A 57,150-nucleotide genomic window follows, 5' to 3' on the forward strand; every position below is an offset into this window, starting at 1 on the left:
AATTACTAAAAAAGTATCAGAGCTTGGTAAGAGAATCGACAAAGTAAGTCTTATCAAGCTAGTGGAAGAGTATAAGAAAACGTTCCCTGTATCGATTATTTTAGAATGTTTCGGCGTCAAACGCTCAACCTTTTACCGCTGGAAACAGGAGTGTAAGAATTCTCAGAAAAGAGATGAAATAGCAGATAAAATCGAACAACTCTGTATGAAAAATCACTTTATTTACGGCTATCGAACTATTACTCGCTTGCTCAAAAAAGTGTATAAGCTCGTCGTTAATCGCAAGAAAGTCTATCGCATCATGAAGGAAAAGGGCTGCCTTTGCCGTGTTCGTCCCAAGAAGGGACCTAAATTAGGGAAGCCTTACCATGTAACAGACAATAAGCTGGATCGTGATTTCCAGGCAGACAAGCCTATGGAGAAACTTGTCACAGACATCACCTACCTCTATTTTGAAAACTGTAGACTTTATCTATCTTCGATCATGGATCTCTATAATCGTGAAATTGTAGCTTATACCATCTCCGAGTGCCAAGATACGGACTTCGTGCTCGACACACTTAATCAACTTGAGCTACCTCAAGGAGCACTTTTACACAGCGACCAGGGCTCTGTCTACACCTCAAAAGCCTACTATCAGGCTTGTACAGAAAAAGGCATCACCCGCTCCATGTCCCGAAAAGGAACACCAGCAGATAATGCCTGTATCGAATGGTTCCATTCTGTTCTCAAGTCTGAAACCTTTCTATCTCCATAAGTGGAGAAACCTAACTAAAGATAGTATAACAGATATTGTTAAAAATTACATCATATTTTATAATGAAACTAGAATTCAACAGAAATTAAATGACCAGTCTCCTGTAGAGTACAGAAAACTAGTCGCATAAGAGGTTTTTCTCTTGTCCCATTATTGGGGTGCAGTGCCCCTTGGTGACAGGGCTTTTTTACTGGTTTCAAAACTATAATTTTTTAATTGACAGTTTGTCAGTAAAGTAGTATAACTTATAATCAGGAGGGATAAAATGCGAGATGTAAAAGATCCGGAAATTCGACGGGCAGAGATTATGGATGCTGCTATGCTCCTCTTTATGGAGAAAGGATATACGAACACAACAACTCAGGATATAGTTGATAAAGTAAATATATCACGAGGTTTGTTATATTATCATTTTAAGAATAAAGAAGATATTCTATATTGTCTTGTTGAACGTTATTCAGAGAAATTACTGAGAGATATTCATGTGATTGTCTATGATGAGGATAAAACTGCTATTGAAAAAATAAGAGCCTTTATAGATGCCACAATAATCTCTACAGATAACGTTTCAGCGGAGGGAACTGAGTTACAAAAGACGGTTGATCTTGAAGAGAATCGTTATATGTTAGATAAGTTATCCCATAAGCTCATTGAAAAACTGACTATATATTTTGAGAGGATAATAAATCAAGGCATCTCAGAAAAAGTATTTTCTGTAAAATATCCATCAGAAACAGCAGAATTTCTGATGACAGCCTATGTTTTTGTTTCAAATAACATAGGTATAAAAACTTCAAAGAAAGAACCTGTCAAAGATTACTTGAATGCATTTAAGATAATGCTGGAACAAAATCTAAATACAAAAGGACTCTTTAGCAATTAAAAAAAGATAGAATGTTTGTAAAGAGAACTATGTACCGATAGCTAAATCAAAACAAGCTATCGGTATTATTTCAAAATATGACTGACAAATTGTCAATAGAGGTGAAAATATGTTAGAGATAAAAAATTTTAGTAAAAGTTATGGGGATAAGAAGGTTGTGGATAACCTATCTATTTCAGTACATCCTGGAGATATTTATGGTTTTATTGGAGCAAATGGTGCAGGCAAAACGACAACGATAAAGTCAGTTGTTGGTATCCATGATTTTGAAGACGGAAGTATAATTATCAACGGTCATTCTATTAAAGAAGAACCTGTTATTTGTAAAAAAATGATGGCGTATATCCCAGATAATCCAGATTTGTATGAACATATGACAGGACTTCAATATATTAATTTTATTGCTGACTTGTTTGAAATTCCTACAAAAATACGCAAGGAGAGAATACAAAAATACGGTGATTTATTTGATATGACTGAGCATCTTTCGGGGATTATTTCTTCATATTCACATGGAATGAAGCAACGAACAGCCATTATTTCTGCACTTGTACATTCTCCCAAACTGTTGATTTTAGATGAACCTTTTGTTGGGCTAGATCCCAAAGCAACTTTCCTACTAAAGAAAATTATGCATGAGTGTGTTTCAGATGGAGGTGCTATTTTCTTTTCAACCCATGTATTGGATGTTGCGGAAAAATTATGTAATAAGATTGCCATTATCAAAAATGGAAAGTTAATTGCAAGTGGCAATACAGGAGACATCAAAGGTGATGAATCATTGGAGGCATTTTTCATGGAGGTGCAGGACAATGAGTAACATTTGGATACTGCTTAAAGCGCAATTGATTAATTTCTTTCCTATTAACGAGATTAGAGATTCACGAAATAAAAAACAAAGTTCAATGGCTATTGCGAGTTTTGGCATAATAACTCTTTCCTTATTTTGCTTTGTTTATAATGTAATAACAGCGAGAACATTGGTACACGTCGGACAGCAGAACTTGATTCCAGCATATATGGTATCTGTCTCAAGTTTTTCAATATTATTTTTGACAGTATTTTATTCGAATGGCATTTTATTTGGCAGTCGAGATATGGAAATTCTCCAATCCTTACCTGTTAAAAGTTCGTATATTATCACCAGCAAGTTCATGTTTATGTACTTATTGAATTTTTTAATAGGCATGATGTTTATGCTTCCGGGTGGAATTATATGGGGCTTGAACGGAAGTTTAAACCTCCTACAGATTATATTGTATTTTACTTCTATAATTTTTGCCCCTTTGATCCCCATGTGTATAGCGGCATGCATGGGACTCGTTATTGTTGTCGCTTCATCTTTTTTTAAAAGAAAAAATGTTATCTCTCTTATTTTTTCATTTGCAATGCTAGGTATAATTGGATATTTTGCATTATCAGCTTTGCAATCAGGTGATGAAAGTAGTATTGGGGTTACTCTGGCTAAGCAAATTACTGGACTGTATCCAATTTCTAGACTATTTATGTCATACTACAATTTTCCAATGTACTATGGGATGGGATTTTATATAGTTCTTTCAATAGTCGTCTTTTATCTATTTGTCAAAATTGCTTCGTTGAAGTATGGACTACTTAATACACTTGCCAATACAAAATCAAGTTATGCTAATGACAAAGTATCTTATGAAAGAAAATCGGTATTTTTTTCCTTGTATCAAAAAGAGCTTGGACGATTTTTAAGTTCTTATATGGCAGTCTTGAATGCTGGGCTTGGAGTGATTCTTTTATGTGTCTTTAGTATATGTTTCCTGTTTAATTCTGTAGGTCAAATAGGAAATTCAGCAGGAATTGAAAATATAAATGAGTATCTTTCAAACTTAGCTCCCGTCTTTATTGCATCTATGCTTTCACTCAGTTGTCCAGCAGCTTCATCTATATCTTTAGAAGGTAAAAATATTTGGATTTTGAAAAGTTCTCCAGTTGAAGTGAAAACGATTTTAAATGCTAAGATAGCTGTCAACCTTACACTTCATTTGATTGGATATATGATTTCTGTATCTGTATTTATGCTGAAACTTGATATGAATCCTATTCAAGTTATGAATCTAGTTATTGTTCCTATATGTTACTCACTTTTTATAATGGTAATCGGAATTTCATTAAATAAAAAATATCCTAACTATGATTGGGACAGTGAGATGATAGTTGTCAAACAAAGTCTTCCTGTTATTGTAACTGGAATTATTAGTATGATTACGCTTATTACGCCTATTTTGCTTAATTGGTTTTTTAATCTTCCGATTATATTTGTTTTGCAAGCAGTATCAGTAATTTTACTGGCTATTTCGTTTAGAGTTTATAGAAAAATGACCAAGTTAAATTTTATCTAGTTAAAGGAGGAAAATAAGATGAAAAATAGACTGTTAAAAGATATTTTGGTTTTGTTGGGAATGATGGTCATCATAGTCATTATTTGTGGGTTTCTCCCTGAGAAAGTTCCTATTCATTTCAATGCAAAAGGAGTAGCAGATATGTTTGCAAATAAATACTATCTTCTACTAGCTACAGTAATCCCCTATTCCGCATATTGGAAGTTTGTTAGGGAAAGTGATAATAAAAAGATTAAATGAAACACCATCTATATTTACAAATTGCATCAAAATTAAGAACGAAGATTTTAAGAGGTGATTATGCACCTGAACAACAAATTCCTTCAATAAGGAAATTAGCAGAAAACGAGAAGTGTAATCCGGCAACTGTCCAAAAAGCAATGAAAGTTCTTGAAGAACAGAATTTGGTTACTAGCTGTGGAACATTAGGATATTTTGTCATAGCAAGCGAGCAAGAAATAAAAGAGATAAGATATCAAGAATCTAACAAGCTAGTTAAAATTTTGTTTGAAAAACTTGGTGAGCTAGGCTTTTCAGAAGATGAGATTGTTAATTTATTTTTAGAAAAGATGCTTAGAAGAAGTTGAATGGAAATTTATTAGGATTATTTGTGAAAGTATAGAAAAGCCTTGATTTTAAGGCTTTTTTTGTTTTTTGTGATAGAATATAGGTAGTTATAATCGAGAGCAACTAATTAGCAGTAAAAATATTATTCATTAAATAATCAAGCTAGCGTAGACGAACCGGATAGGTTACTAGTGAAAACTGCAAAAAGTGTTGTGAAATGAATCGGAGAGTGCTTGATGGATTTTAGTAGTAAGATAGCCATAAATAAAGGCTGGTCAGATGATAAAAAATATTGTGTGACAGATCAAAATCAGCAAAAATATTTCTTGCGTGTTTCTGATAAGGAGAAGTTAGATTCTAAAAAATTTGAATTTGATATGATGGAGAAAGTAGCTTCTCTTAGAGTTCCTATGTGTAAACCGATTAGCATAGAACTCTGCGATGACGAGGTACACTCTTTACACGAATGGATAGACGGGAAAGATGCAAGAGAAACCATTTTAACTGTTTCGAAAGAACAACAATATACTTATGGAGTAGAAGGAGGAAGAATCCTTCAAAAAATTCATTCACTCCCTGTTACAGAAGTTCGTGAAGATTGGGAGGTCTTTTATAATCGAAAAATTGATGACAAAATCTCCAAATACAAAGAATGTTCCGTTCAATATGAAAATGGTCAGATCTTTATTGATTTTTTAAATGCAAATCGAGAAATGTTAAAAGATAGACCTCAGGTTTTCCAACATGGAGATTATCATATCGGGAATTTCATGATTGGTGAAGATCGTAAAATTTATGTCATTGACTTTGATCGATTTGACCTTGGAGATCCTTGGGAGGAATTCAATCGTATTGTATGGTCTGCTCAAGTTTCACCTTCTTTTGCCTCAGGTATGATAGATGGATATTTTAATGGTAAGGTTCCAGATTTATTTTGGAAACTTCTTGCTATCTATATTGTAAATAACATAGTTGGTGCTCTTCCATGGTCTGTTCCTTACGGAATCGAAGAAATAGCAGTAATGCAAAATCAAGCTAAGGAAATTTTAGAATGGTATGATGATATGAAGCAAATCATTCCTAGTTGGTATTTGATTGAGAAAAAGTTGAATATTGAATAATAAAAGAGTTTAAATATCAATTTGAAAAAATGTCAAGATTATTTGCTCATATTATAACGAATTCAATTCTTTATTAATACCTATCGAGAAATATCTTGAAAATTGGGATGTTGTTTCGGGTTCAAGTTACATGAAAGAATATATTTTAAATTTAGAAAAAGAATTCTCTTTAATAGAAAATGGATTTAAGGAAGAAGAGAAAAGAGCTCTTGCTGACTATCAATCAAACGATAATGCGTATACCAAAGAATTAGCATTTTTAGCCTTTAAATCCAATGTATATCAAGTTAGAATGTACAGTGTATTTCTCTTTGGATATTTGTCATCGTATGAAGAAATTTTGATCTTCATGAGGGATGAGGTTTCAAAAGATGACAATTGGAGAGTTCAAGAAGTATTAGCAAAAGCATTTGATGAATTTTGTAAGCAAACAGGTTATGAAAAATCTCTTCCGGTTATTGACGAATGGTTACAAAACAGTAATCCAAATGTTAGAAGAGCTGTTACAGAAGGTTTGAGAATATGGACGAGTAGACCATATTTCAAGGATAATCCAGATGAAGCTATTAAACGAATCGCAACATTAAAAGAAGATTCTAGTGAATATGTTAGAAAATCAGTTGGTAATTCTTTGAGGGATATTAGCAAAAAATTTCCAGAGTTAATTAAAGAAGAACTTGATGGTTGGGATATTAATAGTAAAGAGATTCAAAAAGTTTACAAGTTGGCAAGTAAATTTATTAAGTGATAATTATCAGCTATAAAGTTAGAAAAAAATACTATAAATTATTTTCATTCTAAAGTTTAATTTTAAACAACAACTCTATCCCTTTCGTTCTATAATATAGAAGTTTGCTATCACGACATGTTGAGGCGGTAAGTTTGCTAGTCAAGGAGTAAAACGACGAAGATTAGCATTTACTTCCGCCCATGCGATAGCTGTCCGTGATTGACAAGTGCTAGCACGCAGACAGAACGGAGATAGCGAACCGCTGAGTGTGTCGCTCTGCTCGTAAAAGCTTAGAAACCTTTGAACGAAAGGGATAATGAAAGCCTTGATTGCAAGGCTTTTTGCTTTATGGTGGGTAAGTATCAGAGTGAGAAAATTTTTGGAATGAGTAGAAGTGATAGCTAGAAATTATCAGTTTCTATTTCCATTTACCCTGTGGGTACGTGTTTGTTTCCATTGACAAGGAGTTTGTGGGAATAGAAATGTACCCACCTTGTTTGAATCAAGTGAAGTGTAGTTGAAGGAAATCTGTTGAAAGCAATACTTCATTTTACCGAATAAGTAATAATTTAGGCAACTTCAAATCGATTAAAAAAAACTATTTTAAAGGTTAAGAGTAGACAAAAATTGTCCACTCTTTTTTGCAAACTCAATTTATCAATAAATGAAATGAGGGAATGTAAAATGAAATATTTTGAGGTTGAGTTAGAAAATCCTGATGAATTTTTAAAACTACAAACAGAAGATTTTGTGAAAGCTAATCGCTTGCTACTAAGGAAGATAATCCAGAGCGTTACAGTCTATGAAGAAAACTTCGTCATATCCTTTAAATCTGGCATCGAATTGGAAGTATGAGTCTCATTCCATAACTTTTATATTGAACATATCATCTTGTTGTGTTATACTATAAATTGATATAAACAAAGATGTAGGAGGAACCGAAACTATGACAGCCTCAATGCGTTTAAGATAAGCTGGCAATAAAAAAAGCAGAATCTATACCCGATGATAGGCTTTTTTGTTGTGCTTATTTATACGATATTGAGCATTCATTAGTTACGGTGAGGATATTGGTTATTTAACTATACCTTTATTTAACTATGTCTTTAATATGAATGTTTCCAAATTGTATGTATGCAGACCAAAAGCCACATTGTGGGGTTTGGCCTGCATTTTTTATTGCCTAGAATGCTATTCAAAATAGAAATTCAAGCAAAATAATATGCAGGAGATAATATAAATGGAAAAATACAACAATTGGAAACGAAAATTTTATGCAATATGGGCAGGGCAAGCAGTATCATTAATCACTAGTGCCATCCTGCAAATGGCGATTATTTTTTACCTTACAGAAAAAACAGGATCTGCGATGGTCTTGTCTATGGCTTCATTAGTAGGTTTTTTACCCTATGCGATTTTGGGACCTGCCATTGGTGTGCTAGTGGATCGTCATGATAGGAAGAAGATAATGATTGGTGCCGATTTAATTATCGCAGCAGCTGGTGCAGTGCTTGCTATTGTTGCATTCTGTATGGAGCTACCTGTCTGGATGATTATGATAGTATTGTTTATCCGTAGCATTGGAACAGCTTTTCATACCCCAGCACTCAATGCGGTTACACCACTTTTAGTACCAGAAGAACAGCTAACGAAATGCGCAGGCTATAGTCAGTCTTTGCAGTCTATAAGCTATATTGTTAGTCCGGCAGTTGCAGCACTCTTATACTCCGTTTGGGATTTAAATGCTATTATTGCCATCGACGTATTGGGTGCTGTGATTGCATCTATTACGGTAGCAATTGTACGTATACCTAAGCTGGGTAATCAAGTGCAAAGTTTAGAACCAAATTTCATAAGGGAGATGAAAGAAGGAGTTGTGGTTCTGAGACAAAACAAAGGATTGTTTGCCTTATTACTCTTAGGAACACTATATACTTTTGTTTATATGCCAATCAATGCACTATTTCCTTTAATAAGCATGGAACACTTTAATGGAACGCCTGTGCATATTTCTATTACGGAAATTTCCTTTGCATTTGGGATGCTAGCAGGAGGCTTATTATTAGGAAGATTAGGGGGCTTCGAAAAGCATGTATTACTAATAACAAGTTCATTTTTTATAATGGGGACCAGTTTAGCCGTTTCGGGAATACTTCCTCCAAATGGATTTGTAATATTCGTAGTTTGCTGTGCAATAATGGGGCTTTCGGTGCCATTTTATAGCGGTGTGCAAACAGCTCTTTTTCAGGAGAAAATTAAGCCTGAATATTTAGGACGTGTATTTTCTTTGATCGGAAGTATCATGTCACTTGCTATGCCAATTGGGTTAATTCTTTCTGGATTCTTTGCTGATAAAATCGGTGTAAATCATTGGTTTTTACTATCAGGTATTTTAATTATTGGCATTGCTATAGTTTGCCAAATGATAACTGAGGTTAGAAAATTAGATTTAAAATAAACAATATTGGAGGAATATTTATGTATCTTATTTTCATGTAACTCTTCCTGCTAAAATCGCAGGGTTTTCCCTGCATACAAGCAAATGAAAGCATGCGATTATAGACAGGAGGAAATGTTATGGAATTAATATTAAAAGCAAAAGACATTCGTGTGGAATTCAAAGGACGCGATGTTTTAGATATAAATGAATTAGAAGTATATGATTATGACCGTATTGGTTTAGTAGGAGCAAATGGTGCTGGAAAAAGCACTTTACTCAGGGTACTTTTAGGAGAATTAACTCCCCCAGGATGTAAAATGAATCGTCTGGGTGAACTTGCCTATATTCCCCAGTTGGACGAAGTAACTCTGCAGGAGGAAAAAGATTTTGCACTTGTAGGCAAGCTAGGTGTTGAGCAATTAAATATACAGACTATGAGCGGTGGTGAAGAAACAAGGCTTAAAATAGCACAGGCCTTATCGGCACAGGTTCATGGTATTTTAGCGGATGAACCTACGAGCCATTTAGACCGTGAAGGAATTGATTTTCTAATAGGACAGCTAAAATATTTTACAGGTGCACTGTTAGTTATTAGCCATGACCGCTATTTTCTTGATGAAATAGTAGATAAAATATGGGAACTGAAAGATGGCAAAATCACTGAGTATTGGGGAAACTATTCTGATTATCTTCGTCAGAAAGAGGAAGAACGTAAGAGCCAAGCTGCAGAATACGAACAATTTATTGCGGAACGTGCCCGATTGGAAAGGGCTGCGGAGGAAAAGCGAAAACAGGCTCGTAAAATAGAACAGAAGGCAAAAGGTTCTTCAAAGAAAAAAAGTACTGAAGACGGAGGGCGTTTAGCTCATCAAAAATCAATAGGAAGTAAGGAAAAAAAGATGTATAATGCTGCTAAAACCCTAGAGCACAGGATTGCGGCCTTAGGAAAAGTAGAAGCTCCGGAAGGCATTCGCAGAATTCGTTTCAGGCAAAGTAAAGCATTGGAGCTCCATAATCCATACCCTATAGTCGGTGCAGAAATTAATAAAGTATTTGGGGATAAGGCTCTGTTTGAAAATGCATCTTTTCAAATTCCGTTAGGAGCAAAAGTGGCGTTAACTGGTGGTAATGGAATCGGAAAAACAACTTTAATCCAAATGATCTTAAACCATGAAGAAGGAATTTCTATTTCGCCTAAGGCAAAAATAGGTTACTTTGCACAGAATGGTTACAAGTACAACAGTAATCAGAATGTTATGGAGTTTATGCAGAAGGATTGTGACTACAATATATCAGAAATTCGTTCAGTGCTAGCATCTATGGGGTTCAAACAGAACGATATTGGAAAAAGTTTATCTGTTTTAAGCGGTGGAGAAATTATAAAATTGTTGCTTGCTAAAATGCTCATGGGTAGATATAACATCCTAATAATGGATGAACCCAGTAACTTCCTTGACATACCAAGTTTAGAGGCTTTGGAAATACTAATGAAGGAGTACACCGGAACTATCGTGTTTATCACCCACGATAAACGATTACTCGAAAATGTAGCAGATGTAGTTTATGAAATTAGAGATAAGAAAATAAATCTGAAACATTAAATTTAAGGTAGTCGCTGGTCAGTATAGTCTGTTCTGGTTGGCGACTCCATTGTTAAAGAGTATAAAGACTTTAGATTTTATGAATATTAAAAATAGGAACAGTCAATTGAACTGCTCCTATTTTTCTGCTAAATATATTGTAGTTTTCTTATATGTATAATGATAGATTAGCGGATTCTCATCTACGGTACTTACTTCAAATATGAAGAAGTGATCGCGGTTATCTCTGGACTTTTCCTTATTGAGGACAAAGTAATTCTTACGTGAAGTCGCCATTGTTTTTAGGATATCATCAGTTAGGAAGGTCAATGGAATATTCATGTTAGAGTAGCGGTAGAAGTCACGTTCAAAATCTTGGTAGCTCTCGCTATAATAGTCCATTTGTAGGTGATTACGCTGAAACTCAAGCTGATTCATAGAGCACCTCCTCGACAAGTTCAATACTAATAATGTCTTTTAATTTCAAATTGATGTGACCTGTTGTAGTTTTTATCAAAATGAAATCTTTGGTCAGACTTGGTATTGTTCCAGTGTAGGAAACACGCTTGTTTTTTTCAATCACTTGAATGCGTGTGCGTAGCTGCCCGGCGTATACTTGACTGAGGAGTAATAATTTCTTCTCTAGTGATAAGTCAGACATGTACGTTACTTTGTTTGTATCATCAGAGAGTGCTGATGCATGTTCAGATAGGAAAAAGCCCATCCATTTTTGCATCTTTGTATCCTGGTACTCTCTTGCTGATTGAAATGGTAAATATGAACGGTCAATCATATCAAATCCTTTCTATGCAGAGGCAAGGGTATTTTTATCAAATTGAATCGTAAAACCTTGAATTCCCCCACCTGTGTAACATTCTTTAAAGCGATTGATTACCTCAGTATAGATTATCACAGATGAGCTTGTTGGCTTAATGCTAAATGTAAATTCCAATGGTAATCGGTTTTCAGATTTAGCATGTACTAGTCGTATCGATATTTCAGTTGTTTTGAGTTTTCTCTGACGAAGTTTTGAAGTTGCTGTTTCAACGATTCCATGTAAAAATCTTTCAAGCATTTCAATATCATTACATCCTTTGCTACGGATTTCTGAAAATTGTACTGTATTTTTTTCTTGTTTCATTTTAATCCCTCCAATCCACCCGCGGAATGACCACCGATAAGTTTACTGCGTTCAATATTTCTGGAACCTTCAGTTAGGACGGTTCCTTTTTGTATGGCTAAAAAACCAAACTGTTCTCTGACAACATCAATAGCTGTCTGAAGTCTATTATCTTTTTCAATTTGTTCTACATCATCAAAGAGTGATAGTAGAGTATAGCTTTCATCTACGAAGCCACTATAAGATACACCAATTTGTCTCACTGCACCAGAGGTGTATTTTTTCGGAATAATACAAGTACATGACTCACCATTGTTTTGGGGAGATTTGCGGGTTCAATTTTATTCTGAGCATTTATAGATTTTTTCATCTCAGTCCTAGAATAGCCAATATGAATAGAAACGACAGTAGTCAATACTAGGGCTACTGTTCCGTTCCACAGTATCATTTAAAAATCATTTTCACACCCTTTCGTCTATTAGTATAGAAGAAAGCTCTCAGCACACGTCGAATGTGTAGCTTTGCTGGTAAAAGCATAAAAACCTTGTAATGAAAGGGATAATCAAAAGCCTTGATTGCAAGGCTTTTCATATTCTAAAAAAGAACTTGACATTAATAGTTACTTCCACTACAATAGAATTACATACCATTGGTATGATAGAAAGGGACTAAAATGGCAAGGAATAGAAACTCACATGAAACTAGAAAAAAAATACTAGAGGTCTCAAAAAATTTATTTTTAGAAAAAGGATTTGATAATACGTCAATACAAGATATCATAGATGGCTTAGGTGGATTAACAAAAGGTGTTATCTATCATCATTTTGAGTCTAAATATGATATATTGCAAACAATCATTAGCGAAAATAATCAAGAAATTTTAAATTATAATTGGAGAGGAAATACTGGATTAGAAAAGATACAAAATTCTTTGATGGACTCTTTCTCTAATTTTGAATACCAAAGGCTCGTTTACTCTGCCTCAATCATGCTAAGAAGTCCACGTTTGTTAGGAGAGCAGTATCTAGGTCTATTTTCTGATTTTTTACCCGAAATTAGAGAAAAAGTTTACGAAGGAGTTGAAGATGGGTCTATTAAAACAGAATATCCAGAAGAGCTAGCAGATTTAATTGTTTTAACTCTAAATATTTGGATTGGTTTTCAAATTTCCGTTTTTTCATTAGTAGAATTAAAGCGCAAAATGAATTTCATTAAACTTACTTTTGAAGGTCTAGGGGTACAGTTAATTTCTGATGAAATGATGGAGGTGATTTTCAACTTATTTGATCACTTAAAAAAATAGTAAATAAGTAGTCGCATGACATTCATGTTAATACTCATTTCTATTTATGTATTATCAATTGAATGAATTGTCTTACATAATTTATAATTAAAAAATAACATACTTTAAGTGTGTTATTAAAAATCTAATATACATACCGAAGGTATGTTTGTTTTTAGTTTATACATACCGATAGTATGTATAGTGTCATTGTCTGAAAAATAAGCTAATTTTTAAATATTTGTTGAGATTAGTTTGAATAGTTTACTCTTTATTTACACTTTGGAGGAAAGAATCTATGTTGTCGCTTATTAAAATTGAATTAAATAAAGTTTCTAAATCTAAATTATTTTTAGCCTGGTTGTGTACTATATTTATAGTGCTAGGTATAACAGCAATCATTATTATGGGATTAGGTACTGACAATAAACTAGGAGAATTCACTGGACAGGATTCTAATGTTATTAGAATTACTGGTAAATGGGATGGTTGGGCAATTGTAGCTTCATTGTTTTCATCTTTATTTACAAAAGCAGCATTTTTGATTTTCGAATCTTATTTATTATCTACGATTATTATTGATGAATTTAAACGAAGAACAATTTTTCAGTTGTTTTCTTACCCTATTTCTAAAATAAAGTTACTATGGGGAAAAACTATTTCAGTCATTCTAATAGCATTTATTGCCCATTTTTCTGCACATTTAGTGATTCAATTATTCATTAGATTCATGGCTGTTGTAACTGAATCTAGTTATATCCCTGTAGCTAGTCAATTAATTAACTTAGCTGGACTAACGTTTGCGACAGTACTAATAGGGTTACTACCATTTGTTTTAGGTATGATTAAGCATTCAACAGCTATAACAATGCTTACAGGACTAGGTTTAGCAGCATTACTTTCAAATGTAAGTCCAGGAAGTCTATCTAATAATATTGCTGATAACTTATTCTTTTTGATATTTGCAAGTTTCATAAGCTTAATGATTACTTCATTTTCAATTTTTAATATTTCAAGACAAGATATTAGTATCAAGTAGCATACCTGATTTTAATTGAAGGAAAGTGATAATTCCTTGATGATTTCTATAAAATAAGAGACTGTATAAGTTAGTATTTATGCTCCGGGAGAACAATTCTTGCATTTAAAGCTGGATATAGAAAGAGAGATAGAAATGAGAAATATTGTTGAAATAAAAGAAGTTTTTAAAACAATTGATAAAGAAGAAATTTTAAGTGGTATCAACCTTCAAATTGCTGAAGGAGAAATCTATGGTTTTTTAGGACCAAATGGCGCAGGGAAAACAACTTTAATGAAATGCATGTTATCCTTATCAACTGTTACATCTGGTAGTATTGAAATCTTTGGAAAAAATTTACAAGATCACAGAGAGGAGATTCTAAGTCAGGTTGGAAGTGTTATTGAAACACCAATTTTTTATGATAATTACACTGCAAAAGAAATTTTGGAAATTCACGCTCAGTATATGGGGAAAAATATTATTGAATCAGATATAATAAGAGCCTTAAGGATGGTCGGATTAAAGAATACGACTAAAAAAGTAAAAGATTTTTCGTTAGGAATGAGGCAAAGGCTTGGTTTAGCTCGTGCCTTTCTAACAAAACCTAAATTGTTAATTTTAGATGAGCCAATCAATGGTTTAGATCCAATAGGAATTCAAGAAATTCGAAATCTTTTGTTGTCGCTTTCTAAGGAGCATGGAATTACAATACTAATATCGAGTCATATATTATCGGAAATTTCACAGATAGCAGATAAAATTGGTTTTATCAAAAATGGAGAAATTGTAGAACAGGTCTCTATGAAAGAGATTAGGAGAGAGAATATTAACTTAGAAGAATATTTTATGTCTCATTTTCTAAATGAAATTAAGAATTATGAGGTAGATTAAGGATGAAACAATTGATAAAAAATCATCAGAAGGCTTTTTATGCTTTCATGATATTTAATATACTGGTCCCTTTAACTAATATTGCTTTTGCTTATTCTATTAAAGGTATTATTGATAGTGGTATGTCCCAAAATGAAGATGCCTTAACTCAAGCGGTACTAGTAGGAGCTAGTGTTATTTTCATCTATGCAGGACTCAACTTTATATCTCTTCGATTGAAAAATAGACTTGTTAGGCAAATCATGTCAAGATACAAAAATAAGGTGTTCCAATCTATTTTAGATAGGGATTATAGAGACTTTTCTAAAGAAAAATCAGGGAAATTTATTTCTGTATTAACCGAAAATATGAAGAAAATTGAGCAAGATTATCTACACCAGTATTTTAATATTTCAAAAAACCTTTCCTTAATGATTTTTTCGCTCCTAGCTATGTTTATAGGTAATTGGTATTTGACCTTATTGGTTATCATTGCTAGCATTATTCCAATGATGATTTCTGGATTCATTGGACAAAAATCAGCTTATCTTCAAAAGAGTGCCATGATTGCCGATCAGAAGTATTTAGCTAAGGTTAAAGATATTTTAGCAGGGTTTCTAGTTATAAAAAGTTTTAATGTGAAAGAGGCTATCCGTCAAGATTACAGAAATGAAAGCGAAAAATTGGATGAGATATATTTTATAAAAGGAAAATTTGATGTTTTAGCAAATGTTATTTCTCAGCTTTCAGGAATGATTGTTTTTTTGGTAGCCTTTGGTGGAGGAATGTATCTTGTTTTTAATGGCTATACCACAATTGGAAGTGTAACAGCTATTGTTCAACTGGTCAATTTTGTAGTAATGCCACTAAATGAAGTTGGTATGGGAATGAGTAAATTCCGTGAAGGTCAGGCAACACTAGATGCATTTGAGGTAAAAGATGTAATCGAACTTCAAACTGGTAAAATGAAAGAATATTTCGATGATATTATTTCTTTTTCAAATATAGACTTTTCTTACCCTAATGCTGAAGAAAAAATTTTTAATCATTTATCTTTGAAGATTAAAAAAGGAGAAAAAATTGCAATTGTAGGAATGTCAGGGAGTGGGAAATCAACTTTGCTCAATCTATTACTGCGTTTTTACGATGTAACAAGTGGACATATTTCAATTGATAATCAAGATATACAAGCTATTTCAGCAGAGAGTCTTTATAACTTGATGACGATTGTTCAGCAAGATGTTTATATCTTTGATGATACTTTAAGAGCAAATATTACTCTTAATCAATCCTTCACTGATGAGGAAATAAAGAAAGCTGTACAGCAGTCAGGTTTAGAAAGTTATGTTTTAGAAAATGAATTAGGTCTACAAGCTTTATGTGGAGAGAATGGATCAAATTTATCTGGCGGACAAAAACAAAGAGTTAGCATTGCGCGTGCCTTGATTCGAAAAACACCAATCTTATTATTGGATGAGGCTACTTCATCTTTGGATAATCAAGTAACTACTGAAATTGAAAGTTCAATCTTGGATATTCAAAATTTGACTGCACTTGTAGTAACCCACAAGTTGAATGAGAACATTTTGAAAAAATACGATAGAATTCTCTTTATGAAAGCAGGCGTCATTGTTGAAGATGGTTCTTTTTGTGACTTGATGGATAGGAAAGGTGAGTTTTATAAGTTGTTTGAGTTGAGTGTGTAATTCTCTTTCGTTTTAATATTACAAAACACTCTATCACTTTCGTTCTATAATATAGGAGTATACTAGCACGACATGTTGAGGCAGTATCACTACTTGTGCGAACTGAGACTTCAGCGAAGTAGAAGGAGATGTTCCGCCCATGCGACAAACTACAGAGAGGACAGTTTTACACAACAAATCTTGGTAATGAAACAAATAGTGATTTGTGGCAAAATAAAAAAGTTTCCAAATTTGTATAGTTGGAAACTTTTTTCTATTATTTTTGAAAGTCTACTTGTCTTCAGATAAAAACTCTGAGATCAAAACTTCTTGACTAGTTGTTTCAGATAAAGCTTGTTTAAAAACTAATTTTCCTAATGAATAGGATTTGTGGTCTATGGTTGGGAGGTTTAACAGTTGCCCAACTAACAAATGTTCCTGACCAATAATATAGGGACATTTGTTCCCACTTTCTTCATATCCTTTTATTATTCCTGCAGCAACTTCATCACTTGTAGCTAATATACCATCTATATGTGCATCTTTTATCAATTGATGAGATACATTTAGGCCGTCATTAAAGTCGTGGATATTCCCAAATACCAGATGTGGAGTCGATTGTTGCCCAAAAACATGGTGATAAGCTAATAATGCAGATTGATAGGTAGCAGATGATTCATTATCTCTTGAAAATAACAAAACTAAGTGTTCCAAACCTCGTGCTTTCATCGTAGAGAAAGCATCCACAAATGAAGAATAGCGGTCAAGGTAAGCAGAGGACAGGAGATTAGACCCCTGCAATTCTTCACAAAGTACTATTCGTCCATATTTTGCATAGGTCTCAATCATATCAAGGCTAGTTGCTCTAGAAGTGAAAATTAAAGCGTCAATAGCTTCCATTTTAAGTTGCTTCAGGTAGGATAGTTCTAATTCTTGGTTATAATCTGAAGGCATCATAACAAGTTGATAGTCACTAGCTTTAGCAGCATCAAGGAGACCATTTATTAATTGTGTAAAATAAGGATGGCGTGTATGTGGAATGACGACACCAATTTTTTGTGTTTTTCCTCGACTTAAATCCCGTGCCAGTTGATTTGGTATATAATCCAATTCATTGATAAGATCCATTACCTTTTGTCGTGTCTCATCAGAAACATGAGGATGATGATTGATAACACGGGAAACGGTTGACTTAGCAACACCTGCCTTTTTAGCTATATCACTAATACTTGTCATTATAGGGCTCCTACTTTAAGAATTTTTGAATCCCATATCCTACGCCATCTTCATCATTAGACTTCGTTGTTTTATACGCTATTGCTTTAATGTCATCAAAAGCATTGTCCATCACAATAGGGTAACCTACCATTTCAAGCATTGGCAAATCGTTATGGCCATCGCCAAATGCAGCTGTTTCTTCTTTAGTCAACTGCTCTTTTTGAAGAATGTAAGCAATTCCTTTAGATTTTTTGGCTAAGCGATGTGTAATTTCAAGATAGGCTTTACCTGAACGTTGAATAGTGATTTCTGGTAAGTCTAAGCTTTGAAGATATTTTGCTAGTTCTCGCATAGTTGCTTCATCGAAAGTGATCATCATAATTTTAAAAGTATTTGTTTTGCCTTCTAAAAATTGATTTTCAGTTTCAATAAGTGTTGGCGCTTGACGAGTCAAACTCTGTTCGTATAGGATTCCTTCATCTATTCTATCACAATACCAGTTTTTAAAATCGTAATAAGATAAACTAACTTTAGGGAAGTGTTGGCGGATTCCTTTTAGTAAGTGTTGTACGGTATTCTTTTTAATGATTTGCGTATGAATAGGTAGCACTTCATTATTATTTCCTATTCTGTAAATCAATCCTCCATTAAAAGCAACTTGGACACCTTTTAATTGAAGAGCATCTACAGCATCCCTCATTTCCATCGGTGCTCTAGCAGATACTAAAGTTACTGGAATCCCTGCATCACGGATTAAGGTTGCATTGCTTTCACTGACCTTTCCTTTGCTATTTAATAGTGTTCCATCCATGTCACAAAAGATACGTTTGATTGTCATAAAAATTACCTCTCTTTCTTATGAGACAAGTATAAATTCTGGAACGCGTTCCATGTCAAGCATAAATTTAAAATTTTTTTGAGAAAATAAATTGAAAGTCACATACCTTGATTTCTTTTTATAAATTAATTGTTATAAATGCATAGAAAAGCCTTAGTTTCAAGGCTTTTTATGGTAAGTTATTTGCTATTTTTATATGAATCATATTTCTTCTTCATGTTACAATATATACATACAAAAAAGGTAAACATAGCTTTCAAGTAAATATGGTACTGTCTGTATGAGACATTTTGGAGGTTATCAATATGAAATTTCATGAGTTTGGTGATAAAAATTTGCCTCCCGTTTTATTAATACATGGTGGGGGTAGCTCTTGGTGGAATTACCTTAGGCAAGCTCGTATCTTGTCTCATAAATACCATGTCATTCTACCAACACTCAATGGTCACGGAGAGGAGTATCAAAAGGATTATATATCAACGGAAGATTCTGCACAGGAAATTCTGAACTATGTCCGACAGAACTGTGGTGGTAAATTATTTGCTGTGGGTGGAGTCTCACTCGGTGGTCAAATTGCCATGGAGCTTTTGTCATTAGACAGTGATATAGCTGAGAAGGCTATCATAGACGGGAGCCTTTGTATTCCTCAACCAAGGTTGGCGAGATTTAGCATCTTACTGGTATCATTATTCGGTAAACTGATGTTCAGTAAACCCTCTTGTAAACTTCAGTTAAGCTTAATGAATAAATTCTATCCCCAATTAGCTTATCCAGACGAGATAAAAATCTATTATATGGAAGATATGTCAAGGATGCCTATCAAAACATTAGTGACCATCTATAAAACTTATATGGGGCACTACAAATTGAATAGTAGGATTTCCCAAAGTAAGGCGAAGGTTCTCTATATTTATGGCGAAAAAGAATTGAACGGTGTTAAAGAATCAGCGAAATTATTTCAGCAGCTACATCCCAACACGATCCTGTACGAAGCAAAGAGCTATAATCATGGCTATTTATCAGCCTACCTACCTCAAGAGTGGATTACGTTAGTTGTTCCATTTTTGGAGAATAATGATTGAGTATACTTTATTAATTTAGAAAGCAGAGTCTCATGGAAGTCAAAAAATATAGTCCTCTCAATTCCTTAAAAAAGATAGCAGATAACCTATGGATTGTAGATGGGGAAGAAGTACTGATGAATTTCAAACTCTTCAAAGTGCCTTTTTCAACTAGAATGACAGTTATCCGTCTGCAGAATGGTGGTCTTTGGGTGCATTCACCGATTAAGCCTAGTGATAATTTACTTTTTGAAATCAAGCAATTAGGTGAGGTAAAACACCTTATCGCACCAAATGTCTTACATTATAGTTATATAAATGAGTGGTATGAACTATTTCCGGAAGCAGAAGTATGGCTAGCTCGTGGTGTTCAAAAGCGTGCCAGAAAATCGGGAATGAATTTAGATTATGGTCATGAACTAGAGAAAGCCAATTGGAACGAAGAAATTCTTTTTACGACATTTGAGGGAAGTTTTTATGTGAAAGAGGTTGTTTTTTTCCATACTGAAAGTTCAACTTTGATTTTAACGGATCTTATTGAAAATATAGAAGCTGAGAATTTATCGCTTTTTGAAAAGCTACTTTTTAAAATAGGTGATAATCACTATCCAAATGGTAAAACACCAAGAGATTTAAGAATGAGTTTCTTATTTGGCAAAAAACAAGCTTTGAGGAGCTATCACAAAATAAAGAAATGGGAACCTAAGAATATTATTATTTCTCATGGACCGTTTATTGTTGGTCAAGCAAAAGAGATGTTAAAGCAGGCATTCTTTTGGCTAGAGAAATAGGGTTATATTGTTAAGAAACCTTCTCGAAATACAAATACCAAGATTTCAAATTTCGTATTTATAAGTAGTATTCATTTGCTACACACAAAAACCACCCCACAAGCTACAACTTGTGGGGCATTTTCTTATATTATTTTTTCACTTACAAAATAACGTCTGTTTTTTCAACTTTGTAGAGGGCTATTCCCATGATTAGGGTCAAGACGAGAAGAATTAAAACAGCAGGGGTCCAAGAGTTAAAGAGTTGTTTACTTGAGCCGAATAGGACTGGTCCAAGGGCCGCAAAGATATAGCCTCCGGTTTGGGCTAAGCCTGATAGTTGGGCTGTTTTTTCAGGGGTGCTAGCCTTCATTGAAAAGGCAACCATCATGTAAGGGAATAGGACACTAGCAGAACTTCCGATTAAGAGGTTAAGGACTAACCAATACACAAAGCTGTCTGTATTGACTAGGAGCATGGCAACTCCGATGAATCCTGCTAGGACGGTAGTCACTAGCATCAAATGGCGGTTACGATCAGAAAGTTTAGTGATTAGGCTAGGAACGATCATAGAGAATGGAATACTCGTCAGTGTGAAAACGGACGCTAGAATTCCGGCATTGGCTTCGCCGACACCGGCTTGAGTAGCCATGGTTGGAAGCCAAGTGATAGTGGTGTAGAAGAAGAGTGACTGTAATCCACCGAAAATCATGATGGCCCAGACTTTGCCACTCTTATACCAACTGCTTGAATTATCGCTAGTAGCGGTATCTTGTTCTAAATAATGATTGTGACGGACATTGGGGAGCCAAACCACAAGAGCCAAGGCACAGACTGCTGTCAAAACCCAGACCAAGCCTTGCCATGAGGTTGCCTTAGTGATTGGAACGGCTACCGATGAAGCCACAGCTGTGGACAAGCCCATGGCTGTAATGTAGAGTGTGGTTAAGAATCCTAACTGATTTGGCTCATTAGCCTGAATTAGGCTTGGGAGAAGGACGTTGATAAAGGCAATTCCAGCTCCGACTAAAAGCGTTCCCACATAAAGAAGAGGGAGATTGACAGTACGCAGAGCAGAACCAAGTGTCATCACAATTAAAACACCGAGGAAGAGTCTTTCGATACCAAAGCGTTTGGCCCAGCTGGCCGCAAATGGCGAGAATATCGCAAAGGTCAAGAGAGGCAGACTTGTCAAGAGACCGAGTGAACTGACCTCAACACCTAGACCTGAAGCAATGTCTGATAAGACAGTGGACAAAGTTGTGAACGGAGCCCGCAAAACGATCCCTAGAAGAAGGATTCCAGGGATTAGAAAATGTGAATGTTTCTGTTTCATAAAGCTTCTCCATGTTTAATAAGGGTATTCAAATTTATAAGCATATGACACTAATGCGTCACTTCCATCTTACCATAAAAGATGGAGGTAATGAAAGCGATTACGCTAGATTGTCGCAAAGAAAAAGAGAGAATCTTTAGTTATAAAATTTTATTCTACTGATTATCTAATAACATCATTTTATTTTAAAAAGGCTGAACATCTAGTCCAACCTCTTTTCGATATTTTCTTAAATTTCATAGCCCATAAGGAGTCCACCTTCTTCGGCATAAAAACTACAAAGTCCAGAAGTAGGAAGGACTTCGATGCTTGCTTGGGCAAATTTTTCACGAACCAATGCAGAGAATTGCTCGATAAATTTGTCATTGTTGCGGTGGGCAATCGTAATATGTCCACCTGTATAACCGGCCTTGATCAGTTCATCAAAGGCAGCTTTGATAGCTTTCTTTTGGCCACGAGCTTTTTGAAGCAACTCAAGGGTACCCGTTTTACTAGCTTCACCGACCATACGGATATTGAGGAGTCCAACAACGGTGCCAACCAGTTTGCTTAGACGACCATTCTTCACCAAATTATCAACTTTGGCTAAAACAAAGAGCAACTTAGTCTTAGTTTGGTAAGCTGTGATGGCATCAAGGACTTGGTCAAACTCAAGGCCTTCAGCAACTAAGTGATTGAGCTTACGAACGAGCAGGTCGACCTCGCCACCAGCTGATAGGCTATCAATGACGTGAATCTTGGCATCAGGATGTTCTTCAAGATAAATTTTCTTTGCGATTTCAGCACTATTATAGCTACCAGAAAGAGTTCCAGTGATTGTCACGACGACGATATTGTCCGCCCCTTCAAATGACTTCATATAGTCATCAGGACTTGGACAAGCAGATTTTGAAGCAGTTGTAGTCGCATACATCTCCTCCATCATTTGATCAATATTGAGTTGGGCATCATCCCTGTAAATGGTTTCGCCCACTTGGATAGTCAAAGGAACACTGACAAACTCCGTATCTGGTGCCAGATTGTCCAAAGAACGGTAGTCACAGCCTGAATCCGCAATAATTTTCCATTTCATAGGTTTATACCTCATATCTGCTTAATGTACATTGACAAGTGTTTTGTCTTCTTTTACAATTTTATCATGAAGTGCATTGCTATCATAGTAGATCTCATCAGGTGTGACAGATAGAAAGTGAATGTTATGGCAGAAAGAAAAATCTCAGAGAAATCCTTGGAAAATCTGAAACGATTTAACCAAGAAAACAAGGCAATTACACGAGAATCCATCGAAATTTCTCTCCTGCAATTGTTGGAGAAAAAAGACTTTAAAAAGATTACCATATCGGAACTGGTTGAGCGTGCAGGCGTATCCCGTGCTGCCTTTTACCGCAATTATGGTTCCAAGGAAGAGATTTTGAAGTCTATTTTTGAGTCTAGTATTGCAAAAATTACTAAATCTTTAGATGGCTATAATCTCAAGACAGATCTCTACCAGGTTTGGGTTTATCTCCTTAAGGAAGTCAAAAAAGAAGCCAAAATCATCAGTCTTGCCATTGATTACAATTTTGAGCAAGTATTGACCAAGGCTGTTTATGATTTTTTGGAAAAACGAAATGGTAGCTCATCAAATGGTGCCGGTAGCTACCTTAATTCCTTCTGGAGCTCGGCTATTGTTTCAGTAATTTCCAAATGGGTCAAGGATGGCATGAAGACCCCAGCAGAAAAGATTGCTAAGCTCGGCCTTCCCCTTTTTCCACATAAGAAGAAGTAGTAATCGCTAAGAGGTGGTTGTTCAGTAAGCTGTCATTGTGTCTAATTAGCCCATAAAGTATAAAAGAAGGATGAGGTAAGAAGTGATACTTATAGCAAAGCAGTGTATTGAAAGGAAGATATGATAAATCGACTAATAAGGAAACCCATTTTAAGTTGTTCGCTGATTTTTATCGTCTGCTCTCTAACTAGGCTCTTTGAATATTTCTATATGAGGACGGATGAAACTTTCTTATCTGAGAACTTTTTACATAAGCTTTTTGGAATACTTTTATTGTGGGGAATTCTTTCAATTAGCAAATTAAGATGGAAAGATATTGGTTTCACTTCTGACGGCATCGTGAGTGGTATAGGGAAGGGGCTACTTTTTGGCTTAGTATGCTCCATCTTTGCATATGCCATTGAAAGTTTTACCCTCTTTTTTCTTCATGGCAATGTTCACTTATCCTTTTATGCCAGTAGTTTTTCCTTAACAAACGAAAAAGGATCACAAGCAGGCATCTTATTTATCATGTTAAGTGTGTTGTTTAACCTGATAAATGTGTGGATGGAAGAAGGAGTTTTTCGCGGCCTTTTCACAAAAATTCTTGAAGGGATTTCTTACCGCAAGAGTCTATTCTTTATAGCCTTCCTATTTGGAATATGGCATTTGGCAATGCCCTTAAGAGATTATCTTCAAGGAGAATCGTCACTCTTAAGTCTTATTGTTATGGGATTTGGCTATGTTATCCTAGCGGGAATGATGAGTATCAAATGGTCTTTACTTTACAAAATGACAGATTCCTTGTGGCTAGGACTAGGAGATCATCTTTTCAACAATCTTGCTTCAAATCTTGTCCATGTGGTTTCTAATTCTGAAGTGGATAGTTTGCAGATTGTGAGAATACTGCTGTGGCAGTTGTTGTCGTTTGCTATAGTGTTATGGGTTTATCAAAAAACTAAAAAGAAAAACTGATAGTCAATCCCTTGCTACTACAACTAATAGGAGGTTCAGTATGCCAATTTATGAATTTTGTGCAGAGAATGTCACTCTCTTAGAAAAAGCCTTTAAAGCTGGTGCTCAACGCGTGGAGTTGTGTGATAATCTGGCTGTCGGAGGCACGACGCCTTCTTATGGTGTCATAAAGGCAGCCGTTGAGTTGGCCAAGGATTATCAGGCTAAAGTGATTGTAATGATCCGTCCACGAGGAGGCGACTTTGTCTATAGCCAGCAGGAATTGGCTATCATGCTAGAAGATATCAAGTGCGCGCGTGACTTGGGTGTTGATGGCTTTGCACTTGGTGCTTTGACTTCAGAAAACCAACTTGATACAGAAGCTCTTAAGACCTTGCTAGATGCCAGTCGAGGCTTAGAGGTTACCATGCACATGGCCTTTGACCAGATTCCTAAGGCAGACCAGTCTAGTGCTATCCAGTGGCTTAAGGACAACGGTGTGACGCGTCTTCTCACCCGTGCTGGGACTCCCGAGACTGATTTAGAATCACGCTTGAAACGTTATGCAGAATTAGTTGGGCTAGCAGAAGGTCAGTTGGAGATTTTAGCCGGTGGAGGTATCTCCTTGGATAATCGTGACCAATTTCTTGACATATCTGGTCTTGACCAAGTTCATGGAACACGTGTCGTCTTTTAGATATACATTGGAACCAGTGACTTAGCTCGGTTCCTTTTTGTTTTTTGCCATGGAAAGGCACTTTGCTTTTCTAGTCATTCTTTGATAAGCTATTACTATAGCATTAAAAAAATTGGGGGATGTATGTTAGATAATTTGTTAAAAAAGAACCCTGTCTTGGGTGTCATTCTTTATCCGTTATTAGGGTTAGGAGCTATTTGGCTTGGTCACTATTACTCACAGAGCCTTTCACTATTGGAAAAAACGGGTGGTCAGCTTAAGGTTAATACTTTTGTTTACATTGCCTATCAATTAGGTGGGATCAAACTCGTCATGGGTTTCTTTATTCTTTTAGCGCTTTTCTTTTTCTATCTGGGCTATACTTACTTTAAAAAACTTGGCAATACTCAGAAATAAGGACCAAGTTTATATACCAACTGCGGCTGCTTGCTTGCAGTTTTTTCTTTTCTAACGGGTCAACAAGAATGCCTATTTTATGCTAAAATGAAACTATTACATTTCAAAAAGGAGATGAGATGAAAGCAGAAGAATGGTTAACCTATTTTGTAAAGATTTATGGACGTCGCCCAAAGATGACAGAGGTTGACGAGGCGATACAAAATGGCAGTCTCTTGGCCAATCGAGCAGAGGTAGAGAGCTTATTGTTGGCATCTAAGAAAAGCTTTTGGCAAACCTTAAGTCAGTCTATTGTGACTCATAAGGTCGCAGCGTCAGTCCTTGCAGTTTCTTGTATGACGCTTCTTGGTGGTGGTGCTATTTTTGCTTGGCATTCTCATCATTCACAAGCTCAACAGACGTCATCCCTTGCGGTAGCTTCGTCAAGTAGTCAGAGTGGTCAAACGTCTTCCTCAGACAAGTCCAAGCAATCGAGTTCTAAAGCTTCTGAGTCGTCTTCAAGTTCTAGTTCTCAAAGTCAGAGTGCTTCATCGGAGGCTAAAACGCCTGCTATGGATGTGGAAGCCATTCGAAATGGTGATTTTTCAAGCATCGAAGGTGACTGGGTTTCTGACGGTGGTCATGTTGTGACCATTACCAAGTCAGGGCTCACAAAGTCTGAAGAGACAGGAAGTACTGATGGCAAGACTGTTGTTAAAGATTTCAACGGTCAGCCAATGTTTTATTTTGCGGACAATGGTCCAGGACATGGGGTCAATCCTTTTGTGCCTGTGCCGGCCAACCAAGCGGCACCGTCTCCGGATAATTCTGTCAAAGACACAGATCGTCTGGTTCAAATTCCAGAATCTGGAGGACCAGGCGTCGTTTACACATCCTATTACAGAGTGAAAAGCAAGAGCCAATCCAGTCAGACTAGTCAAACCAATACAACAGCCCTTTGGAATAGTGACAAGGCCGCCAAGCTTGCTAGTTACATGGTAGAGTTTGGGCACAAGATGAATCAAGAAAGTTATAGAAGGCTAACACCTAACGGAAGTGATGATTTCTTTGGTGCCATGTCTTTTGCCAAAAATAACCGCATCATTGTAGGTGAAAAGACAGAACAAAATGCCCCAATGACCAACCAACAAAAGGTAGACGTTGCCTTTTCCGAAGATGGTACAGGGACAGCGGACTATCTCATCGTGGACAGTTACGGGTATTCGGGTTCTGCCATGATACTCTACCATTTCACCATCCATAAGGGTCAACCAGTAGTCCTAGTTTCCATGCAAAATCAGGGAAATCCTGAAAACATGTATTACATGTACCCCACCAATAATAAGGATATCCAAGAAGCCTTTGCCAATATTGTGAATGACAAGTAAAGGTTTGGGAGACTAGAAAAACTTTATCTTCAATCTAAAGCCTTGGCAATAAGGCTTTTTCTTGTGGAAAAAGTATCTTGAGAATGAGTAGTCAGTAAAATCTGGTATAATGAAGCCAAGGAGGCGCCTATGAAATATTTGAAAAAACAGACGCTAATGCTTCTATCTATCGCTAGCCTATTACTCGTTAGTTTAGCAGTTTTTGCACATATCCACAAAAAGGAGGAAAAACCAAGCTACTCCAACCTTAATAGCAAGGCCAGTCTCAATGAGGTGCGTTCCATTCTCTCGAAACATTTGGACAAGGGGAGTGTGGATAACTTTATCAATCTGGTTAGGGATTACAATGATACCGTGGGTCCTGTTGGACTTTCTGGGGATTTTGCGCCATTCACCAAAACCGACTATGATGTGGAAAAAATCAGTAGCCTGTGGACAGCCAAGCATGGTGACTTTATCGGCACCAACTGTCGTATCAACACCTATACGCTACTGAAAGGCAAAATTAAGATTCCACAGGTCAAGAGTGATAGTGAGCTCCTTTTCCAAGATAAGGACGCGACTGACAAGGGCAAGCTCTTTGATGCCAAGGATCAGGAAAATTTTGGGATTCTTTTTTCAAGGGTCAAGACTGAAGCCACCCAAGATGTCAAGGTTCACGCCAAGCATATGGAGGATTACTACAAGCAATTCACCTTTGATGACAAGGCACGCATGCTGTCGGTCGTTGTTCATGATAATCTGGATGGAGATTCTCTTTTTGTCGGTCACGTCGGCGTCTTAGTTCCTACGACAGATGGTTACTTATTTGTCGAAAAATTGACTTTCGAAGAGCCCTACCAAGCCATAAAATTTGCCAGCAAGAAAGACTGCTATAAGTATCTCACAACCAAGTACAAGGACTATACCGGACCAGGTCTAGCCAAACCCTTTATCATGGACAATGACAAATGGGTGGATATGGACTAGCTTAAGGTGAGAAGAAGGTTTTGAATAGGCAAGAAAAAGGAAGCAAGATATGAAAAGAAAACAAGCCTTGTTGATTTATCTAGTGGGGACCCTTGGACAGATCTTACTGGTCAGTCTCCTTGTTTGGCTGCTAAGAGTAGGAGGAGTTAGGGTTGATTATGGAACTCCAATTGGCCTCTTTACCCTTATCTTAGGTGGCTTGTCATCAGCCATTTGGGGAGGCTATGTTAGCACCCGCTATCGTCACTCCAGTGTTAAACAGCTTGTCAGAGATTTTTTCCAAGTCAAACAGCCTCTTAGTAACTATTTCTTAGTCCTCATTTTTCTAGGTTTGGATTTTTTACCACTGGTCTTGAGTGGAGGGATGATTATTCAGGCTTGGTATCTCCCCATTATCTTATTTTGCAAAGCCCTTGTCTTTGGTGGTATCGAAGAAATCGGTTGGCGCTATTTTTTCCAGCCTACTTTGCAAGAAAAGTTGACCTATCTAGTGTCCACGCTTTGTACCTTTGTAGCCTGGTCACTATGGCATATCCTCTATTTTTACATTGATGGCTCTCTGGCTACGATTCATTTATTGCCTTTCTTGCTAGGCTTATTAAGCAATTGTTTCATCTTATCCGCTATTTATACAAAGACCAGAAGCCTTTGGCTTTGTGTGATGACACATGCGCTTATCAATGCTTTATCGCAACTGTCATCAGCGGAGAGCCTTTGGTTGTCCCTTGTGATTAAGGTGTTGATAATTCTTCTTGCCATGAGAATTGCTAGTAGCAGTATGGAGAAAGTGAAATCCTAAGCTGGCTTGATTTTCATTGCTTTAGTTAGTTATAAAGTTATAACTTTTAAGAGTAGTTCAATGACTGCTCTTTTTTCTATGTAATACTCAAATGACCTTGCCCATATTTTTGAGGCATGTTATACTAGAAAGGTATTGTCAAAATTTTCTGACATTACAGGTGGAAAGGAGGTGCTAATGCCTTTTAAAAAAACAAAACACTTTGTTTTTTCCCGCTACCTAAGCCTGCTCTGTTTGCTTCTACTTTTACTAGTAGCGTCAGTTTTTGTAGCAGTGTCTTTAGGGGCGGTCACTATAGATATAGGTGATACCTATGGTGTCATCTTCAGTAAATTGGGGCTTCCGATTGCCAGTCATAGCATTGCCAAGCCACTTGAAGCTATTATCTGGAATATGCGAGTTCCTAGGGTTCTCCTAGGGTTAATAGTTGGTGCAGGTCTTTCCATGTCTGGGAGTGTCATGCAGTCAACCGTCAATAATCCGATTGCCGAACCCTATATCCTGGGAATCTCGGCAGGGGCAACTTTTGGAGCAACCTTGGCTATCATTTTAGGCCTTAAGGCTGTGGTAGGCTTGGGTGCCTTTGTGGGGGCTATCCTAGCGACGATTCTTGTCCTAATCATTGCCTCTATGCAGGGGAGAGTGACCACATCTGGCCTGATTTTATCTGGAACGGTTGTCAATGCCCTCTTCATTGCCTTTGCCAATTTTATAATCTCTATTGGAGCGACAGCAGATAGTGTCATGACCATTAAGTTTTGGACCATGGGTTCATTGACAGGAACATCTTGGTCAGATTTGACGCTTCCAGCAGTAGTAGTTGGTTTGGCCTTTCTCTTTTTCTCAACTCAGTATCGTGTCTTCAATGCCATGATGATGGGAGATGAAGCAGCTTTGACTTTAGGGATTCCACTTAAACTCTACTGGTATCTTTACATTGCCATTGTTGCGGTCATAACGGCCGTCTTGGTTGCTAGCTGTGGGATTATCGGTTTTGTCGGCTTGATTACTCCTCATATTGCTAGAAGTTTAGTCGGGACTAACTATCGTAAGCTTTTCCCAGTGGCAACTCTCTTAGGCTCCTTGTTTGTAGTTTGGGCAGATGTCTTGGCTAGAATCCTCGTCAAAAATGCGGAGCTACCTATCGGAATCTTTACAGCCTTGGTTGGCGCACCTTTCTTTATTTATATTGTGACTAAAAATCGTAGGAAGGTGGTTTAGTCTTATGGATGTAAAGTGTAAGGATATTCATTATTCGATTGGAGAGAAAAAAATCCTAAACAGTGTCTCTCTAGAGGTTGAAGGTGGGCAATTCCAGACCATACTGGGACCAAATGGAAGTGGGAAATCAACCTTGCTCAAAACCATTTACCGCCAGTTGAAACCAGATAGGGGCCAGATTTTACTTGATGGAAAATCCCTTGATCAGGTAAGCCTAAAGGAAACGGCAAAAGAAATGGCCGTTGTGACACAGTTTAATACCCTTCAATTTGATTGCACGGTGGAAGAAATTGTCATGCTTGGCCGAACGCCCCATCTTTCCTTTCTGCAAAAAGAATCGGATCGGGACCACTTGCTCGTTCAAGATGCCCTAGACAAGGTTGGCATGTCTGAAAAGAAGGCACGCTATTATTCGTCCCTATCAGGTGGCGAAAAACAAAGAGTCATCCTAGCACGTGCCTTGGCTCAGGAACCCAAACTCCTTTTATTGGATGAGCCTACCAATCATTTGGACATTAAGTATCAGTTGGAGATGTTGGCCTTGGTCAAGGAACTAGACATCAATGTTCTCGCAGTTCTCCACGATATTCAATTGGCCTGTCGTTTTTCAGATTATATCTACTTAATGAAAGGGGGTGAGATTGTTGCCCAAGGTGTCCCAAGGGATGCCATAACCCCACAATCCTTGCAGGCGGTTTATGATGTTCAGAGTCGTATTACTTGGACGGATGACCAGCAGGCAATGATTCAGTATTTATAAGCCTAGGAAAGGAAGGCCTTATGAACAAGAAAACATTTCGTATCGCATTAATCGCTGCAGCAGTCCTCACATTGACAGCATGCAGTTCTACATATAAAAACAGCACATCATCGTCATCATCAGCAAAAGAAACGGTGAAAAAGACCAAGTCAGAAACCCAGTATCCTTTGACTGTCAAAACTTATGACGATAAAGGAACTGAGCTAGATCAAGTCTTCAAAAAGGCACCAGAAAAGGTTATCACCAATAACCTTTCATCAACTGAAATCTTGATTGAGCTTGGTTTGAAAGACAAAATTGTCGGTATGCTTAACCCTGACAATGAAGTAACCGATAAATATAAGGATGACATTGCTTCAATCCCACATATCGGTGATAAGAAAACAATTTCTCAAGAAGCCATCTTGGCTTACGGACCAGATGCTCTTATTGGTCGTAATATGATGTTCTCAGACAAGTCAATGGGAACCATCAGCACATGGAACAGCAACGACATTCCTGTTTATACCCAAAAAGCTTCTGTCTCAACAACCAAACAAGATTTGAATAATATCATCGAAGATGTTAAAAATATTGGTGACATTTTCAACGTCCAAGACAAGGCAGACAAGTATGCGGGACAACTTCAAAAGCGTATCGACGCTGTTAAAAAGAAAAACAAGTCTTCTGACAAAGACTTGAAGAAGGCTCTTATCATGTGTGCCTACAACGATGAGACCTTTGGAACTTACAAATCTGCCCTTCAAGAAAGCATGCTCAATCAGCTTGGTTATACCAATGTTGCGACAGGAACATCAGATTTGACTCTGGAAAATCTCGTGTCAATGGAACCAGAATTGATTATCTATGTAACCAGTGACCGTAATAAGGCCATGGACAAGGAAGCAACAGACAAGATGGAAAAGAACGCTGTTCTTGAAAATGTTCCAGCCGTTAAAAACAAGAAAATCATGACTATTTCTTATGATGAGCTTATGGATTACGGTCCATCTGTGATTGATTCTCTTGAAAAGGTTAATGACTTTGTTAATAAATAAAGACTTTGTCTGCCATGACATTCAGGTTACGGTTGCCCTTCCTGAGTCTTATGATTTCAAGAAGGCTTATCCAGTTGTTTTTTTGAACGATGGGCAGCTTGAGTATCTGGGAAAAATCGCAGATTCTGTTATCCTGGTTGGGCTTGAACCTCAGAATCGCTTGGATGATTTTACGCCTTGGCAGGCTCAGGCTCTGAGACCTGGAAGCCCTGATTTTGGCGGTAAGCTAGCCAGCTATCATGACCATCTATTTGGCCATATTTTCAAAAGCATCGCACAAGAGTTTCGACTGGATGAAAGTCGCATGGCTTACGGAGGCTATTCGCTGGGTGGTTTGGCTGCTATTTCCAGTCTTTATAGCAGTGATAAGATGCCTTTGATCTTCTCCATTTGTGGATCCTTCTGGTATCCAAATTTTGTAGCTTACTGCAAAGCCCACCAGCCCATCAATAAGTCTTGCTCGGTCTATTTACGTAACGGTTTGACCGAGGGGGCTAATCATAAGAATAGATTGGCCAAAGCTCCTAGTTATGCCAAAGAAGTGCATGAACTTATCAAAAAACAGAGCGTGTCTACTTATTCAGCATTTGACCCCTACGGACATCATGACCATCTCCAAAAAAGATATGACGCTTTTTCGGATTGGTTGATTGAGCAGTGGAAGCTTTAGTTTTAACATGGTGTAAGAAAGAGCACTAGACAGACTAAAAAAGTAGTGAAGAAAATTCCGACGATGGAATCTCTTCACTACTTTTTGTTATGCTCGAAAACTACCATCACAGTTGATGCTTCCGAAAAGTTTTTAGACATGAATCAAAAGACGCCTTAACTCTGTATATTAAAGGTAATTTATTTACCTTTGACTTATATCCTAACTTCAAAAAGGACAGGACTATTATTGTTGCTGATGCAGTAACTTATATAATTTAAAACTTTTTTGTTGGAGAAGTAGAAGGGAAAAAACTATACTTTGGTGCCTGAGAATACTTCGATATGGTTCCCTAGTATTTTTATATCTACTGGAAGATTATCCGATTTGTCTCCATCAACATCTGACTCTAACTCAACCTCTGAAGAAATCCTAATATTACGCGCTTTGATATATTCGATATTATCGTTACCTACTAGATCCCCTTTTAACAAATCTGGGATAGTCGATAATTTAGAAATGATGGATGCATCTTTTAAAATCAAGATATTTCCATATCCATCTGTATTTTCATCAAATAGTTTTTTGTCTGCATAGTAATTAGATAGAAGAACTAAGACCTGACTAGCTTCACCTTCATAATTGCCATTTTCGCTTTCAATACGAACATTAAATACATCGTCTTCTACAACGGACTTCATCGTATTGATTGCATATGCAAAGATACCGTACTTTGTTTTATCTTCAATATCAACGTTATGAATAGCTTCTGGTAAAGATCCAACACTAAAAATATAGCCAAAATAATTTTGATTAGCTTTTCCAACATCAATGGTTTTAGTAAAATTGAAGTCAAGTTCTTCAATCGCTTGATCAATACTTTGGTTGATTTCTAATAGCTTAGTGATTAAATTACCAGTTCCACCAGGAATAATCCCAAGTTTTGGGATGTGATTTTTTTCAGCAATCCCTGAAATAACCTCATTTACAGTACCGTCTCCACCAAAAACAATTACTGCATCATATTTTTCTTTAGAGGCTTTTTCAGCAAATTGAGTTGCATCTTTGGCTTTTTGCGTAATCTTAGTTTCAACATAATCAAAATACTCTTTAGCCTTATTCTCCAAGATCTCTTTATAATCTAATGCTGTTTCTCCTCCAGAAGTTGGATTAATAATTATCATTACTTTTTTCATTGCTATTTTCTCCTATGGACTACTAGTGACAATACTTTTCAACGGTTTCTTATGCTTATCAAATTAATATCTCACATTACTTGTTGTTATTTGGGGATTCTTTTTACTTATCCTTTTCTATTTGTTGAAGATCATCATCGTTTTTATATTGAATGATGTAGTCGACTAATTCTTTTTCAGTTAATCTATCATTTGTTAATTGTGAAACCTGAATCGAGATATTTTTCAAACCATATTCATTTTGTTTGTTAATGATACCTTGTAACTCAGCTTCTGAAAGATATTTACCTGAAATGGTTAGCTTTAGTGTATTATTTTCTTTACTATATTTCTTTTTCAAAATAGTATGGTTTTCAAATTGATCAGATAGATAATTATTGATAGACTCATTGATTAGCGTATCTCTAACTAAGGTAGTTGCAGAAGCTAAACTTGGAATAATAAGAACAAGCGAGACTAGAATTAATATTTTTCGCATTTTAGAGGCTTCACGATTATGTTTAACATAAGGATTATTAACCATCATCACATTAGTGCCAATATATGTAGCAATCATAATAAAACTGCAGTTAATGGAGAACAAATATGACGCCCCTATCATATACTCAAGATTTCCTGTGGCAATAGAATACCCCACGGTACAAACAGGTGGCATAAGAGCAGTTGCAATGGCGACACCAGGAACAATGTTATTAGCTTCTTTCTTTCGTGCTCCAATAATGCCGGCTAATCCACCGACGAATGCTATTACAACGTCCCAAATTGTGGGCGAAGTTCTAGCAATAATTTCCGTACTTGCATAAGAAATGGGCGAAATTAAAAAATAAAGTGTAGAGGCTAAGAGGCTTACTGCAACTTGAATAAAAAGAACTTTAAACGATTTTTTGAGAAGTTTTGTATCTAATATTGCTAACGCAAAACCTACTCCAAGGATAGGTGTCATCAATGGAGAAATCAACATTGCCCCTATAATTGTTGGAATAGAATTCATATTCAAACCAATAGATGCAATCAATATCGCACACAATAAAGTGGTTAAGTCACTTTTTGATAAATCTAAATCCTCATAGATTTTGTCCCTAAATTCTATGAGAGAATAAAGTTTACCATCCTTCAAAACTTTTTCCATAACAGTACTCCCTCTTTGTTAGTATAGTCAACTTTTTAAGCTCACTCTTTGACGACGTATCTAAATCATTGGTCATTATTATTGTAACTTCTTTACGTGGGCGTGTTTTATATTCTACATTCAATTTGTAATCAATTCACTACTCCATATTAATTTTAAACTCCTACTGAAAGTGATGCAGTGTTTGGTGTATTATTTATACTATTTTGTTAGATACTTACGATTTAAAGAAAACCGTGTAAGGGTTTACATGTCTCAATTATACATTTTATTTTTACTTTCGTCACTCGAACGTCTTAGGGCTATTTTCTTTTGTGGCTAAAATGCTAATCAATCATATGAATGTAGCAGTTTAATCAAACTTTTAATTCATAAATCAATCCATTTAGAGGAAGTCCTAATAATAGTAGAAGTATGTGTAGACTTTTAACAAAAAAATGAGATAAGAGAAATTGTAAAACCATACAAGCGATTGCAAAATCCCAGGATGGTTTTCATGTCTATTTTTGTGTAAGCGCAAACATTTTCATTGACTTATCAATTTGATTAACATATACTGTTATTAACAGGTATATACTAACATTAATCTTATGATTGTTAAGATTAATATAAAAAATGTTTTAGCTAAAATGTAACTCTTTAGATGGTTTGATTTTCCAAACAATCTAACTTTCCTCTATTTAGAAAGGGGGAGACATTATGCTTTGGGCTATTATTGTCGGAGGCTTTATAGGTTTTATTGCTGGTGGAATCACTAAAAAGGGAGGTTCCATGGGAATAATTGCCAATATCTTTGCAGGTTTAATTGGTTCATCTGTTGGACAGTCACTCTTCGGTTCTTGGGGACCTAGACTAGCTGGAATGGCCTTAATTCCATCAATTTTAGGGGCAGTTATTGTTGTTGCAGTAGTATCATTTTTCTTAGGAAAAAAAGAATAATTTTCAATATTTCGATAGGAAGACTCCAATCAACTAGCAAACTTAGTGCTGATAAATTTAAAAAGTGGTAAACATGGACTAGCTAATGGTTTATCAGCAAATAAAGATAACGTTAGTGAGGGTGTTCAAGCTGTTTATGACTCGACTTCAACACAAAAGCTATAATTTAACTTATCTTGTTATACTTAAAAATTTGAATGTATTATTGAAGAGCGTTCATATTTAACAATCTTTATGTCCAAAGGAGGATAAAATTATGTCAGTAGAAGAAAAACTCAACCAAGCTAAAGGCGCATTTAAAGAAGGTGTCGGAAAATTAACTGGTGATAAAAAAACAGAAAAAGAGGGTGCTGCTGAAAAAGCAGTCTCAAAAGTGAAAGAAGTTGCCGAAGATGCCAAAGATGCTGTTGAAGGCGCTATCGAAGGTGTGAAAAATATGATTAAAAAGGACGATAAATAATTAAATAGCCAATTGATTTTTCACATAAAAGCTACAAAAGCTACTCTACAAAAAAATAGAGTTGTCATATTCTACTCCTAATTACTCACTTATAAGATTACTTTCAAAATAACTACAAATCGATATTCTTATAATATTATTCAGTTGAAAAATCAACTTTCTTTAGATTAATTCAAATTCCTTTTTAACTCCATATACATATTCTTTCTAATAGTAAAAGCACTCTAATTTCTATAGTTTTATACAAGCTATAGACGCTAGAGTGTTTTTTATAACATTTTGAAGAATTATTTAATGATTAGGGGAGATTTGTATTTATCTAGTGTCTATAAAAATCAGCAAAGTATAAGTGCTGACGTCATCCCGAATAGGGAATGGCAAACGTTTGCATTACTTGTGAATATTTTCACTACCAAAACATCACATTTTCAGTGAATTACTTGATTTTCATAAGTATTAGTTTTATAATCAAAGTATAGAAAACGCTTTCAAAAACATCTCCGAGTTTTTGTCCTACTTGAAGTGGTTCGGCTAACAGCCGACTTCCATTCTAGAAAGGAGTATTGTTTTGAGTCAATGTGATATTCTCATTATAGGGGCAGGTCCTGGCGGTTATGTTGCTGCTGAAGAAGCTGCCCGTTTAGGTAAAAAGGTAACTGTCATTGAGAAAAACTCCATAGGTGGCACTTGTTTGAACGTTGGCTGTATCCCATCCAAAGCCTATCTTGAACATGCTCATTGGCTATTAGCTGCTAAAGAAGCCTCTCAGTATGGAGTAACAATTTTAAATGATAATCTTGATTTTCAAAAACTTGTTGCTCGCAAAGATCAAGTCGTAGCAACACTGCAGTCTGGTATTCAATCAAGTTTTAAACAATTAGGTATCACCTATATTGCAGGTGAGGCATCTTATATTTCTGATAAAACCTTCCAAGTTAATGGTGAAAGAGTCTCAGGTAAGTCTGTTATTTTGGCGACGGGGAGTCATCCATTTATTCCTCCTATTCCTGGTATTAACGATGTTGACTATTTGACAACAGATAGCTTTTTCAACTTAAAGGAACTTCCTCAACGTTTGGTTATCATTGGTGGGGGTATTATTTCCGTTGAGTTAGCTTTTGCTATGGCTCCACTAGGTGTGGATGTGACAGTAATAGAGGTTGCACCAACAATTTTGGCAACTGAAGATGACGAAGCACGTTCCATTATTAGAGAAAAGATGGAGCAACTTGGAATTACTATACTGGAAGGAGTTAGCATAGATAGAGTTGAAGAAAATGCTGTAATTCTAGCAAATGGCAAGTCCTACTCTTATGATAACTTACTTGTAGCAACAGGACGTAAGCCAAATATTGAGTTAGCCCAAATGATGGGCTTGGAGCTGACTGAAAAAGGTTTTATAAAGGTAGATAGTTATTACGAGTCATCTCAATCAGGTGTTTATGCGATTGGGGATTTGATTCCTGGATATATGTTAGCTCATGTTGCTAGTAGCGAGGGAATCAAAGCTGTTCGAGCCATTTGTCGTCAGGCTGAGGAACCGGTGGATAATTCAAGTGTTCCACGGTCGCTCTTTACAACGCCAGAGATTGCTTCTTTTGGCTTGTCAGAAGAGGAGGCGGTACAACAAGGATATGATGTATCAGTTGGTCAACTTCCTTATGTTTATAATGGTCGAGCAATTGCGTCTAATTCAGCAAAAGGTTTTGTTAAAATTGTCTCTGAAAAACGCTATCACCTACTATTAGGTGCCGTTATCGTTGGCCCACATGCAACTGATATTTTACAATCCTTGATTGTCTTGAAAGATGCTGAAGGAACACTTGATCAGCTTGATAAGACTATTTTTGCACATCCAACAATTTCTGAGTTGGTTCAGGAAGTTGCAAGACTGATTTTAAGGTCCTAAGCTCGATAGATAGGTTTAGTGTAGTCATTTTCATTTTTTCAAATTTATATATATGTCAATAATATTTGTTTTTTTATAAAGTTCTCTATAGAAGGAGGAAACAATATGACACATTATCAAGAATTGCCACAAGCCCTAATGAAAGAAAAACATCAGGGACAAACCTTAACCAAGGAAGAAGTTAAGGTTCAAACTGCCCATGATCTTGGTGTGGAAAATGTTTCAAAAGAAGAGGCTAAATCCATGTATAAGACTATGTGGGATATTCGAAATTTTGAAGAAAATGCACGACATTTCTTTTCAATCGGTCAAATTCCAGGATTTGTTCACCTTTACTCAGGTGAGGAAGCTATTGCGACTGGGGTATGTGCTAACCTGACTGATAAAGACTACATTACTAGCACACACCGAGGTCATGGACACTGTGTGGCTAAAGGCGGAGACCTTAAAAAAATGATGGCTGAAATCTTTGGTAAGTCTACAGGGCTTGGTAAAGGTAAGGGTGGCTCTATGCATATCGCTGACTTGGATAAAGGAATCCTTGGTGCTAACGGTATGGTAGGTGGAGGCTTTGGTCTTGCGACTGGTGCTGCTATGCGTAACAAATATCTAAAGACTGATGATGTTGCTGTATGTTTCTTTGGTGACGGTGCTGCCAACGAAGGTAATTTTCATGAGTGCTTAAACATGGCCTCTATTTGGAATCTACCTGTGGTATTTGTAAATGAAAATAACCTTTTTGCAGAATCAACACCACAATGGTACTCATCAGGTTCACCAACAATTGCTGAACGTGCACAAGCTTACAATATGCCTGGAGTTCGCGTTAATGGTAAGGACTTATTTGCTGTTTATCAAGTGGCTAAAGAGGCCATTGAACGTGCGCGTCGTGGAGATGGTCCAACGTTAATTGAAGCTATTACTTATCGTAACCATGGCCATTTCGAAGGAGATGAGCAAAAATACAAAGCACCAGATGGAATCGAAAAAGAATGGGCAGATGTGGATGCCTTGGAAGTATTTCGTGACCTTGTAACTGAAAAGGGTATCCTTAGCCAAGATGAATTGGATGAGATTGTTGCCCAATCACAAAAAGATGTTGAAGATGCAATCCACTTTGCTCAAGAGAGCCCAATTCCAAAAGAAGAAGCTCTCTACGAAGACGTATTTGCAGACTGATTGAGGAGGATTCATAATGACTAGAGAAACATTATTTATGAAAGCCATCAATGAAGGGCTCGATCAAGCCATGGAAAGAGACGAGCGAGTTGTTCTTCTAGGAGAGGATATCGCAGGTGGTGTTAATGTTGAACACTTAGAAAATAATAACGAGGATGCCTGGGGCGGTGTCATGGGTATCACACGAGGATTGATGCCGAAATATGGCAGGGAACGTGTTATTGATACTCCGATTTCTGAGCACGGCTATTTATCAGCTTCGGTGGGGATGGCGCTTACGGGACTAAGACCTGTACCAGAGTTGATGTTTAATGATTTTATTGGATTCTGTTTTGATGCCCTATTAGGACAGGCATCTAAGATGCGTTACATGTTTGGAGGAAAAGCTAAAGTTCCGATGGTTGTGCGTACTATGCACGGTGCGGGTGCTTCAGCTGCGGCTCAACACTCCGGCTCATATTACGGTCTCTTTGGATCTATTCCAGGTATTAAGGTAGTTGTTCCTGCTACACCATATGATGCTAAGGGTTTACTATTGGCGTCAATTGAAGATGATAATGTTGTTATTTTTTCTGAGGACAAAACCCTCTATGGCTTAAAAGGGGAAGTGCCAGAAGAATACTATACTGTACCAATTGGAAAGGCTGCCGTTCGTAGAGAAGGTAAGGATTTAACAATTGTGACAATTGGTAAGATGTTGTATGTAGCTTATGAGGTTGCAGATCGTTTAGCAAAAGACAACATTTCTGTAGAAGTGATTGATCTTCGTACAGTTGCTCCATGGGATGAAGAAACTGTGTTAAATTCCGTGAAGAAAACGGGTCGTTTGATTATTGTGGATGAGGCAAACCCACATAACAATACTGCAACTGATATTGCATCTGTAGTTTCAGATAAAGCTTTTGATTATCTTGATGGACCAGTGAAATGTGTTTGTGCACCAAATACTCCTGTTCCATTTGCGACAAACTTAGAACAAGCCTATATCCCGGATGCGGATAAGGTCTTGAAAGTAGCTGATGAATTGATTCAGGACTTGAAAGGATAGGAGGGCGCATATGGCAACAGAAATTTTAATGCCCAAGCTCGGACTAACCATGACTGAAGGACTCATTCAAAAGTGGTTGGTCCAAGTTGGTGATACAGTAACAAGTGGTCAGCCTTTATTGGAAATTAGTTCTGAAAAATTGACTAGTGAAGTCGAATCCCCTGCTTCTGGGGTTGTTCTAGACATTGTGCATGGTGAAGGTGCTACAGTTAAATGTAAAGAAGTTGTTGGATGGGTTGGCCAGGAAGGAGAAAATGTAGGAACCCAAGAAGCTCCTGCACAAGAGGAAGCTCCAACTGAAGTCGCTAAAGATCCAACACCGTCTAGTCCTAAATCTACTACAGCACCTATAGCTCGTACTAGTGGGGAACGAATTTTCATTACACCGGTGGCTCGTAAGATGGCTACTGAGAAAGGCTATGATATCTCCCTTATTAAAGGAACAGGTGGAAATGGTCGTATTACAAGACGTGATGTAGAATCTTACCAACCAAGTCTTGTTGCTGATAAGGTCGTTGAACCTCTAACACAAGCTATGGCCACAGGACAATACGGTGAGGGGCTCGAGGGCATGCGTAAGATTATTGCCGAACGTATGATGAACAGTCTTCATTCTTCTGCTCAAGTGACACTCCATCGTAAGGCTGATTTAACTGAGCTTTTGAAATTCCGTAAAGAACTTAAGGCCAAGGTACATACTCCACTTGAAAATGGTGAACTAGGTATCACAACTCTATTAACTAAAGCAGTAACCAAAGCTTTGAGAGATTTTCCAGCTTTGAATGCTTGGTATGGTGGCGGAATTCATAAGATTCACGAACGCATTCATATTGGTATGGCAACAGCTTTGGATGATGGTCTGGTTGTTCCAGTTATTCGAGATGCAGACCGTATGACCTTAGCAGATCTTGGTCAAAGTATTAAGACTTTGGCTAATCAAGCTCGAAAAGGTACACTTGCATCTGACCTATATAGTGGTTCTACTTTCTCAATTACGAACCTAGGGGGGCCAGGTGTAGAATACTTCACACCAATCCTTAATTCCCCAGAGGTGGCAATCCTTGGTGTAGGAGCAACTCAACAAGCTTTAGCATTTAATGAGGAGGGAGAGGTTGTTCAAAAAGACTATCTTCCATTGAGTCTGAGCTTCGACCATCAAGTCATCGATGGCCTTCCAGCTGCTGAATTTTTAGCAAGAGTTGTTTCTTATCTTGAAGATCCTTATCTCCTTATCTTCTAACAGAAGTATCCATTTGTAAGATGCAATTGTGGACGAATAGGACTTACTAGAGGTATAAAAGTAAAGTAATTGTTGATCTTCCGCAACCTAGTATGAAGAGAAGACTAAATTAGTCTTCTCTTTGTGTTTTGCTAGGGTTGAGACATTAGATTTGATTAAGGAGTTTTTTATTAAATTTCCTAATCACTCTTAGTGACAACATACACAACCCATTTGTAATTTTGCTTTTCTTCAATCTTTGAAAAGCCAATGCTTGTTAACAACTGCCTCAATTCATGGCTTGTCCCATAATCTGTCATATGATATTTTATTTTTTCTTTTTCGGAAGCAATAATCAAAGTGGAAGGGTTGGACATGACTCTATAGATTTCCTGAAAACTCTGTTTTAAATCCTCCCAGAAAATATGTGTCTGGATGGCAAATACCAAATCAAAATCAAAATCATTATTTTGGTAGGGAAGGTTTGCTACATTGCCAATCCGCAGCTTAACACTTCCGTTTTCTATAGCATCTGAGTGAACTCGTCTAGCAGTTTGATAAGACTCCTTAGAAATATCAATACCATGAATGTCAAGATTTTTATCTAACTCAAGAAGGTTTTTAATAGTGCTGCCACCGCCATAGCCGATTTCTAAAATCCGACTATTGTTGGGGATAGTGGTTTGTTTGATTGCCCAAAGGCTGAGTTCCTTGAAATAGGACGACCAGATGTTGGTAATCAATCGACCGACAAGACCACTCGGTTTTCTAGATTGCTTTATAAGATATTGAATGAGCATGGTCCCTCCCATTTTTGAAAATAAAGTTTGAAATATAGATTATTAAAATTCAAACTTCATTATAGAGAAAGCTAGTAAGAATAGCAAGGAAAAATGAAATATATGAATAAATATTTCAAACTTATGCTACAATTGGTAATAACAGAGGTGTTCACATGAATCAATATCAAAAGACGACTGAGAAAAAGAAGCAAGCGATTGTTCAAGCAGCTTTGCGTTTGTTTAAAGACAAAGGTTTTAAGGAAACTAGTATAAAATCTATTGCAGAGGCAGCAGAAGTATCTCCTGTTTCTATCTACAATTATTTCGGGAGTAAAGATAATTTGGTAGCTCTCTGTGTTAATGACTTGTTTGAAGAAATCACACAGCAAGCTGAGGATATTTTAAAGAGCAATCTAGATTTTAAAACAAAATTAAACCAGGCTTTTTCCCTATGTCAGGAGAAAATGAGTCAGCAAATCTCGGAATATTTTCAAGATAAATTGGTGAAAGAACCTACTTTTTCAACTCTCTTAGCGAAAGCAATCACTGTAAAAAAACGTGATATCTATCGTGCTTATATTGAGCTAGGAAAAGAAGAGGGCCTTATTGCTGAAGACCTATCGACAGAGCTTATCTTAAATGTCATGGATGCTCTTAATGGTATGGGAAATCAATTAGCCCATAGTGACATTTTAGAGACAGAAGTTGAGCAAATACATTCAATTTTTTTGTACGGTATTTTTGGTCAAAAATGAAGCTACCATTCACGTCTTGTCCATCAATCCCAATCAGTTGTATATTCTCATGCAGGGGTGTAAAATCTACTATATAAAGATAAAGAGGAATAAGTAATGGATTTAAAAGATTTTACTGAAACAGAACAAAAGCAAATCGAAAAAGGTTTGAGTACTGCCGAGATTTCTGACAAGGAAGCTGCTAAGAAGTTGCTTGCTCTCGTACCGCAAGAATGGATTAAACGCATTCCTTTCTTTGTCAGAGGGCATGCGACGACCAAGACGGTGGAGCGTGTAGCCAAGCAATATCCTGAACTCTACGCAGTAGCCAAACGCCAAGGGGACATTCCTGAAAAAGAGAGCGAAGAGTTGCGTAAAATCATGACAGGCATCTTTGAAGAAAAAATGAACAGACACAAGATTAAGTAAGATTTATAAAGATTGTGAACAATGCCATCTTTGGGTTGATGCAGATTAGGGTGCGATCTATCTGATTTATCATACCGTTACGGAGGAAAAATGAGCAAATTTATTTCAAAACAATCAGTCGCTATCTGGTATGCACTGTCTGCCCTTCTTGCTACATTTATAGTAGGGCAAGTTATCCTTTGCTTTTTCCCAGATAGGAGTAGTATGGGGGCCTCTCTACTGTTTATCCTAATGAACTTAATTCCCCTGATTATGGCGGCTATCTTTTCTCTTGTGTTGAGTGAAGTCAAATCTTTGGGCGATTTTTTCAAAAAAGTTTTTCTTCAAAAAGAAAGTCCCCTGTCCTGGATTCTAGCTATCTTCATTCCAGTCATCTATTATGGGATTTCAATCCTGCTCATTAATGTTCGCTTTACTGGGAACTCCCTCTTAGCCTTCTTCCTATATCTCCCCTGGACCTTTTTATATGGCGGTCTAGAAGAAGTCGGTTGGCGTTGGTTTTTACAAGATCATCTTTACTTTAGTAAGCACTTTATATCTAAAATGATGGTTCTTTCCATTGTCTGGTTCCTCTGGCATATCCCTATCTATCAACTTCCTTGGATTACAGCAGGTTCGTCCAACTATCTCATCTTTTACCTGATGATTTTAGGGAATACCTTTCTTTTGGGAGCTCTCAAAGAGTACTCGAAAGGAGCTGTTCCTTGTATCCTAGCTCATATGCTGATCGATAGTCTGGCTGTCCTTATGCTGGTTCAGAGTTCACTCACTCAGATTATCCTTCTGGTTATTTTCGAAATCCTAGTATCCTCTTGGCTAGTGGCTATGAGAAAATCATAGAAATAGACTTTAACCTCTCACTGAATTTCGGTGGGAGCTTTTCTTTCCTATTTGTTGAGATAATGACATAGTGTCATTTTTAGGAGGTGACTCGTTTGACTTCATCATCTAAAGACTGAAAAAGAAGGCCAAGAGCTACGTAAAATCATGACAGCTATCTTTGAAGAAAAAATGGATAAACACAAGATTAAGTAATGTTGTATGAAAAGAGGTATAAGTCCGTAAACTTATACCTCTTTCTTATCTTTACTTCTTATTTGATTTGGATAGATTAATGGCAACCATTGTCGCACACAAGAAAAAGGCTGCTAGTAACCCTTTTGTAGAAGTAGTCATGAAAGGTTTATCAAAGACATAATAGTTATAGACAGCAAATCCCAGTCCAATAAGAGTTACAATAATCGACACAACAAATAGAGTCACCCATAATCTTCTTTGAGTCATCGTCAACCTCCTCTTTGTATCCGTTTTCTTTCTGCCTATAGTATAACATAAAAAACCTTAGCTAAATTCCAGAGAGTAGTTTGGCTAAGGTTTTTCATTTTATTTCATCAAGACAACCGTATCATTTGGATCATGGTCGTCATCTTCAATAGTCAGTTGATTACCATCGAGTTTATAGTATTTGGTGTCGTCACCGATTGTCAGACTTTGATTGTCAGAGTTAACTGTTACAGGCTTGCTTTCCTTCTCGCCATCTGCCTCGTCCTCTTCCCAAGTTCCAGTATTTCCAGAGATGGTAAGAGTAATGCGATCATTTTCGTCAGTCCCTTTATAGGTGCCATCTAGCCCTTCAGTTTGTTTAGAGGCTTCAGAACTTTGTGAAGATGAAACCTTACTTGAACTTTGTTGGGTGCTAGCAGAGCTTTCAGGTGTTTGAGCTTTCTGGTTTGAGCAGGCTGCTAAAAGACCAAGAACTGCCATAGAGGCAAGAGAAAGTGTGAGTTTTTTGGACAATGTCATAGGCTTGTCTCCTTTCTTTGATATCTTAAGTATAGCAAACGCTTACAAACGAACCAAGCAAAAAACCTTTTCTGAAAATGCTTGAAAATCACTCTTTCGGATTCTTAAAAGCATAATCTATTATCCCTATTTAAACTATGCTATACTGATAAAAAGCAAGAAGGAAGGTTCCTAATGATAACTACCAATCCACGTCGCCAGTGCGAGCGACTTTGGGCAGCCAATAAGTATCTGGTGCTCAGCCATTCGAACAAGATTTACTTAGAAATCCGTAACTATCTCAAGAATGATGAGGTTAGTTTGAATCAGGTTCAAGCTTATATTGATCAAGCGCTTGACCTTCCTGAAAATCCTGGTCAGGTCGTCAATGCCTTTCAACATATCTGGGGGTATTTTAAGAAAAAGGCGACTGCCAGCGAAAAGGAAAAGTTTATGGCCCAACTGGATAGCTATGCAGCAGGTCAAATTCCTCAGACGTGTTTAGTGGAATCCGTCAAAGAGCTCCTCAGCAAGTATCCTAATCGTTATCTGGAGGAGTCAACCTTAATTAATGGGGGTTCAAAATGAGACTGTGGCATCAAGACTTGATTGCAAAACTACCCCGTCAGCAATTATTAGGACAACACCGAGAATGTTGTGCCCTTCGTGGCAAGGGGTGGCAACGCAAACATGCGACGGTTAACTATGTTTTTGATTATTCTCCATATCGCCTGTTTAGATACCATGAGCTTATTATGCAAGAAATGACGAAACGTGGCTATCTTGTAAGCCCTGAGTGGTTAGACAAGGAGTATCGAGGCAAGCAGATGTCAGCCTACGATAGGCTTGAAGTGGAGACATTACCAACCATCATTTACCCAGAGCACGATGCCGCCTATTTACAGGAATGTCTGGACAATCTCAAGCAAAAAGGAATCATCATCTAAAGGAGGAAAACGATGCATTTATTTAATTGGCTAGTACCTAAAAAGAAAGCAGTAGAAGGCCTTGTCATGCGTATATCTACAGCTGATCAGGTAGACTATGCGACGATTACAGACCCAAGTGACAGTGATATCTGGGATGCCTTGGTGCAACTCACAGCATCCTACGATAGTCTCTATCTTACCTATGGCGATAAAAAGTCAAGGAGCTTTATCTTTGTTGAATACGAGGATGACCAGTATCGTTTGGAACACGACACACCCGAGCTAGGACTAAACTTGACCAATGTCGCGCGTGTATCCCAACAAGTTGCCAGAGACATCCTTATTCGCTTTTCTAAAGAGCACACAGTGATTTTGGATGACCATTGGAAGCAAGAGAAAGTAAGGTAGTCCTATGGCACACCTTACCCCAGAAACCAGACGAAAATGGCGAAAAGCTTTGTGCTTAATTATCGAAATCATTTGTCTGGTTCATTTTGCAATCATTGTCCCTCGTGACCGAGTCTTTACGCCTGAAAAATGGGTCCAAACACCAGCTCCCATGCGACACAAACTCATGTGGAGTTTTCACCGTCAGTATCAGCTTGAGGGCATGACGAGAGAAGAAGTGGAGAAGCTCTTGGGGAAGGGTGATGACCTTCAAGGAAGTGTTGAGTACAAGCTGAAGGACGATTGGATTGGTGGCTGGCGTGTTTACCATATTGACTATAAACAGGACCGTGTGATTCGTGCCAAAGAAACCTGGCAAGATTGGTGAGAATGAGCTTTCTCTTCCACTAAAAGTAGTATAATGAAAATGTAGAGGTATACGCTTTCAAAAGATAAAAACTGTCTTTTGACTAGAAGAGGAGGACAAACTTATGACCCTATTTATGTCTAAACTGATGAGCGGTATTGTGGAACTGCTTATAGTCTCTGTCATTCCTTTTATCACCTGGTTAATTTGGAGCAGGAAAAAGGTCGGTTTCTTTGACTGGATTGGGTTGAAGAAAGTTGAGAGTCAGAAGATGAGGCGATTACTACTGACCATTTTAGGTATTAGTCTACTTTTTCTTCTTTTTTCGATTGTGGTCTTTAGTTGGTTCGACTCTAGCAAAACGACCACAGCAGCTTTTTCTGGAAAGGGAATTGGAGCCCTTCCAGCCATCTTGGCCTACGCTATCTTAGGGACTGCCTTGCCAGAAGAAATCTTCTTTAGAGGTTTTCTTTTGAAAAGGCTACAAGGAAAACTAGGATTCCTAGGGGCCAATCTGCTTCAGTCTCTCTTATTTGGCCTCATCCATGCACTTATGTTTATCCAATTAACTGGTTACCTAAAAGCTTTTGCTATCATGGCCTTTATCAGTCTCATCGCTTACGTTTTTGGTGCTATCAATGAGAAAAAAGCAAGTGGCTCTATCCTTCCCAGTGTCTTTATCCACGCCTTGGCCAATACGGTTGTAGGGCTTCTCTTTGCCTTCTCCTTCATTTAGATAAAGTTATATAGAAGAAAGTTATCATGGATGAATTAAAAGAAATCAAACTTAAAAATTATCAGTACTTAAATGAGGTTGCCATCAAGGGGGAGACGCTCTTCACAGGTTCATCTCTCATGGAGCTTTTTCCAATTTGTGAAATCGCTAGGAGTAGAGGTGTAGATGATATCATCTACAATCGAGGCATCAGCGGCCTGAATACGGATGAGTTTCTTCAGCATATCCATCCCCTACTTTTGGATCTGCAACCGAGCAAGGTATTTATCAATATCGGTACCAATGACATGACCGAGGAGCCTTATGGAGACCAATGGTTCCACCATATGACAGCAAACATCAGGCAGATTCTGGAGCAAACACAAGCTGTCTTACCTCATACCAAGATTTACCTCATGTCTTTTTACCCAGCCAATCTTCATCTGCCTTGGCAGACACCAGCATCTATTCAGTGGATGAAACTGCGGACACCTGAAAATCTTGACCGTTGCAACCAGGCTCTTGAGGAAATTGCCCAAACCCATGGTTGCCACTTTATTAATTGTAATGCTGAGCTGGTCAATGATAGGAAAGAGCAGAAGACTGAGCACACCTATGACGGTGTCCACCTTTATGCCAATGCTTACTTAAAAGTCTATGAGGCTCTCGAACCCTACCTCTTGCATTAAGAAAATATGAGAGAATTTCCAGTTCTTACTCGCTTTTTTTCCTTGATTACAGTACAATAGACGTCAAAAGTGAAAAATTGAAATGAGGTATCCCTATGTGGAAATGGTTTAAACGGCTCATTGTCCTCGTCATTGTGCTCTTTTTTGCAGTGGCGGCTCTACTCATTCCGGACAAAATTGACAGTCAGGACCAATTAAAAAATGTATCAACGCAAACATCCCTTGCAGATTTAGCCCAGGCTGGTATTGGTGGGGCGTCCCTTTCATCAGGTGGGGTTTCAACTGAGATTAATCTTGATAGTAATCAGTTTCGTCAAATCCTAAAAGCAAGCATGGCTGATTCTAATGACGAGACCTTGCAAAACAGTAGCGTAGAGTTGAATGATTCCTATCTAACAGCTAAGGTTCCCGTATCTCTTGGGCCTATCGGATCAACATTTAGCCTTGATTTCACGGTCAGCACTAACAAGGAAGTCATCCTACTAGACTTGGCAGGTGCCCACCTGGGTCGCCTTCCTGTACCTAAATCGCTGGTTCTGCCTTACCTCAAGAAGAGTATTGCCCAGTCAAGCAGTGGGGTTCGCATGGTTAACAATCAGATTCAGCTCAAACTTCCTGAAATCGGCTACGAAATTGAGCAAGCCACTGTGACCAACAGCAAGATGAAGGTCAAGCTTAACATTCCGATTTCCTTACCAACCAGTTGGTAATGTAAGAGAAATCTATCAATCCATGATAAGTTAAAACAAGTCCATAGTCTGGACTTGTTTTTTGATGCCTTCATTTCTAAACTAAGAAAGTAAAAAAATTCTTGAAATAATACGTTTACATCTCCCAATCCCCTAGAAAATGGGGATTTCCTGTGCTATCATAAGACTGTAAAAATGATAAGCGTCTGACACTCATTGAAAAAAGAGTTAAGTCAAAGAGTTTTAGGATAGTAGTTAGGAGGAACAAATGGACGCTTTAAAATATATCACACCCAAATTTTTCACCACCATCAAGGATTATTCCAAGGGACAGTTCATCAAGGACCTGATTGCAGGAGTTATCGTGGCTATCATTGCCCTGCCCTTGTCGATTGCCCTAGCGATTGCCTCTGGTGTTAATCCCGAACAAGGTCTTTACACAGCAGTGGTTGCAGGCTTTTTTATTTCCTTTTTAGGAGGTAGTCGGGTTCAGATTGGTGGACCTACCGCAGCCTTCGTTGTCATCATCTATGGCATCATCGCCCAGTATGGCATGGCGGGTCTGACTGTTGCCACGCTCATGGCGGGACTCATGCTTATTATCATGGGGCTCCTGCGTTTTGGCGACCTGATTAAATTCATTCCCAAAACCATCACACTTGGCTTTACCTTGGGGATTGCCATTGGGATTGTGGCTGGACAGATTAAGGATTTTCTAGGCCTTGAGATGAAGTCCGTGCCAGCTGAGTTTCTGGAAAAGATGATTGCCTATGGAGAGCATCTTTCGAGTATTAGTTGGGCGACCCTAGCTATCGGTATTTTGGCCCTGCTCATTCAAATCTTTTGGCCACGCCTTTCTCAGAAAATTCCGGGTTCTCTGGTTGCTATCTTTGTGACCACAGCTATCGTTGCTTTTGGTCATCTCCCCGTCAAAACCATTGGTGACCTTTACACCATCAAGGCGGGACTTCCAAGTTTAACGGTTCCTGACCTATCATTTTCTTTGATTCGTCAAATGATTTCGCCAGCCTTCACCATTGCCATACTAGCAGCTATCGAATCGCTCCTTTCTTGTGTGGTTTCAGATGGCATGATTGGTGGTAATCACCGTTCTAATGCAGAATTGGTCGGCCAAGGTGTCGGGAATATCATGTCAGCCCTCTTTGGCGGGATTCCGGCAACGGGTGCTATTGCCCGTACCGCAGCCAACGTCAAAAATGGCGGACGAACACCAGTAGCAGGTATGGTTCATGCCTTCACCCTGCTTCTGATTTTACTCTTCCTCATGCCTTACGCCTCATTGATTCCTATGACCTGTCTGGCCTCAATCCTTATGATTGTCGGTTATAACATGAGTGGTTGGCGTACAGTTGGTCGTATGATCAAACGTGCCCCTAAGAGTGATGTGGCGGTCCTGCTAGTGACCTTTATCTTAACCGTTTTCTTTGACCTAGTGGTTGCCATCGAATTTGGTATGGTCCTAGCAGCCTTCCTCTTTCTCAAACGCATGTCCGACGTGGCTCAAATCCGTCAGTGGGTGGACAAGGAAAATCTGGACGATCCAGTTTTGTCTGAGGATAGCGACTTGAAGCAAGTTCCTAAAAATGCTGTCGTCTATGAGGTTTTTGGTGCCCTCTTCTTTGGTGCAGCCAATAACTTCTTGAATGTGATTAATGATGAAACTAAGAATGTTCTCATCCTACGCATGCGAAACGTTCCAGCCATGGATATCTCAGGCCTAGATGCCCTTGAAGAAACCCTGGCTATCTGCCAAAAACGTGGCATGACCTTGCTTCTTTCTCACGTTAATGCTCAACCCTACAGAGTTCTTGAAAAATCTGGCTTTATCCAAACTATTGGACCAGACCATATCTGCGAGTCGACCGACCAAGCCCTTGAAAAAGCAGCAGCCCTAGCACAAGAAGCCTAGACAAAAGTTTTTAATACAAGAAGAAAAAGCCAGTTCAACTGAACTTGGCTTTTTAAAATACAAAACTAGGATAGCGCTTACAAATACTATTGTGAATTTTCAGATATTATTGTAAAATATTAGAAAAAAGAATAAGGAGATTCTTAAATGAGCGACTTAGTTTTAGGACTTGATATTGGTATAGGTTCTGTTGGTGTAGGTATCCTTAATAAAGTGACGGGAGAAATTGTCCATAAGAACGCACGCATCTTCCCAGCCGCTCAAGCGGAGAATAATGTAGAACGTAGAACAAATCGTCAAGGAAGACGATTGACACGACGTAAAAAACATCGTAGAGTTCGTTTAAATCACATATTTGAAGAAAGTGGATTAATCACTGATTTTACGAAGGTTTCAATCAATCTAAACCCATATCAATTGCGAGTTAAGGGTTTGACCGATGAATTGTCTAATGAAGAATTGTTTATCGCTCTTAAAAATATGGTGAAACACCGTGGGATTAGTTATCTTGATGATGCAAGTGATGACGGAAATTCATCAGTAGGTGACTATGCACAAATTGTCAAAGAGAACAGCAAACAATTAGAAACAAAAACACCAGGCCAGATTCAATTGGAACGCTATCAAAAATATGGTCAATTACGTGGTGATTTTACTATTGAGGAGGATGGAAAAAAACATCGCTTAATTAATGTCTTTCCAACATCAGCTTATCGAGCAGAAGCACTGAGAATACTGCAAACCCAACAAGAATTTAATCCACAGATTACCGATGAATTTATTAATAGTTATCTCCAAATTCTAACTGGAAAACGTAAATATTATCACGGACCAGGAAATGAGAAGTCACGGACTGATTATGGAAGGTATACTACTAAGAAAGATTCTGAAGATGAGTACATAACTTTAGACAATATTTTTGGAATCCTAATTGGGAAATGTACATTTTATCCGGAAGAGTATAGAGCAGCAAAAGCATCCTATACGGCTCAAGAATTCAATTTGCTAAATGATTTGAACAATCTAACCGTTCCAACAGAAACCAAGAAGTTGAGCGAAGAACAAAAGAATCAAATCATTACCTATGTCAAAAATGAAAAGGCGATGGGTCCAGCGAAACTCTTTAAATATATCGCTAAACTACTTGCTTGCGATGTTGCGGATATCAAGGGATATCGTATCGACAAATCAGACAAACCAGAAATTCATACTTTCGAAGCCTACCGAAAAATGAAGACGCTTGAAACTATTGATGTTGAGCAAATGGAGAGAGAAAAGCTTGATAAGTTAGCCTATGTCTTAACATTAAATACGGAGAGGGAAGGTATCCAAGAAGCGATAGAGCATGAGTTTTCTGATGGTACTTTTAGTCAGGAACAAGTTGACGAATTGGTTCAATTCCGCAAATCAAATAGTTCCATTTTTGGAAAAGGTTGGCATAATTTTTCTGTCAAGTTGATGATGGAATTAATCCCAGAATTATATGCGACGTCAGAAGAACAAATGACTATTTTGACACGACTAGGAAAACAAAAAAGAACTTCGTCTTCAAATAAAACAAAATATATTGATGAGAAACGACTAACTGAAGAAATCTACAATCCTGTTGTTGCTAAGTCTGTTCGCCAAGCTATAAAAATCGTAAATGCGGCAATCAAAGAGTATGGTGATTTTGACAATATTGTCATCGAAATGGCTCGAGAAATGAATGAAGATGACGAAAAAAAGGCCATTAAAAAGATTCAAGAAGCTAACAAATCTGAAAAGGATGCGGCCATGCGTAAGGCTGCCAATCAATATAATGGAAAAGCTGAATTACCACATAGCGTTTTCCATGGTCATAAGCAATTAGCGACTAAAATCCGCCTATGGCATCAGCAAGGAGAACGTTGCCTTTATACTGGTAAAACAATTTCAATCCATGATTTGATTAACAATCCTAATCAATTTGAAATAGATCATATTTTACCTCTCTCTATTACCTTTGATGATAGCCTTGCCAATAAGGTTTTGGTTTATGCAACTGCTAACCAAGAAAAAGGCCAACGAACACCTTACCAGGCATTAGATAGTATGGATGATGCATGGTCTTTCCGTGAACTGAAAGCTTTTGTACGTGAGTCGAAAACACTTTCAAACAAGAAAAAAGAATACCTTCTTACGGAAGAGGATATTTCAAAATTTGATGTTCGAAAGAAATTTATTGAACGAAATCTTGTAGATACAAGATACGCTTCAAGAGTTGTCCTTAATGCCCTTCAAGAACACTTTAGAGCTCGCAAGATTGATACAAAAGTTTCCGTGGTTCGTGGCCAATTCACATCTCAATTGAGACGCCATTGGGGAATCGATAAGACTCGTGATACCTATCATCACCATGCTGTAGATGCACTAATTATTGCTGCTTCAAGTCAGTTGAATTTGTGGAAAAAACAAAAGAATACTCTTGTAAGTTATTCAGAAGACCAATTACTTGATATTGAAACAGGTGAACTTATTAGTGACGATGAGTACAAGGAATCTGTATTTAAAGCCCCTTATCAACATTTTGTTGATACATTGAAGAGTAAAGAATTTGAAGACAGTATCTTGTTCTCATATCAAGTGGATTCTAAGTTTAATCGAAAGATTTCTGATGCAACAATTTACGCAACAAGGCAGGCTAAAGTAGGAAAAGATAAGAAGGATGAAACTTATGTCTTAGGGAAAATCAAAGATATCTATAGCCAGGCTGGCTATGATGCCTTTATAAAGATTTATCAGAAGGATAAGTCAAAATTCCTCATGTATCGTCACGACCCACAAACCTTTGAGAAAGTTATCGAGCCAATTTTAGAGAACTATCCCAATAAGGAAATGAATGAAAAAGGGAAAGAAGTACCATGTAATCCTTTCCTAAAATATAAAGAAGAACATGGCGACTATATTCGTAAATATAGTAAAAAAGGCAATGGTCCTGAAATCAAGAGTCTTAAATACTATGATAGTAAGTTAGGTAATCATATTGATATCACTCCAAAGAATAGTAACAATAAAGTTGTCTTGCAGTCAGTTTCTCCATGGAGAGCGGATGTCTATTTCAATAAGACTACTGGAAAATACGAAATCCTTGGATTAAAATATGCTGATCTACAATTTGAGAAAGGGACAGGAACATATAAGATTTCTCAGGAAAAATACAATGACATTAAGAAGAAAGAGGGTGTAGATTCTGATTCAGAATTCAAGTTCACACTTTATAAAAATGATTTGTTGCTTATCAAAGATACGGAAACAAAAGAACAGCAACTATTCCGTTTTCTTTCTCGATCAATGCCAAATAAAAAGCATTATGTAGAGTTAAAGCCTTATTCAAAAGATAAATTTGAGAAGAATGAGACACTTATTGAAATTTTAGGTCCTACAGATAAGTCAGGACGATGTATAAAAGGACTAGCAAAATCAAATCTTTCAATTTTTAAAGTAAGAACAGATATCCTAGGAAATCAGCATATCATCAAGAATGAGGGTGATAAGCCTAAGCTAGATTTTTAATATTAATTGTTAAAAAGTGTTGCAATTATAGTTGTCATATACTATAATAATCGTGTAAGGGACGCCTTACACAGTTACTTAAATCTTGCAGAAGCTACAAAGATAAGGCTTCATGCCGAAATCAACACCCTGTCATTTTATGGCAGGGTGTTTTCGTTATTTAAAAAGGAGAAAAAATGACTTGGAGAGTTGTACATGTCAGTCAAAGTGAGAAGATGCGCTTAAAGCTTGATAACTTGTTAGTGCAAAAGATGGGACAAGAGTTTACGGTGCCACTTAGTGATATTTCGATAATAGTTGCTGAAGGTGGGGATACAGTTGTTACTCTTCGATTATTAAGTGCCCTAAGTAAATATAATATTGCCTTAGTTGTCTGTGATAATGAACATTTACCAACAGGGATTTATCACTCACAAAATGGGCATTTTAGAGCCTACAAGCGCTTGAAAGAGCAGATGAACTGGTCTCAGAAACAAAAGGACAAGGCATGGCAGATTGTGACTTACTATAAAATCAATAACCAAGAGGATGTCCTAGCCATGTTTGAAAAAAGTCTGGATAACATTAGACTACTTTCAGACTATAAAGAGCAGATAGAACCAGGTGATAGAACCAATAGAGAGGGGCATGCTGCTAAGGTCTACTTTAATGAACTTTTCGGTAAACAATTTGTCAGAGTAACCCAGCAAGAAGCAGATGTTATCAATGCTGGCTTAAACTATGGCTATGCTATCATGAGGGCTCAGATGGCTAGAATAGTGGCGGGTTATGGTTTAAACGGTTTGTTAGGTATCTTCCATAAAAATGAATACAATCAGTTTAATTTGGTTGATGACTTAATGGAGCCATTTAGACAGATTGTAGATGTTTGGGTTTATGATAATCTACGAGATCAAGAATTCCTTAAGTATGAGTATAGGTTAGGATTGACAGATTTGCTCAATGCTAAAATCAAATATGGCAAAGAGACTTGTTCAGTGACAGTTGCTATGGACAAATATGTCAAAGGCTTTATCAAATATATTTCGGAAAAAGATAGTAGTAAATTTCACTGCCCAGTGGTATCAAGTTTAGAGTGGAGAAAATAAGATGAGGTATGAAGCGTTGAGGTTATTATGTTTTTTTGATTTGCCAATGGAATCCAAGGATGAAAAAAGAATCTATCGAAATTTTCGTAAAGAATTAATTTCAAATGGGTTTGAAATGTTACAATTTTCGGTCTATTATCGCACTTGTCCTAATAGAAGTTTTGCAAATAAATTTTATAAGAAGTTAAAGATGAGTAATCTACCTGCTGGAAATGTGAGACTTTTGGCGGTTACTGAAAAGCAGTTTTCAGAAATGACATTAATCATAGGTGGCAAAACTAAGCAAGAAGAAATCGTCAGTGATAATAAGTTGGTGGTTATATGAAATTTTTTGTACAACATCCTTACAAGGAACGTATTGAATTGAATATTGGTGCAATCACACAAATTGTTGGTCAGAATAAAGAACTCAAATATTATATTTGGCAGATTTTGAGCTGGTATTTTGGTGGAAAAAAATACTCAAGTGAGGACTTAAGTATTTTTGATTATGAGGAACCTACTATACTTGATGAGTCTGGAGAAATAGTGAAGCGAAGTAGCTATCACTATATCGACATTTCAAGTTTTAAGGATTTACTTGAGCAGATGGAATATAAGAAAGGGACACTTGCTTACGGTTACCTTAGTAAAATTGTCAATCAAGTTGATATTGTAGCCCATTTGGAGAAAATTAATGAACAAGTAGAGCTTATAGAAGGGGCAATGAACCAGCATATCAACTTAAACAGTGGTAAGGTGGAATACCATTTAGAGAATCGTCCTCTAACACTAGACCAATTACTTTCAAAAAATTTTAGTCCATTTTTTGCCATTGAGAATAAGAATTTATCTTTCGAATGGGTTGCAAATACCGATAAACTATCCCTCTTTTTAGAAATGTTAGACCGTCTTCTGTCACAAACAAGAGAGAAATATCTCATTGTGCTAAATACTATTGATAGTTTTGTCTCAGAGGAATCTTATGATAGTTTTTATAAGAAAATTGGTCAGCTAGCCCAAAAGTATCCAAACCTAAACTTTATTTTGTTTCCTAGTGACCAAGGATATCTAAAGATTGACGAGGAAAGTAGTAGGTTCGTCAATATTTTATCTGACCAGGTGGAGCATTTGTACGATGTTGAGTTTATGTATGAAAGGGTAAAGAAACATTATCCAAGTAATAATTTTCCGACGCGAGAAGGTTTTAGGATGTCCTTAGAGACTGTGACGCCTTATTTGTTAACAAAAATGACGAGACAACCTAGTCTCTCACTCGTTGATTCAGTAATTTTGAATATCTTAAATCAGTTGTTTCACTTTAACTATTGTATAAGATATTCTCAGACACCTGATGAGGAGCTATTACATAGATATTTAAAAAGTAAGAATTGACAAGTACAGTGATTGATTCTATAATCACTATGTGGGTATAAAAACGTCAAAATTTCATTTGAGGTTTTTGTACTCTCAAGATTTAAGTAACTGTACAACAGCCATGTCTTCATCCTCAACCTTACCACCGTTTTTGTACTCTCAAGATTTAAGTAACTGTACAACCATGACCATCGATAGTGCCGAGGGTGCCCTGTTTTTGTACTCTCAAGATTTAAGTAACTGTACAACAATCGAATACAAGAGAATCGATACAGTTCTGTTTTTGTACTCTCAAGATTTAAGTAACTGTACAACTAAAATGTGACAAGTAATATCATAATCAGCGTTTTTGTACTCTCAAGATTTAAGTAACTGTACAACCACAGCCAGAAGATGAAGTGTATGGCTACTGT

Annotated in this window: 61 protein-coding genes, 1 pseudogene and 1 CRISPR repeat array (2 of these 63 running past the window's edge); of the genes and pseudogenes, 49 read left to right on the forward strand and 13 right to left on the reverse strand. The window is 37.1% G+C overall.

The genetic code is table 11. The features are described from left to right. From HMPREF1519_RS10345 to msr(D), 11 genes and pseudogenes are all read left to right on the forward strand, one after another. Positions 1–887: pseudogene (locus HMPREF1519_RS10345) on the forward strand (IS3 family transposase) (it extends 244 nt beyond the left edge of the window). 135 nt (positions 888–1,022) lie between these two features. Next, the gene (locus tag HMPREF1519_RS05745; protein ID WP_002890483.1) at positions 1,023–1,640 is read left to right on the forward strand and encodes a TetR/AcrR family transcriptional regulator; all 618 of its coding nucleotides are present in this window, start codon (positions 1,023–1,025) and stop codon (positions 1,638–1,640) included. Between the two features lie 109 nt (positions 1,641–1,749). Continuing rightward, positions 1,750–2,460 (forward strand): ABC transporter ATP-binding protein, encoded by a 711-nt coding sequence (locus HMPREF1519_RS05750; protein WP_037611441.1) that lies wholly within the window; start codon positions 1,750–1,752, stop codon positions 2,458–2,460. Continuing rightward, entirely contained in the window at positions 2,453–4,012 is a 1,560-nt protein-coding gene (locus HMPREF1519_RS05755) for a putative ABC transporter permease subunit (protein ID WP_037611442.1), read from the forward strand. Before HMPREF1519_RS05750 ends, HMPREF1519_RS05755 begins: the two co-directional genes overlap by 8 nt. An 18-nt stretch (positions 4,013–4,030) precedes the next feature. Next, positions 4,031–4,252, forward strand: coding sequence for a DUF1648 domain-containing protein (locus HMPREF1519_RS05760; RefSeq protein WP_002890487.1), 222 nt, complete (start codon positions 4,031–4,033; stop codon positions 4,250–4,252). After that, the gene (locus HMPREF1519_RS05765) at positions 4,249–4,599 is read left to right on the forward strand and encodes a GntR family transcriptional regulator (protein ID WP_037611443.1); all 351 of its coding nucleotides are present in this window, start codon (positions 4,249–4,251) and stop codon (positions 4,597–4,599) included. The genes HMPREF1519_RS05760 and HMPREF1519_RS05765 overlap by 4 nt, the downstream gene beginning before the upstream one ends. A 216-nt stretch (positions 4,600–4,815) precedes the next feature. Further along, on the forward strand, positions 4,816–5,700 hold the full coding sequence (locus HMPREF1519_RS05770) for an aminoglycoside phosphotransferase family protein (RefSeq protein ID WP_037611444.1): 885 nt from the start codon (positions 4,816–4,818) through the stop codon (positions 5,698–5,700). Between the two features lie 130 nt (positions 5,701–5,830). After that, entirely contained in the window at positions 5,831–6,448 is a 618-nt protein-coding gene (locus tag HMPREF1519_RS05775; protein WP_037611445.1) for a DNA alkylation repair protein, read from the forward strand. Positions 6,449–7,114: 666 nt separating this feature from the next. Then, complete coding sequence (locus tag HMPREF1519_RS05780; protein WP_000873143.1) at positions 7,115–7,285, forward strand: hypothetical protein; 171 nt, start codon at positions 7,115–7,117, stop codon at positions 7,283–7,285. Positions 7,286–7,670: 385 nt separating this feature from the next. Then, the gene (gene mef(A), locus HMPREF1519_RS05785) at positions 7,671–8,888 is read left to right on the forward strand and encodes a macrolide efflux MFS transporter Mef(A) (protein WP_000417519.1); all 1,218 of its coding nucleotides are present in this window, start codon (positions 7,671–7,673) and stop codon (positions 8,886–8,888) included. Between the two features lie 119 nt (positions 8,889–9,007). Beyond that, positions 9,008–10,471, forward strand: a complete 1,464-nt coding sequence (gene msr(D), locus HMPREF1519_RS05790; protein ID WP_000420313.1) for an ABC-F type ribosomal protection protein Msr(D) — start codon at positions 9,008–9,010, stop codon at positions 10,469–10,471. A 117-nt stretch (positions 10,472–10,588) separates the two neighbouring features. Here msr(D) and HMPREF1519_RS05795 read toward each other — a convergent pair whose 3' ends face one another. The 4 genes from HMPREF1519_RS05795 to HMPREF1519_RS05810 are packed head-to-tail and all read right to left on the reverse strand — an operon-like array spanning position 10,589 to position 11,833. Next, positions 10,589–10,888 (reverse strand): DUF5960 family protein, encoded by a 300-nt coding sequence (locus tag HMPREF1519_RS05795; RefSeq protein WP_001072467.1) that lies wholly within the window; start codon positions 10,886–10,888, stop codon positions 10,589–10,591. Further along, a complete protein-coding gene (locus HMPREF1519_RS05800; protein ID WP_000567222.1) occupies positions 10,875–11,243 on the reverse strand; it encodes a hypothetical protein in 369 nt (122 codons plus the stop codon). The genes HMPREF1519_RS05795 and HMPREF1519_RS05800 overlap by 14 nt, the downstream gene beginning before the upstream one ends. A gap of 12 nt (positions 11,244–11,255) precedes the next feature. Next, on the reverse strand, positions 11,256–11,591 hold the full coding sequence (locus tag HMPREF1519_RS05805) for a DinB/UmuC family translesion DNA polymerase (RefSeq protein WP_000806926.1): 336 nt from the start codon (positions 11,589–11,591) through the stop codon (positions 11,256–11,258). Beyond that, positions 11,588–11,833, reverse strand: a complete 246-nt coding sequence (locus HMPREF1519_RS05810) for a hypothetical protein (protein ID WP_001813542.1) — start codon at positions 11,831–11,833, stop codon at positions 11,588–11,590. The genes HMPREF1519_RS05805 and HMPREF1519_RS05810 overlap by 4 nt, the downstream gene beginning before the upstream one ends. A 410-nt stretch (positions 11,834–12,243) precedes the next feature. Here HMPREF1519_RS05810 and HMPREF1519_RS05820 point away from each other — a divergent pair, with 410 nt between their 5' ends. From HMPREF1519_RS05820 to HMPREF1519_RS05835, 4 genes are all read left to right on the forward strand, one after another. Next, on the forward strand, positions 12,244–12,873 hold the full coding sequence (locus tag HMPREF1519_RS05820) for a TetR/AcrR family transcriptional regulator (protein WP_037611446.1): 630 nt from the start codon (positions 12,244–12,246) through the stop codon (positions 12,871–12,873). Positions 12,874–13,150: 277 nt separating this feature from the next. Next, the gene (locus HMPREF1519_RS05825) at positions 13,151–13,891 is read left to right on the forward strand and encodes an ABC transporter permease (protein WP_037611448.1); all 741 of its coding nucleotides are present in this window, start codon (positions 13,151–13,153) and stop codon (positions 13,889–13,891) included. A 135-nt stretch (positions 13,892–14,026) separates the two neighbouring features. Next, entirely contained in the window at positions 14,027–14,764 is a 738-nt protein-coding gene (locus HMPREF1519_RS05830) for an ABC transporter ATP-binding protein (protein WP_037611449.1), read from the forward strand. 2 nt (positions 14,765–14,766) lie between these two features. Further along, on the forward strand, positions 14,767–16,449 hold the full coding sequence (locus HMPREF1519_RS05835) for an ABC transporter ATP-binding protein (protein ID WP_037611450.1): 1,683 nt from the start codon (positions 14,767–14,769) through the stop codon (positions 16,447–16,449). 270 nt (positions 16,450–16,719) lie between these two features. On the opposite strand, the gene HMPREF1519_RS05840 is transcribed toward HMPREF1519_RS05835, so the two are convergent. Together HMPREF1519_RS05840 and HMPREF1519_RS05845 are read right to left on the reverse strand one after the other, a co-directional pair. Next, positions 16,720–17,664: a LacI family DNA-binding transcriptional regulator gene (locus tag HMPREF1519_RS05840; RefSeq protein ID WP_037611451.1), complete on the reverse strand. Its 945-nt coding sequence runs from the start codon at positions 17,662–17,664 to the stop codon at positions 16,720–16,722. Between the two features lie 10 nt (positions 17,665–17,674). Then, entirely contained in the window at positions 17,675–18,484 is an 810-nt protein-coding gene (locus HMPREF1519_RS05845; RefSeq protein WP_037611452.1) for an HAD family hydrolase, read from the reverse strand. Positions 18,485–18,789: 305 nt separating this feature from the next. Here HMPREF1519_RS05845 and HMPREF1519_RS05850 point away from each other — a divergent pair, with 305 nt between their 5' ends. Next, complete coding sequence (locus tag HMPREF1519_RS05850; protein WP_037611453.1) at positions 18,790–19,566, forward strand: alpha/beta hydrolase; 777 nt, start codon at positions 18,790–18,792, stop codon at positions 19,564–19,566. Positions 19,567–19,598: 32 nt separating this feature from the next. Further along, positions 19,599–20,336, forward strand: coding sequence for a DUF4336 domain-containing protein (locus HMPREF1519_RS05855; RefSeq protein ID WP_022496025.1), 738 nt, complete (start codon positions 19,599–19,601; stop codon positions 20,334–20,336). A 142-nt stretch (positions 20,337–20,478) separates the two neighbouring features. Here the strand turns inward: HMPREF1519_RS05855 and HMPREF1519_RS05860 are convergent, their stop codons facing one another. Together HMPREF1519_RS05860 and HMPREF1519_RS05865 are read right to left on the reverse strand one after the other, a co-directional pair. Then, positions 20,479–21,651, reverse strand: coding sequence for an MFS transporter (locus tag HMPREF1519_RS05860; protein WP_037611454.1), 1,173 nt, complete (start codon positions 21,649–21,651; stop codon positions 20,479–20,481). Positions 21,652–21,880: 229 nt separating this feature from the next. Next, positions 21,881–22,723 (reverse strand): DegV family protein, encoded by an 843-nt coding sequence (locus HMPREF1519_RS05865; RefSeq protein WP_022495858.1) that lies wholly within the window; start codon positions 22,721–22,723, stop codon positions 21,881–21,883. 126 nt (positions 22,724–22,849) lie between these two features. On the opposite strand from HMPREF1519_RS05865, the gene HMPREF1519_RS05870 reads away from it, so the two are divergent. From HMPREF1519_RS05870 to HMPREF1519_RS05920, 11 genes are all read left to right on the forward strand, one after another. Then, entirely contained in the window at positions 22,850–23,419 is a 570-nt protein-coding gene (locus HMPREF1519_RS05870) for a TetR/AcrR family transcriptional regulator (protein WP_002885959.1), read from the forward strand. Between the two features lie 210 nt (positions 23,420–23,629). Then, a complete protein-coding gene (locus tag HMPREF1519_RS05875; RefSeq protein ID WP_225998797.1) occupies positions 23,630–24,373 on the forward strand; it encodes a CPBP family intramembrane glutamic endopeptidase in 744 nt (247 codons plus the stop codon). Positions 24,374–24,413: 40 nt separating this feature from the next. Continuing rightward, positions 24,414–25,049 (forward strand): copper homeostasis protein CutC, encoded by a 636-nt coding sequence (locus HMPREF1519_RS05880; RefSeq protein ID WP_037611455.1) that lies wholly within the window; start codon positions 24,414–24,416, stop codon positions 25,047–25,049. A 123-nt stretch (positions 25,050–25,172) separates the two neighbouring features. Next, a complete protein-coding gene (locus tag HMPREF1519_RS05885) occupies positions 25,173–25,445 on the forward strand; it encodes a hypothetical protein (RefSeq protein WP_022495855.1) in 273 nt (90 codons plus the stop codon). Positions 25,446–25,564: 119 nt separating this feature from the next. Continuing rightward, positions 25,565–26,812, forward strand: a complete 1,248-nt coding sequence (locus HMPREF1519_RS05890; RefSeq protein ID WP_022495854.1) for a DUF4767 domain-containing protein — start codon at positions 25,565–25,567, stop codon at positions 26,810–26,812. Positions 26,813–26,941: 129 nt separating this feature from the next. Continuing rightward, on the forward strand, positions 26,942–27,781 hold the full coding sequence (locus HMPREF1519_RS05895; RefSeq protein ID WP_037611456.1) for a DUF4300 family protein: 840 nt from the start codon (positions 26,942–26,944) through the stop codon (positions 27,779–27,781). A 49-nt stretch (positions 27,782–27,830) separates the two neighbouring features. Further along, a complete protein-coding gene (locus tag HMPREF1519_RS05900; RefSeq protein WP_037611457.1) occupies positions 27,831–28,580 on the forward strand; it encodes a CPBP family intramembrane glutamic endopeptidase in 750 nt (249 codons plus the stop codon). Positions 28,581–28,757: 177 nt separating this feature from the next. After that, complete coding sequence (locus HMPREF1519_RS05905) at positions 28,758–29,801, forward strand: FecCD family ABC transporter permease (protein ID WP_037611458.1); 1,044 nt, start codon at positions 28,758–28,760, stop codon at positions 29,799–29,801. 4 nt (positions 29,802–29,805) lie between these two features. Next, positions 29,806–30,561 carry an ABC transporter ATP-binding protein gene (locus HMPREF1519_RS05910; RefSeq protein WP_037611459.1) on the forward strand — a complete coding sequence of 252 codons (756 nt, stop codon included), beginning with the start codon at positions 29,806–29,808 and terminating at the stop codon, positions 30,559–30,561. Positions 30,562–30,581: 20 nt separating this feature from the next. Continuing rightward, the gene (locus HMPREF1519_RS05915; RefSeq protein ID WP_002885936.1) at positions 30,582–31,598 is read left to right on the forward strand and encodes an ABC transporter substrate-binding protein; all 1,017 of its coding nucleotides are present in this window, start codon (positions 30,582–30,584) and stop codon (positions 31,596–31,598) included. Continuing rightward, a complete protein-coding gene (locus HMPREF1519_RS05920) occupies positions 31,579–32,268 on the forward strand; it encodes an alpha/beta hydrolase-fold protein (RefSeq protein WP_037611460.1) in 690 nt (229 codons plus the stop codon). The genes HMPREF1519_RS05915 and HMPREF1519_RS05920 overlap by 20 nt, the downstream gene beginning before the upstream one ends. A 293-nt stretch (positions 32,269–32,561) precedes the next feature. On the opposite strand, the gene HMPREF1519_RS05925 is transcribed toward HMPREF1519_RS05920, so the two are convergent. Both HMPREF1519_RS05925 and HMPREF1519_RS05930 read right to left on the reverse strand, forming a co-directional pair. After that, the gene (locus HMPREF1519_RS05925) at positions 32,562–33,443 is read right to left on the reverse strand and encodes a diacylglycerol/lipid kinase family protein (RefSeq protein WP_002886150.1); all 882 of its coding nucleotides are present in this window, start codon (positions 33,441–33,443) and stop codon (positions 32,562–32,564) included. 103 nt (positions 33,444–33,546) lie between these two features. Then, complete coding sequence (locus tag HMPREF1519_RS05930; protein WP_002886227.1) at positions 33,547–34,572, reverse strand: DUF389 domain-containing protein; 1,026 nt, start codon at positions 34,570–34,572, stop codon at positions 33,547–33,549. Between the two features lie 699 nt (positions 34,573–35,271). On the opposite strand from HMPREF1519_RS05930, the gene HMPREF1519_RS05935 reads away from it, so the two are divergent. The 6 genes from HMPREF1519_RS05935 (at position 35,272) to HMPREF1519_RS05960 (ending at position 41,347) form a co-directional block, all read left to right on the forward strand. Beyond that, a complete protein-coding gene (locus HMPREF1519_RS05935; RefSeq protein ID WP_014634177.1) occupies positions 35,272–35,511 on the forward strand; it encodes a GlsB/YeaQ/YmgE family stress response membrane protein in 240 nt (79 codons plus the stop codon). A 256-nt stretch (positions 35,512–35,767) separates the two neighbouring features. Continuing rightward, positions 35,768–35,971, forward strand: coding sequence for a CsbD family protein (locus HMPREF1519_RS05940; RefSeq protein WP_002886207.1), 204 nt, complete (start codon positions 35,768–35,770; stop codon positions 35,969–35,971). Between the two features lie 568 nt (positions 35,972–36,539). Continuing rightward, entirely contained in the window at positions 36,540–37,880 is a 1,341-nt protein-coding gene (gene lpdA, locus HMPREF1519_RS05945) for a dihydrolipoyl dehydrogenase (RefSeq protein WP_037611461.1), read from the forward strand. A 105-nt stretch (positions 37,881–37,985) separates the two neighbouring features. Next, a complete protein-coding gene (locus tag HMPREF1519_RS05950; protein WP_014634179.1) occupies positions 37,986–39,059 on the forward strand; it encodes a thiamine pyrophosphate-dependent dehydrogenase E1 component subunit alpha in 1,074 nt (357 codons plus the stop codon). 16 nt (positions 39,060–39,075) lie between these two features. After that, entirely contained in the window at positions 39,076–40,107 is a 1,032-nt protein-coding gene (locus HMPREF1519_RS05955) for an alpha-ketoacid dehydrogenase subunit beta (RefSeq protein ID WP_004182823.1), read from the forward strand. A gap of 10 nt (positions 40,108–40,117) precedes the next feature. After that, positions 40,118–41,347 carry a dihydrolipoamide acetyltransferase family protein gene (locus HMPREF1519_RS05960; RefSeq protein WP_022495954.1) on the forward strand — a complete coding sequence of 410 codons (1,230 nt, stop codon included), beginning with the start codon at positions 40,118–40,120 and terminating at the stop codon, positions 41,345–41,347. Positions 41,348–41,526: 179 nt separating this feature from the next. Here HMPREF1519_RS05960 and HMPREF1519_RS05965 read toward each other — a convergent pair whose 3' ends face one another. Further along, positions 41,527–42,126, reverse strand: a complete 600-nt coding sequence (locus tag HMPREF1519_RS05965) for a class I SAM-dependent methyltransferase (RefSeq protein ID WP_022495953.1) — start codon at positions 42,124–42,126, stop codon at positions 41,527–41,529. A 155-nt stretch (positions 42,127–42,281) separates the two neighbouring features. Here HMPREF1519_RS05965 and HMPREF1519_RS05970 point away from each other — a divergent pair, with 155 nt between their 5' ends. From HMPREF1519_RS05970 to HMPREF1519_RS05980, 3 genes are all read left to right on the forward strand, one after another. Next, positions 42,282–42,863, forward strand: coding sequence for a TetR/AcrR family transcriptional regulator (locus HMPREF1519_RS05970; RefSeq protein ID WP_022495952.1), 582 nt, complete (start codon positions 42,282–42,284; stop codon positions 42,861–42,863). Between the two features lie 96 nt (positions 42,864–42,959). Beyond that, positions 42,960–43,271, forward strand: a complete 312-nt coding sequence (locus HMPREF1519_RS05975; RefSeq protein ID WP_022495951.1) for a hypothetical protein — start codon at positions 42,960–42,962, stop codon at positions 43,269–43,271. A 90-nt stretch (positions 43,272–43,361) separates the two neighbouring features. After that, positions 43,362–44,111, forward strand: coding sequence for a CPBP family glutamic-type intramembrane protease (locus HMPREF1519_RS05980; RefSeq protein ID WP_037611462.1), 750 nt, complete (start codon positions 43,362–43,364; stop codon positions 44,109–44,111). Between the two features lie 246 nt (positions 44,112–44,357). Here HMPREF1519_RS05980 and HMPREF1519_RS05985 read toward each other — a convergent pair whose 3' ends face one another. Then, positions 44,358–44,555, reverse strand: a complete 198-nt coding sequence (locus HMPREF1519_RS05985) for a hypothetical protein (RefSeq protein WP_021144441.1) — start codon at positions 44,553–44,555, stop codon at positions 44,358–44,360. 99 nt (positions 44,556–44,654) lie between these two features. Beyond that, on the reverse strand, positions 44,655–45,074 hold the full coding sequence (locus HMPREF1519_RS05990; RefSeq protein ID WP_021144440.1) for an SP_0198 family lipoprotein: 420 nt from the start codon (positions 45,072–45,074) through the stop codon (positions 44,655–44,657). 174 nt (positions 45,075–45,248) lie between these two features. Here HMPREF1519_RS05990 and HMPREF1519_RS05995 point away from each other — a divergent pair, with 174 nt between their 5' ends. From HMPREF1519_RS05995 to csn2-St, 12 genes are all read left to right on the forward strand, one after another. Then, positions 45,249–45,641 (forward strand): YbgA family protein, encoded by a 393-nt coding sequence (locus tag HMPREF1519_RS05995; RefSeq protein ID WP_037611463.1) that lies wholly within the window; start codon positions 45,249–45,251, stop codon positions 45,639–45,641. After that, the gene (locus HMPREF1519_RS06000; protein ID WP_037611464.1) at positions 45,638–46,000 is read left to right on the forward strand and encodes a TIGR02328 family protein; all 363 of its coding nucleotides are present in this window, start codon (positions 45,638–45,640) and stop codon (positions 45,998–46,000) included. The genes HMPREF1519_RS05995 and HMPREF1519_RS06000 overlap by 4 nt, the downstream gene beginning before the upstream one ends. 12 nt (positions 46,001–46,012) lie before the next feature. Beyond that, on the forward strand, positions 46,013–46,390 hold the full coding sequence (locus HMPREF1519_RS06005; protein ID WP_021144437.1) for a hypothetical protein: 378 nt from the start codon (positions 46,013–46,015) through the stop codon (positions 46,388–46,390). Between the two features lie 4 nt (positions 46,391–46,394). Next, a complete protein-coding gene (locus tag HMPREF1519_RS06010; RefSeq protein ID WP_037611465.1) occupies positions 46,395–46,757 on the forward strand; it encodes a hypothetical protein in 363 nt (120 codons plus the stop codon). A 103-nt stretch (positions 46,758–46,860) separates the two neighbouring features. Next, positions 46,861–47,472, forward strand: coding sequence for a CPBP family intramembrane glutamic endopeptidase (locus tag HMPREF1519_RS06015; protein ID WP_037611466.1), 612 nt, complete (start codon positions 46,861–46,863; stop codon positions 47,470–47,472). A gap of 26 nt (positions 47,473–47,498) precedes the next feature. After that, positions 47,499–48,140 (forward strand): GDSL-type esterase/lipase family protein, encoded by a 642-nt coding sequence (locus HMPREF1519_RS06020; protein WP_037611467.1) that lies wholly within the window; start codon positions 47,499–47,501, stop codon positions 48,138–48,140. A gap of 95 nt (positions 48,141–48,235) precedes the next feature. After that, positions 48,236–48,850 (forward strand): hypothetical protein, encoded by a 615-nt coding sequence (locus tag HMPREF1519_RS06025; protein ID WP_022495941.1) that lies wholly within the window; start codon positions 48,236–48,238, stop codon positions 48,848–48,850. A gap of 247 nt (positions 48,851–49,097) precedes the next feature. Then, the gene (locus tag HMPREF1519_RS06030) at positions 49,098–50,759 is read left to right on the forward strand and encodes a SulP family inorganic anion transporter (protein WP_037611470.1); all 1,662 of its coding nucleotides are present in this window, start codon (positions 49,098–49,100) and stop codon (positions 50,757–50,759) included. 147 nt (positions 50,760–50,906) lie between these two features. After that, positions 50,907–54,293, forward strand: a complete 3,387-nt coding sequence (gene cas9, locus HMPREF1519_RS06035; RefSeq protein ID WP_037611471.1) for a type II CRISPR RNA-guided endonuclease Cas9 — start codon at positions 50,907–50,909, stop codon at positions 54,291–54,293. Positions 54,294–54,469: 176 nt separating this feature from the next. After that, positions 54,470–55,381 (forward strand): type II CRISPR-associated endonuclease Cas1, encoded by a 912-nt coding sequence (cas1, locus tag HMPREF1519_RS06040; protein WP_037611473.1) that lies wholly within the window; start codon positions 54,470–54,472, stop codon positions 55,379–55,381. 1 nt (position 55,382) lies between these two features. Further along, positions 55,383–55,706, forward strand: a complete 324-nt coding sequence (gene cas2, locus HMPREF1519_RS06045) for a CRISPR-associated endonuclease Cas2 (protein ID WP_002946754.1) — start codon at positions 55,383–55,385, stop codon at positions 55,704–55,706. Beyond that, positions 55,703–56,755 (forward strand): CRISPR-associated protein Csn2-St, encoded by a 1,053-nt coding sequence (gene csn2-St, locus HMPREF1519_RS06050; protein WP_037611476.1) that lies wholly within the window; start codon positions 55,703–55,705, stop codon positions 56,753–56,755. Before cas2 ends, csn2-St begins: the two co-directional genes overlap by 4 nt. A gap of 63 nt (positions 56,756–56,818) precedes the next feature. Then, a CRISPR array of direct repeats spans positions 56,819–57,150; the repeat unit is 36 nt; unit sequence GTTTTTGTACTCTCAAGATTTAAGTAACTGTACAAC (it continues 1,349 nt past the right edge of the window).

Origin of the sequence: Streptococcus sp. SR4, assembly GCF_000517725.1 — a bacterium.
GTDB lineage: Bacteria > Bacillota > Bacilli > Lactobacillales > Streptococcaceae > Streptococcus > Streptococcus salivarius_F.

Coding starts and splice junctions, on each gene's coding strand:
- HMPREF1519_RS05745 (WP_002890483.1), top strand. CDS start 1,023: ATGCGAGATGTAAAAGATCCGGAAATTCGACGGGCAGAGATTATGGAT.
- HMPREF1519_RS05750 (WP_037611441.1), top strand. CDS start 1,750: ATGTTAGAGATAAAAAATTTTAGTAAAAGTTATGGGGATAAGAAGGTT.
- HMPREF1519_RS05755 (WP_037611442.1), top strand. CDS start 2,453: ATGAGTAACATTTGGATACTGCTTAAAGCGCAATTGATTAATTTCTTT.
- HMPREF1519_RS05760 (WP_002890487.1), top strand. CDS start 4,031: ATGAAAAATAGACTGTTAAAAGATATTTTGGTTTTGTTGGGAATGATG.
- HMPREF1519_RS05765 (WP_037611443.1), top strand. CDS start 4,249: ATGAAACACCATCTATATTTACAAATTGCATCAAAATTAAGAACGAAG.
- HMPREF1519_RS05770 (WP_037611444.1), top strand. CDS start 4,816: ATGGATTTTAGTAGTAAGATAGCCATAAATAAAGGCTGGTCAGATGAT.
- HMPREF1519_RS05775 (WP_037611445.1), top strand. CDS start 5,831: ATGAAAGAATATATTTTAAATTTAGAAAAAGAATTCTCTTTAATAGAA.
- HMPREF1519_RS05780 (WP_000873143.1), top strand. CDS start 7,115: ATGAAATATTTTGAGGTTGAGTTAGAAAATCCTGATGAATTTTTAAAA.
- HMPREF1519_RS05795 (WP_001072467.1), bottom strand. CDS start 10,888: ATGAATCAGCTTGAGTTTCAGCGTAATCACCTACAAATGGACTATTAT.
- HMPREF1519_RS05800 (WP_000567222.1), bottom strand. CDS start 11,243: ATGATTGACCGTTCATATTTACCATTTCAATCAGCAAGAGAGTACCAG.
- HMPREF1519_RS05805 (WP_000806926.1), bottom strand. CDS start 11,591: ATGAAACAAGAAAAAAATACAGTACAATTTTCAGAAATCCGTAGCAAA.
- HMPREF1519_RS05820 (WP_037611446.1), top strand. CDS start 12,244: ATGGCAAGGAATAGAAACTCACATGAAACTAGAAAAAAAATACTAGAG.
- HMPREF1519_RS05825 (WP_037611448.1), top strand. CDS start 13,151: ATGTTGTCGCTTATTAAAATTGAATTAAATAAAGTTTCTAAATCTAAA.
- HMPREF1519_RS05830 (WP_037611449.1), top strand. CDS start 14,027: ATGAGAAATATTGTTGAAATAAAAGAAGTTTTTAAAACAATTGATAAA.
- HMPREF1519_RS05835 (WP_037611450.1), top strand. CDS start 14,767: ATGAAACAATTGATAAAAAATCATCAGAAGGCTTTTTATGCTTTCATG.
- HMPREF1519_RS05840 (WP_037611451.1), bottom strand. CDS start 17,664: ATGACAAGTATTAGTGATATAGCTAAAAAGGCAGGTGTTGCTAAGTCA.
- HMPREF1519_RS05845 (WP_037611452.1), bottom strand. CDS start 18,484: ATGACAATCAAACGTATCTTTTGTGACATGGATGGAACACTATTAAAT.
- HMPREF1519_RS05850 (WP_037611453.1), top strand. CDS start 18,790: ATGAAATTTCATGAGTTTGGTGATAAAAATTTGCCTCCCGTTTTATTA.
- HMPREF1519_RS05855 (WP_022496025.1), top strand. CDS start 19,599: ATGGAAGTCAAAAAATATAGTCCTCTCAATTCCTTAAAAAAGATAGCA.
- HMPREF1519_RS05860 (WP_037611454.1), bottom strand. CDS start 21,651: ATGAAACAGAAACATTCACATTTTCTAATCCCTGGAATCCTTCTTCTA.
- HMPREF1519_RS05865 (WP_022495858.1), bottom strand. CDS start 22,723: ATGAAATGGAAAATTATTGCGGATTCAGGCTGTGACTACCGTTCTTTG.
- HMPREF1519_RS05870 (WP_002885959.1), top strand. CDS start 22,850: ATGGCAGAAAGAAAAATCTCAGAGAAATCCTTGGAAAATCTGAAACGA.
- HMPREF1519_RS05875 (WP_225998797.1), top strand. CDS start 23,630: ATGAGGACGGATGAAACTTTCTTATCTGAGAACTTTTTACATAAGCTT.
- HMPREF1519_RS05880 (WP_037611455.1), top strand. CDS start 24,414: ATGCCAATTTATGAATTTTGTGCAGAGAATGTCACTCTCTTAGAAAAA.
- HMPREF1519_RS05885 (WP_022495855.1), top strand. CDS start 25,173: ATGTTAGATAATTTGTTAAAAAAGAACCCTGTCTTGGGTGTCATTCTT.
- HMPREF1519_RS05890 (WP_022495854.1), top strand. CDS start 25,565: ATGAAAGCAGAAGAATGGTTAACCTATTTTGTAAAGATTTATGGACGT.
- HMPREF1519_RS05895 (WP_037611456.1), top strand. CDS start 26,942: ATGAAATATTTGAAAAAACAGACGCTAATGCTTCTATCTATCGCTAGC.
- HMPREF1519_RS05900 (WP_037611457.1), top strand. CDS start 27,831: ATGAAAAGAAAACAAGCCTTGTTGATTTATCTAGTGGGGACCCTTGGA.
- HMPREF1519_RS05905 (WP_037611458.1), top strand. CDS start 28,758: ATGCCTTTTAAAAAAACAAAACACTTTGTTTTTTCCCGCTACCTAAGC.
- HMPREF1519_RS05910 (WP_037611459.1), top strand. CDS start 29,806: ATGGATGTAAAGTGTAAGGATATTCATTATTCGATTGGAGAGAAAAAA.
- HMPREF1519_RS05915 (WP_002885936.1), top strand. CDS start 30,582: ATGAACAAGAAAACATTTCGTATCGCATTAATCGCTGCAGCAGTCCTC.
- HMPREF1519_RS05920 (WP_037611460.1), top strand. CDS start 31,579: ATGACTTTGTTAATAAATAAAGACTTTGTCTGCCATGACATTCAGGTT.
- HMPREF1519_RS05925 (WP_002886150.1), bottom strand. CDS start 33,443: ATGAAAAAAGTAATGATAATTATTAATCCAACTTCTGGAGGAGAAACA.
- HMPREF1519_RS05930 (WP_002886227.1), bottom strand. CDS start 34,572: ATGGAAAAAGTTTTGAAGGATGGTAAACTTTATTCTCTCATAGAATTT.
- HMPREF1519_RS05935 (WP_014634177.1), top strand. CDS start 35,272: ATGCTTTGGGCTATTATTGTCGGAGGCTTTATAGGTTTTATTGCTGGT.
- HMPREF1519_RS05940 (WP_002886207.1), top strand. CDS start 35,768: ATGTCAGTAGAAGAAAAACTCAACCAAGCTAAAGGCGCATTTAAAGAA.
- HMPREF1519_RS05950 (WP_014634179.1), top strand. CDS start 37,986: ATGACACATTATCAAGAATTGCCACAAGCCCTAATGAAAGAAAAACAT.
- HMPREF1519_RS05955 (WP_004182823.1), top strand. CDS start 39,076: ATGACTAGAGAAACATTATTTATGAAAGCCATCAATGAAGGGCTCGAT.
- HMPREF1519_RS05960 (WP_022495954.1), top strand. CDS start 40,118: ATGGCAACAGAAATTTTAATGCCCAAGCTCGGACTAACCATGACTGAA.
- HMPREF1519_RS05965 (WP_022495953.1), bottom strand. CDS start 42,126: ATGCTCATTCAATATCTTATAAAGCAATCTAGAAAACCGAGTGGTCTT.
- HMPREF1519_RS05970 (WP_022495952.1), top strand. CDS start 42,282: ATGAATCAATATCAAAAGACGACTGAGAAAAAGAAGCAAGCGATTGTT.
- HMPREF1519_RS05975 (WP_022495951.1), top strand. CDS start 42,960: ATGGATTTAAAAGATTTTACTGAAACAGAACAAAAGCAAATCGAAAAA.
- HMPREF1519_RS05980 (WP_037611462.1), top strand. CDS start 43,362: ATGAGCAAATTTATTTCAAAACAATCAGTCGCTATCTGGTATGCACTG.
- HMPREF1519_RS05985 (WP_021144441.1), bottom strand. CDS start 44,555: ATGACTCAAAGAAGATTATGGGTGACTCTATTTGTTGTGTCGATTATT.
- HMPREF1519_RS05990 (WP_021144440.1), bottom strand. CDS start 45,074: ATGACATTGTCCAAAAAACTCACACTTTCTCTTGCCTCTATGGCAGTT.
- HMPREF1519_RS05995 (WP_037611463.1), top strand. CDS start 45,249: ATGATAACTACCAATCCACGTCGCCAGTGCGAGCGACTTTGGGCAGCC.
- HMPREF1519_RS06000 (WP_037611464.1), top strand. CDS start 45,638: ATGAGACTGTGGCATCAAGACTTGATTGCAAAACTACCCCGTCAGCAA.
- HMPREF1519_RS06005 (WP_021144437.1), top strand. CDS start 46,013: ATGCATTTATTTAATTGGCTAGTACCTAAAAAGAAAGCAGTAGAAGGC.
- HMPREF1519_RS06010 (WP_037611465.1), top strand. CDS start 46,395: ATGGCACACCTTACCCCAGAAACCAGACGAAAATGGCGAAAAGCTTTG.
- HMPREF1519_RS06015 (WP_037611466.1), top strand. CDS start 46,861: ATGACCCTATTTATGTCTAAACTGATGAGCGGTATTGTGGAACTGCTT.
- HMPREF1519_RS06020 (WP_037611467.1), top strand. CDS start 47,499: ATGGATGAATTAAAAGAAATCAAACTTAAAAATTATCAGTACTTAAAT.
- HMPREF1519_RS06025 (WP_022495941.1), top strand. CDS start 48,236: ATGTGGAAATGGTTTAAACGGCTCATTGTCCTCGTCATTGTGCTCTTT.
- HMPREF1519_RS06030 (WP_037611470.1), top strand. CDS start 49,098: ATGGACGCTTTAAAATATATCACACCCAAATTTTTCACCACCATCAAG.
- cas9 (WP_037611471.1), top strand. CDS start 50,907: ATGAGCGACTTAGTTTTAGGACTTGATATTGGTATAGGTTCTGTTGGT.
- cas1 (WP_037611473.1), top strand. CDS start 54,470: ATGACTTGGAGAGTTGTACATGTCAGTCAAAGTGAGAAGATGCGCTTA.
- cas2 (WP_002946754.1), top strand. CDS start 55,383: ATGAGGTATGAAGCGTTGAGGTTATTATGTTTTTTTGATTTGCCAATG.
- csn2-St (WP_037611476.1), top strand. CDS start 55,703: ATGAAATTTTTTGTACAACATCCTTACAAGGAACGTATTGAATTGAAT.